Origin of the sequence: uncultured Tateyamaria sp. (assembly GCF_947496075.1) — a bacterium.
In the GTDB taxonomy this organism is placed as follows: Bacteria; Pseudomonadota; Alphaproteobacteria; order Rhodobacterales; family Rhodobacteraceae; genus Tateyamaria.
Map to the genome: position 1 here is coordinate 1 of NZ_CANMBJ010000011.1, position 52,947 is coordinate 52,947.

At 58.7% G+C, this 52,947-nt stretch carries 40 protein-coding genes; 20 read left to right on the forward strand and 20 right to left on the reverse strand.

Translation table 11 applies throughout. The annotated features are described in order from the left end of the window. Together Q1A51_RS24105 and Q1A51_RS24110 are read left to right on the forward strand one after the other, a co-directional pair. Positions 1-537, forward strand: a 537-nt coding sequence (locus Q1A51_RS24105) for a Hint domain-containing protein (protein WP_299606611.1), incomplete at its 5' end; no start/stop codon positions are given. Positions 538-662: 125 nt separating this feature from the next. Beyond that, on the forward strand, positions 663-2,501 hold the full coding sequence (locus Q1A51_RS24110) for a tetratricopeptide repeat-containing sulfotransferase family protein (protein ID WP_299606613.1): 1,839 nt from the start codon (positions 663-665) through the stop codon (positions 2,499-2,501). Positions 2,502-2,521: 20 nt separating this feature from the next. On the opposite strand, the gene Q1A51_RS24115 is transcribed toward Q1A51_RS24110, so the two are convergent. Beyond that, complete coding sequence (locus Q1A51_RS24115) at positions 2,522-3,793, reverse strand: replication initiation protein (protein WP_299606615.1); 1,272 nt, start codon at positions 3,791-3,793, stop codon at positions 2,522-2,524. A 574-nt stretch (positions 3,794-4,367) separates the two neighbouring features. On the opposite strand from Q1A51_RS24115, the gene Q1A51_RS24120 reads away from it, so the two are divergent. Both Q1A51_RS24120 and Q1A51_RS24125 read left to right on the forward strand, forming a co-directional pair. Beyond that, a complete protein-coding gene (locus tag Q1A51_RS24120) occupies positions 4,368-5,768 on the forward strand; it encodes an AAA family ATPase (RefSeq protein WP_299606617.1) in 1,401 nt (466 codons plus the stop codon). Next, on the forward strand, positions 5,761-6,843 hold the full coding sequence (locus Q1A51_RS24125) for a ParB N-terminal domain-containing protein (RefSeq protein ID WP_299606620.1): 1,083 nt from the start codon (positions 5,761-5,763) through the stop codon (positions 6,841-6,843). Before Q1A51_RS24120 ends, Q1A51_RS24125 begins: the two co-directional genes overlap by 8 nt. Positions 6,844-7,240: 397 nt before the next feature. Here Q1A51_RS24125 and Q1A51_RS24130 read toward each other — a convergent pair whose 3' ends face one another. The 5 genes from Q1A51_RS24130 to Q1A51_RS24150 all read right to left on the reverse strand — a co-directional run bounded on the left by Q1A51_RS24130 (position 7,241) and on the right by Q1A51_RS24150 (position 13,951). Continuing rightward, positions 7,241-7,963, reverse strand: coding sequence for a class I SAM-dependent methyltransferase (locus Q1A51_RS24130; RefSeq protein WP_299606624.1), 723 nt, complete (start codon positions 7,961-7,963; stop codon positions 7,241-7,243). Between the two features lie 210 nt (positions 7,964-8,173). Continuing rightward, entirely contained in the window at positions 8,174-10,657 is a 2,484-nt protein-coding gene (locus tag Q1A51_RS24135; RefSeq protein ID WP_299606627.1) for a calcium-binding protein, read from the reverse strand. Positions 10,658-10,906: 249 nt separating this feature from the next. Continuing rightward, a complete protein-coding gene (locus Q1A51_RS24140; RefSeq protein ID WP_299606630.1) occupies positions 10,907-11,722 on the reverse strand; it encodes an ABC transporter permease in 816 nt (271 codons plus the stop codon). Continuing rightward, on the reverse strand, positions 11,715-12,389 hold the full coding sequence (locus Q1A51_RS24145; RefSeq protein ID WP_299211083.1) for an ABC transporter ATP-binding protein: 675 nt from the start codon (positions 12,387-12,389) through the stop codon (positions 11,715-11,717). The genes Q1A51_RS24140 and Q1A51_RS24145 overlap by 8 nt, the downstream gene beginning before the upstream one ends. 14 nt (positions 12,390-12,403) lie before the next feature. Further along, a complete protein-coding gene (locus tag Q1A51_RS24150) occupies positions 12,404-13,951 on the reverse strand; it encodes a capsule biosynthesis protein (protein WP_299606633.1) in 1,548 nt (515 codons plus the stop codon). A gap of 132 nt (positions 13,952-14,083) precedes the next feature. Between Q1A51_RS24150 and Q1A51_RS24155 the strand changes: the two genes are divergently transcribed. Continuing rightward, positions 14,084-15,058, forward strand: coding sequence for a glycosyltransferase (locus tag Q1A51_RS24155; protein WP_299606636.1), 975 nt, complete (start codon positions 14,084-14,086; stop codon positions 15,056-15,058). On the opposite strand, the gene Q1A51_RS24160 is transcribed toward Q1A51_RS24155, so the two are convergent. The 4 genes from Q1A51_RS24160 to Q1A51_RS24175 all read right to left on the reverse strand — a co-directional run bounded on the left by Q1A51_RS24160 (position 15,055) and on the right by Q1A51_RS24175 (position 19,783). Next, positions 15,055-15,855: a sulfotransferase family 2 domain-containing protein gene (locus Q1A51_RS24160; protein ID WP_299606639.1), complete on the reverse strand. Its 801-nt coding sequence runs from the start codon at positions 15,853-15,855 to the stop codon at positions 15,055-15,057. The two genes, Q1A51_RS24155 and Q1A51_RS24160, sit on opposite strands and share 4 nt — an antisense overlap. Next, positions 15,852-16,595 (reverse strand): CatB-related O-acetyltransferase, encoded by a 744-nt coding sequence (locus Q1A51_RS24165; RefSeq protein ID WP_299211071.1) that lies wholly within the window; start codon positions 16,593-16,595, stop codon positions 15,852-15,854. The genes Q1A51_RS24160 and Q1A51_RS24165 overlap by 4 nt, the downstream gene beginning before the upstream one ends. Positions 16,596-16,620: 25 nt before the next feature. Continuing rightward, the gene (locus Q1A51_RS24170; protein WP_299606645.1) at positions 16,621-19,233 is read right to left on the reverse strand and encodes a glycosyltransferase; all 2,613 of its coding nucleotides are present in this window, start codon (positions 19,231-19,233) and stop codon (positions 16,621-16,623) included. Positions 19,234-19,393: 160 nt separating this feature from the next. After that, positions 19,394-19,783, reverse strand: a complete 390-nt coding sequence (locus tag Q1A51_RS24175; RefSeq protein ID WP_299606648.1) for a hypothetical protein — start codon at positions 19,781-19,783, stop codon at positions 19,394-19,396. Between the two features lie 206 nt (positions 19,784-19,989). Here Q1A51_RS24175 and Q1A51_RS24180 point away from each other — a divergent pair, with 206 nt between their 5' ends. From Q1A51_RS24180 to Q1A51_RS24190, 3 genes are read left to right on the forward strand one after another with little or no spacing between them, the layout of a single operon-like run. Beyond that, a complete protein-coding gene (locus tag Q1A51_RS24180) occupies positions 19,990-21,678 on the forward strand; it encodes a sulfotransferase (RefSeq protein WP_299606650.1) in 1,689 nt (562 codons plus the stop codon). Position 21,679: 1 nt separating this feature from the next. Beyond that, a complete protein-coding gene (locus Q1A51_RS24185) occupies positions 21,680-22,483 on the forward strand; it encodes a sulfotransferase family 2 domain-containing protein (RefSeq protein WP_299606653.1) in 804 nt (267 codons plus the stop codon). Then, positions 22,480-23,634 carry a glycosyltransferase 61 family protein gene (locus Q1A51_RS24190; protein WP_299606655.1) on the forward strand — a complete coding sequence of 385 codons (1,155 nt, stop codon included), beginning with the start codon at positions 22,480-22,482 and terminating at the stop codon, positions 23,632-23,634. The genes Q1A51_RS24185 and Q1A51_RS24190 overlap by 4 nt, the downstream gene beginning before the upstream one ends. A 50-nt stretch (positions 23,635-23,684) precedes the next feature. Here Q1A51_RS24190 and Q1A51_RS24195 read toward each other — a convergent pair whose 3' ends face one another. Further along, positions 23,685-24,638, reverse strand: coding sequence for an NAD-dependent epimerase/dehydratase family protein (locus Q1A51_RS24195; protein ID WP_299606659.1), 954 nt, complete (start codon positions 24,636-24,638; stop codon positions 23,685-23,687). A gap of 366 nt (positions 24,639-25,004) precedes the next feature. Here Q1A51_RS24195 and Q1A51_RS24200 point away from each other — a divergent pair, with 366 nt between their 5' ends. Genes Q1A51_RS24200 through Q1A51_RS24210 form a run of 3 tightly spaced genes read left to right on the forward strand, consistent with a single transcriptional unit; the run spans position 25,005 to position 30,706 of the window. Beyond that, complete coding sequence (locus Q1A51_RS24200) at positions 25,005-28,925, forward strand: glycosyltransferase (RefSeq protein WP_299606663.1); 3,921 nt, start codon at positions 25,005-25,007, stop codon at positions 28,923-28,925. Next, positions 28,922-29,932, forward strand: a complete 1,011-nt coding sequence (locus Q1A51_RS24205) for a glycosyltransferase (RefSeq protein WP_299606666.1) — start codon at positions 28,922-28,924, stop codon at positions 29,930-29,932. Before Q1A51_RS24200 ends, Q1A51_RS24205 begins: the two co-directional genes overlap by 4 nt. A 51-nt stretch (positions 29,933-29,983) precedes the next feature. Beyond that, entirely contained in the window at positions 29,984-30,706 is a 723-nt protein-coding gene (locus Q1A51_RS24210; RefSeq protein ID WP_299606670.1) for a hypothetical protein, read from the forward strand. Positions 30,707-30,743: 37 nt separating this feature from the next. On the opposite strand, the gene Q1A51_RS24215 is transcribed toward Q1A51_RS24210, so the two are convergent. The 6 genes from Q1A51_RS24215 to rfbC form a co-directional block, all read right to left on the reverse strand. Beyond that, a complete protein-coding gene (locus Q1A51_RS24215) occupies positions 30,744-31,637 on the reverse strand; it encodes a hypothetical protein (protein WP_299606673.1) in 894 nt (297 codons plus the stop codon). 80 nt (positions 31,638-31,717) lie between these two features. Next, the gene (locus Q1A51_RS24220) at positions 31,718-32,332 is read right to left on the reverse strand and encodes a sulfotransferase (protein WP_299211039.1); all 615 of its coding nucleotides are present in this window, start codon (positions 32,330-32,332) and stop codon (positions 31,718-31,720) included. Between the two features lie 233 nt (positions 32,333-32,565). Further along, positions 32,566-33,447 carry a glucose-1-phosphate thymidylyltransferase RfbA gene (gene rfbA / locus Q1A51_RS24225; RefSeq protein WP_299606678.1) on the reverse strand — a complete coding sequence of 294 codons (882 nt, stop codon included), beginning with the start codon at positions 33,445-33,447 and terminating at the stop codon, positions 32,566-32,568. Between the two features lie 55 nt (positions 33,448-33,502). Continuing rightward, the gene (gene rfbD, locus Q1A51_RS24230; protein WP_299606681.1) at positions 33,503-34,366 is read right to left on the reverse strand and encodes a dTDP-4-dehydrorhamnose reductase; all 864 of its coding nucleotides are present in this window, start codon (positions 34,364-34,366) and stop codon (positions 33,503-33,505) included. 62 nt (positions 34,367-34,428) lie between these two features. Beyond that, positions 34,429-35,472 carry a dTDP-glucose 4,6-dehydratase gene (rfbB, locus tag Q1A51_RS24235; protein WP_299606685.1) on the reverse strand — a complete coding sequence of 348 codons (1,044 nt, stop codon included), beginning with the start codon at positions 35,470-35,472 and terminating at the stop codon, positions 34,429-34,431. A gap of 4 nt (positions 35,473-35,476) precedes the next feature. Then, the gene (gene rfbC, locus Q1A51_RS24240) at positions 35,477-36,037 is read right to left on the reverse strand and encodes a dTDP-4-dehydrorhamnose 3,5-epimerase (RefSeq protein ID WP_299606688.1); all 561 of its coding nucleotides are present in this window, start codon (positions 36,035-36,037) and stop codon (positions 35,477-35,479) included. Positions 36,038-36,289: 252 nt separating this feature from the next. Between rfbC and Q1A51_RS24245 the strand changes: the two genes are divergently transcribed. Next, positions 36,290-37,309 (forward strand): DUF2793 domain-containing protein, encoded by a 1,020-nt coding sequence (locus Q1A51_RS24245; protein ID WP_299211025.1) that lies wholly within the window; start codon positions 36,290-36,292, stop codon positions 37,307-37,309. Positions 37,310-37,358: 49 nt separating this feature from the next. Here Q1A51_RS24245 and Q1A51_RS24250 read toward each other — a convergent pair whose 3' ends face one another. Then, on the reverse strand, positions 37,359-39,968 hold the full coding sequence (locus Q1A51_RS24250; RefSeq protein ID WP_299606692.1) for a M10 family metallopeptidase C-terminal domain-containing protein: 2,610 nt from the start codon (positions 39,966-39,968) through the stop codon (positions 37,359-37,361). Positions 39,969-40,832: 864 nt separating this feature from the next. Between Q1A51_RS24250 and Q1A51_RS24255 the strand changes: the two genes are divergently transcribed. The 3 genes from Q1A51_RS24255 (at position 40,833) to Q1A51_RS24265 (ending at position 45,940) form a co-directional block, all read left to right on the forward strand. Continuing rightward, on the forward strand, positions 40,833-43,505 hold the full coding sequence (locus Q1A51_RS24255; RefSeq protein WP_299606695.1) for a calcium-binding protein: 2,673 nt from the start codon (positions 40,833-40,835) through the stop codon (positions 43,503-43,505). A gap of 99 nt (positions 43,506-43,604) precedes the next feature. Then, a complete protein-coding gene (locus Q1A51_RS24260; RefSeq protein WP_299606699.1) occupies positions 43,605-44,927 on the forward strand; it encodes a UDP-glucose/GDP-mannose dehydrogenase family protein in 1,323 nt (440 codons plus the stop codon). Next, positions 44,927-45,940 (forward strand): GDP-mannose 4,6-dehydratase, encoded by a 1,014-nt coding sequence (locus tag Q1A51_RS24265; RefSeq protein ID WP_299606702.1) that lies wholly within the window; start codon positions 44,927-44,929, stop codon positions 45,938-45,940. Before Q1A51_RS24260 ends, Q1A51_RS24265 begins: the two co-directional genes overlap by 1 nt. Before the next feature lie 18 nt (positions 45,941-45,958). On the opposite strand, the gene Q1A51_RS24270 is transcribed toward Q1A51_RS24265, so the two are convergent. Further along, entirely contained in the window at positions 45,959-48,811 is a 2,853-nt protein-coding gene (locus Q1A51_RS24270; protein WP_299606707.1) for a glycosyltransferase, read from the reverse strand. A gap of 206 nt (positions 48,812-49,017) precedes the next feature. On the opposite strand from Q1A51_RS24270, the gene Q1A51_RS24275 reads away from it, so the two are divergent. The 3 genes from Q1A51_RS24275 to Q1A51_RS24285 all read left to right on the forward strand — a co-directional run bounded on the left by Q1A51_RS24275 (position 49,018) and on the right by Q1A51_RS24285 (position 50,614). Further along, positions 49,018-49,572 carry a tail fiber protein gene (locus Q1A51_RS24275; protein WP_299606712.1) on the forward strand — a complete coding sequence of 185 codons (555 nt, stop codon included), beginning with the start codon at positions 49,018-49,020 and terminating at the stop codon, positions 49,570-49,572. 26 nt (positions 49,573-49,598) lie between these two features. After that, positions 49,599-50,066, forward strand: a complete 468-nt coding sequence (locus Q1A51_RS24280; RefSeq protein WP_299606716.1) for a hypothetical protein — start codon at positions 49,599-49,601, stop codon at positions 50,064-50,066. A gap of 71 nt (positions 50,067-50,137) precedes the next feature. Continuing rightward, entirely contained in the window at positions 50,138-50,614 is a 477-nt protein-coding gene (locus tag Q1A51_RS24285; protein ID WP_299606719.1) for a GNAT family N-acetyltransferase, read from the forward strand. On the opposite strand, the gene Q1A51_RS24290 is transcribed toward Q1A51_RS24285, so the two are convergent. Beyond that, positions 50,611-50,916: a hypothetical protein gene (locus tag Q1A51_RS24290; RefSeq protein WP_299210995.1), complete on the reverse strand. Its 306-nt coding sequence runs from the start codon at positions 50,914-50,916 to the stop codon at positions 50,611-50,613. The genes Q1A51_RS24285 and Q1A51_RS24290 overlap by 4 nt on opposite strands. A 177-nt stretch (positions 50,917-51,093) precedes the next feature. Between Q1A51_RS24290 and Q1A51_RS24295 the strand changes: the two genes are divergently transcribed. Both Q1A51_RS24295 and Q1A51_RS24300 read left to right on the forward strand, forming a co-directional pair. Further along, positions 51,094-52,140 carry a Hint domain-containing protein gene (locus tag Q1A51_RS24295; RefSeq protein ID WP_299606724.1) on the forward strand — a complete coding sequence of 349 codons (1,047 nt, stop codon included), beginning with the start codon at positions 51,094-51,096 and terminating at the stop codon, positions 52,138-52,140. 208 nt (positions 52,141-52,348) lie between these two features. After that, the coding region (locus Q1A51_RS24300; RefSeq protein WP_299606728.1) for a Hint domain-containing protein at positions 52,349-52,947 on the forward strand (599 nt) is incomplete at its 3' end.

The following is a 52,947-nucleotide window of genomic DNA, read 5'->3' on the forward strand; positions in this document are numbered from 1 at the left end:
GTGGCCGTCGAAACGCTGCAGCCGGGCGACGAAATCCTGACGGCCGACGGCGGCACCACCACCGTGCGCTGGCTCGGCATCCAGCCGATCGACACGAAAACCGCGACACCGGCCAAGGCGAACCCAATCTGCTTCACCGCAGGCTCCATCGCCCCGAATGTGCCGTCGCGCGATCTGTTTGTATCGCCCGACCACGCCATGGACATCGACGGCATCCTCTACAACGCCACGGCGCTTGTGAACGGTCGCTCGATCTACCAGGTTGCGCAGATGCCGATGGATGGCTTCACCTACTACCACATCGACACCGGGTCGCATGAGCTGGTGCTGGCCGAAGGCGCCGCGTCCGAGACCTATCTCGATGCCGTGGGCCGCGATGCGTTCATCAACGGCCACGAACAGGCGGATGCGCCGATCATCAGCGAAATGTCGGTGCCGCGCATCGTCGCGCGCCGCATGGTGCCGCAGCATGTGGTCGACGCGCTGGCGGAACGGGCCGATGCGCTGGGATACACGGCAGCCGCGAAAGTCGCCTGATCGCCATCTTCAATTCAATGATAGGGGCCTGCATCTGCGGGCCCTTTTCTTTATCCGGGTTGCTGGTGGCGTTGCCATGACGCAGTATGCGCACAACCCAGTTTTCCAGTGCACATGAGCCAAAAATGAATTCGTCAACACGCGCCTCCGACCAGGAGAAACTCAAGCAGGTCAACGAAGAGGTCGCGCGCATCCAGCGACACCAGAACGCTGGTCGTATTGAAGACGCCGGGCAAGCCATCGACGGCTTGCTGGCCGAGCTTCCCGATCACCCGCAGATCCTGCACCTGAAGGGTCTGAACCTGCTGTTGGAAGGGCACAAGGACCGCGGCCTCGCCATCCTGGAAATGGTGGTCGAGAACGACAAGGACAATGTCTGGGCCCTGATCGATTACGCCAGTTTCCTGGCCAAGAACGGTGACGTGGACAAGGCGATCCCAAAGTTCCAGGCCGCCGTCGAAATGTCGCCGAACCTCGCGCTTGGACATGCAAACCTGGGCGCGGCCCTGGTTGTCAAGAAACGCTATGACGAGGCGATCAAGGCACTGACGCGCGCCGCCGCGTTGAATGGCGACATGCTGGATGTGCAGCTCAATCTCGCACAGGCCTTTATCCGCACCCGCCGCTTCCCACGCGCCATCGAACCCCTGTTCCGGGCACTGGCCATCGACCCGCAATCGGTGGCTGCACATGTCAACCTCGCACTTGCCCTGTTCCGGGCTGAACGGCACGAGGCGTCTGAACACCACGCCCGCCGCGCGATCGAACTGGCGCCAGACGCCGCAGAACCATGGTTTCACCTCGGCAATACGCTGGCCGCCCTCGGGCGCATGGACAACGCCGCAGAAGCCTTCCTGAAGGTTGCGAACCGCCCCGGCACAGGCGTGCCCGCATTGGCCCGGTTGATCAACCTCCGCACGACCACGGCCGACAGTCCCGAATACAAGCTCCTGATGCGGTTTGCCGACAAGCTCGACGACATGCCGGATCAGCTGCGCGCCGATCTGCACTTTGCGATGGGCAAGGCAGCCGACGACATGGGCGACGAAAAAACGGCCATGGACAACTACCGCAAAGGCAACGCGATCACGGCCGAGCAGCACCCCTTCAATCAGGAAAATCATACAAAACGCGAAGAACGGATGAGATCACTGGTCACGCCCGCCTTTGTGGAGCAGCACCGGGGCGCGGGCCTGCACGACGTCGCTCCCATCATCATTTGCGGCATGCCACGGTCGGGCACCACGCTCATGGACCAGATGTTCTCGCGCCACAGCAAGGTACAGGCGGGGGGTGAATTGCGGGCCGCAGGCTACGCCTTTCAGCAAAGCCCCGATCTGCTCAAGGTGCTTGAGGAGGAAGCCCCCGACAGCTCGGTGACCGACGACACGCTCACCACCTTCGCCGAACACTACCAGACCTTCCTGCACAACGAAGGGCTGCGGTCGGAATACGTGTCCGACAAGATGCCAAACAACTACCTTTACGCCGGGGTTCTGGCCCTCGCCTTCCCCCGCGCCAAGGTGCTGATCATGCGCAGGCACCCCATGGACAACCTGCTGTCAAACTTCATGCAGAACTTCGGCCCGAACCAGCCAGCATCGACCAGCATCGAAACATTGGTGAATGTTTACAAAGAGTTCGACAAAACAGCGCTGCACCAGGTCGCCACCCTGCCCAACCAGATCCGCTTCGTGAACTACGAACAGGTTGTGGCCGATCCCGAAGGGCAAATGCGCGACATCATGGATTTTGTCGGCCTGCCCTTCGAAGACGACATGCTCGATCACACCAAATCCACACGTGCAGTCAACACGGCCTCGGTCAGCCAGGTGCGCGAGCCTATCTATTCGACCTCCGTCGCCAAATGGAAGCGCTACGGGCCCCTGCTTCAGGATATGGCTGAGCAGTTGGGAGATCACCTGTCAGCCGAAGATCGACGCATATGCGGACTGGACAGCTAGGCCGCGTTCCCGGCCTTAGATCAGGCGCCCAGATCCTCGAAGGCTCCGGGCACCAAATCCTCCCAGAACTCCACCATCCGCGGGGCACACAGGGCTGACGCCCAGCCAAGACGCGCAAATTCACTGCGCATCAAATCGTCCTCCAGCCAACTCAGAAACAGCCGCCGATCCGCATCCCGTTGCGTCGGCGTCCGCCCGGCCACCAACTCCTGCACGCGGGCCATTGTTGCAGCACGCACGCGCCGCTCCTGTGCCACCTCGGCCTCTCTGCGGGTCTCGGCTTCGGTCTTTTCGGACAACGCGACATCCCGGGCCTCTGCCGCTGCCACAGCTTCTGCACTAGGCTCCGGGGGCATTGGCGCGGAATAGTCATCGCGCAAGGCCGCACTCAGGTAGCGGACCGGACTCTCAACACCCCCCCTACCCTTCAGATACGCGATCTTCTCCGACACATAATCTTCGCCGTGCTCCGAAATCCACTGTCGGGCCAGCCGATCACTCACACCCAGATCAATCAACGCGGCATAGACCGGCCCTTGCCGCACCCCTGCCCCATCGTCGATGTCCAACATGGCAAGCTGCGGGTTCTCCTTGATCAGGAACCGTATCTCCGACACCTGCCGCCCCATCTTGTGCAGCTCCGGCGTGATCATGATGTTCGACGTCTTGTTGACCTCGGCCACCGCCGGTTTGATGACCTTGGCGTTCAGATGCTTGAAACTCTCGTAATAGGCACTGCCATCCACGCCCATCAGGCGGCGAAACAAATCCAGCGGCCACCAGCCTGTCGACCCGGTGCGCACGAACCGATAACAGTTTTCATACAGCGCCAGGGCATGGCCCGAGGTAAAACGGCGCTGAATGTTTAGATTGATCAGGGCAAAGACCTTTGGGTCATGCAGCTTCTCGGCCAAAGCTGGGGAATAAGCATATTCACACACGCCCCCCGACAGCTTGGCATAGGACAGCAGCGCCGAAACGCCCCATTCCTGCCGCCCGTTCGCATCCAGCATATCCCACTCGGCAGTCGTCTCTGCGAGGCTGCGTAGAGACTGTTTCAGCGTCTCCATGTCGTTCGAATTGTACCCGACCATCATGCACAGCGTCCGTGCATCGATCTGGTGCTTGGTCTTGGTGACCAACCCGTCATACGCATTCAGCAGCAGCACGTTGCTCAGCTTGCGCTGCAAAAGGGTCAGCTTGCCGGACACGTGGATCGCGGCCACGTTCTTTTTGACGGATTGCCGCCGCAGCGCACCGGTTAAGGTGTCATGGGGTATGGGCGCTTGCATGGGTCACTGCTCTCATTACCTCGAATCCCGCTCTTGCGGCGGTATTGCTCTGCAGTATGACATAGAAAGGTGCCCGCGCCCAATCTTTCTTCAGGGACCCAAATACGGGATGGCGCGGTCCTGCAAACGGGTACCCAAAGGGAGGACAGTGGGTAAGTCTGGGGATAACTTGACCATCCGAGTCGCAAACACCCCAGAAAAAGCGTCTCTAATCAAGGGCCACCGCATTCAGGCGCCCCTGCCCCTGCGAATCGGCACCCCTTGTCCCGCACATGGGTCCCTATCATCCTGTATTCGGGTTCCCTTTGTCCTGCATAGTGGCACCGAAGTGCATTTAAGCATTTGTTCTGGATATATTTTTCTGAGCCAAAGATTCCAAATTAGATCAAAGATCAACAAGTTTATGCTGTCTCTTTTTCAGTATGATACAGTGATGGAAACTCGGGTTTCGCAGGCGAAACCTCCCAACAGCCGAAAATATGTCCCTCTTCTTTGCGATTCACTTGTTGCGCAAGATGTGCGATGATTTGCCCGATAACATCGAAAAAAGATGATCTAGGCAAGGCAGCAGTACATGGACCGAAAGTCTGACACCCCCCTCCCACCGTATTTTAATCTCGACCCACAGGCCGCCGCTGGCAAGTTGAGCGATCCTGTCGACACCGCCCGATTCGCCAAGGCCGCTGCCTTTGCGGGTCGTGGCCGCGATGATCTGGCCAAGCGTGGGTATGCTCCCGATGGGCGCAAGAAGCTGCGCAAGTTCTCGACTTGGGAAGTCTGCCGCTATCTGATCCCCGTGGCCCCGGCCCATTTGCGACGCGTGCTGAACAAGAATCCCGATCTGCCGCAGGGCGAGGGTCAGGGCAGCGCGAAATGGTTCAGTCTCGAAGAGATACTGACGCTGCGCGACCATTTCGCGTCCGAAGGGGTCAGCACCAAGGAATACCGCCCCTATCGCCCCGAAGGCCTGCCGGCCAAGGTCGTCGCCGTCGCCAACTTCAAGGGTGGTGTGGGCAAGACAAGCACCGCCGCGCATCTGGCCATGTCAGCGGCCCTGGATGGGTACAAAGTGCTTGTGGTGGACCTTGACAGTCAGGGGTCCATGACCTCGATCATGGGCGGCAACGTCGAGGATGAATGGCAGACCGTATTCCCCCTCCTCGCCCGTGATTACGCCACCCAGTTGCAAGCCGAAAACCGGGTGCGCGCAGCCGCTGGTGATCCCGAGTTTCCGCTGGACGAAACCCTGACCGAAGCGCTGGAGGTTTCGCTGCGAAACGTGGTCCAGAAAACCCACTGGACCAACATTGATCTGATCGGCGCACAGTTGAACCTGTACTGGGCGGAATTTCAGATTCCAGTCTGGCGCATGAACCTGCGCAACTGGCAGCTTTGGGACGCCCTTAACAACGCCCTGGATGATGGCGGTGCGCTGGATGAATACGACGTCATCCTGCTCGATACGCCCCCGGCACTTGGCTACCTGACGATCAATGCTCTGGCCGCCGCCGACATCATTCTGGTGCCCCTTGGTGCCTCGTTCCTTGAGTTCGATTCCACCGGCCGTTTCTTTGATATGCTCTACTCCACATTCGCCTCGATCGAGGATGGAGAGAACGCCGCAAGACGGCGTGCAGGGCTGCCGGAAATGAAGTTTGAATGGGATGTGGTGCGGGCGATCATCACCCGGTTTGACGCCAGCCAACAGACCGATCTGGCCAACGTCATTCAGGCCTATTTCGGCGATATGACCAACGCCTATCGGCAGGAATACACCTCCATGGTGGGCCAGGCGGGTGAGAGTGTGAGCGGGATTTACGAGGCGGATTACCGCGATTTCAACCGCACCACATATGTCCGGGGGCGAGAGACGTTTGACCGGACGTATGCCGAGTTCAAGGAGATCCTGCTGGGGTCCTGGTGGCGCGATGACCAGGAGCGGAAGGCGGCTGAACAGGAGGTAGCCAATGGCTAAGCGCAGACAGTTGGAGGTGCCCTCGGCCGAGGCGCTGAAGGAGATCGAGGAAGGTTTCGCGCGCGAAACCCCCGGTCCGACCCGACGTGCACCCATTGCGGATGTCGCCGCGGATGCAGCCCTGCACGCCGATCCACGGCCTCTGGCGGATCGCGAGGATCAGGCCCGCACGGCAGCGGAAATCGAGGCGTTCAAGGATGCCAAGGCGCGGGGTTTGGTGGCGGTCGAACTGCCCATCGAAGAGATACGCGCCGATGCCTTAAGTCGGGACCGGGTGGGGCTGAACGAAGAGGACATGGCCGAGCTGCGCCGGTCCATTGCGGATCATGGCTTGCGTTTGCCCATCGAAGTGTTTGAGCCGTCGAACCCGGAAGGGGCGGGCAAGTATGCCCTGATTTCCGGCTTCCGCAGATTGGCGGCGGTGCGCGAGTTAAACGAACTTTCGGGCGGTCAGAGACACCAGACGATCCCGGCCTTTGTTCGGTCGCCCGACAGTCTGGCCGCGGCTGTTGTCGCCATGATCGAGGAGAATGAAATCCGATCAGGGCTGAGCCAATACGAGCGGGGCAGGGCGGCTGCAGTGGCCGTGCATGAGGGTGTCTTTGCTTCGGTGGACGAAGCCGTCGGAACGCTGTTTTCTTCGGCCTCGAAAGCGAAGCGATCCAAGATACGATCCTTTGCGCTTGTCCACGAGGAGCTGGGGGACATGCTGCGCTTTGGTCCCGATCTGAGCGAACGTCAGTGCCTGCGTGTGGCAGCTGGTCTGAGGGCAGGGCAAAGCGAAAACATGCGGCAGGCGCTTGAGAGCCATGCCATCGGCAATGCCGACGATGAATGGGCGGTTCTGGAGCCGCTGATCGAGACCATTGAGGGCATGGCCCCGGACCCCAGCCGCGGCGGGCGGCCCCGCAAGGTTGTGGAGCGATCTGCGCCAGTGCGGCTGGCCAACAAGGTCACGATGGAGCGGGTCCAGACCGAAGATGGCTTTGCCATTCGGCTGCGGGGACCGCATGTGAACGAAGAGCTGATCGAACAGGTCATGGATCGGATCAAATATCTGCTTGAAGAGATTTGAAGCCGGGGCAGGGGGTTTCGCGTGCGAAACCCCCTTTGTCTTGTGACGACTCGAACTCGTTTGCACGTGCGAGCAGAGCAAAAAAGCCCCTGTTAGAGACTGTTTTGCCAGATATCAGGTGTTCGCAGACATTAAATGTTCTCTATGTGTTCTTAATTCTCTTGTCCGAGATGTAGATGCCGAAGTCCGCTTTTAGGGGTGCTGACCGCCTGTCATCATCAGAGAGGCCGATTTTAAGCCTGTAGAGAGCCAGCTTGGTCATTCTGGCGGGCAGGGGCGATAGCGGCAAAAGGCGCGTCTGAGGGCCGTTTTCTGGGCCTCAGACGCTGGGTTGGGACCGACCACACCCAAGGTCGTTGTCCTATGGGCGGCGTAAAGAGGGTAGGGGGCCTGCGACTTAGCTGGTCCGCGCGTCGATCCAGGTCACCGCATCGCCCCATTCACACAGCGGCAGACGGTCGACATTCTCGTAGAGCCAGCCGAAGCGTTGGGGCAGCAATTCGGCTTCCATGTCAACCAGCGGATCGGCATCCGCGTCTGCTTGCAACAAGCCAACACCATGGTCGATCAGGATCAGTTTGAAGTGCAGCCCGCGTGTGGCTGCGATTTCCACGGCGACTTTCCAGACATCGCCCGTCCAGCCGAGGTTCATGCGCGGCATATGTTCCTGTTTCCAGTTCACCGGCATCAGGTCGTGCAACGCGATCCAGCCGCCGGGCTTCAAGCAGGCCAGCGCATTCACCACATCGCGGTGGACCTGGGTGTATTCGTGCAACCCGTCGATCCAGACGAAATCGAACTGCTTGGTGTTTGTCGCGAAAAAGTCGTCAGAGGTCATGCGGACGGTGCCGCCTTTGACCGGGTCCACGCCTGTCTTGTCACCGACGGGCAGCGCGTCAAACAGGTCGTTCGATCCGCAGCCCACTTCAAGATAGGCGCAGTCCATCGGCAGTTTGCGCAAAACGTAGTTCACCAGTGCGATGCGATTGTGGTGCGTGCCTTTCCAGTGCCATTTGAAGCCGCGCGGGTAGGCGGCGTGCTGGAAGTGTTCTGCGATCTGGCGGCGGCCTTCCCCGTCCAACTCTTCAAAGGGTACTTGCAGAAAATCGGGGGTCGTCATGGTCGTTCCTTTGCACAATGCGCTGTCGCCTGTTGGCGTGTCGCGCAGATGTTAAGGTGGCGCGGCGGTGCACGCCAGAGGGGTTTTTTGCAGGTCATGCCGGGTCGCGGTTTGGTGCCAACGCAGATGCAAAAAGGGCGCAGTCGTTTTAAGCAACTGCGCCCCAGATCATGTTTTCTTACAATGGCTTAGCCCATTGACAAGTCGTCGTCAGACAAAGGTCACATCGTCGAACAGGAAGGTGACATTGGTGACGTTGTTCAAGGTCAGGCTGTTGCCGTCGCCAAAGTCGAGCACCAGGTTTCCGTCCACGACGCTGGAGTAGTTGGCCAGATCGCTGCCGACCGGCATGCCTTCGTCCAGAAGCGAGGCTTCGATCTCGAGCGCGTCGACGATCAGCGAGTAGTCGCGGATGACGTCGTTGCCGCCGTTGAACACAAACAGGTCAGCCCCCTGGCCACCGCGGAGCAGATCATCGCCCGCACCGCCGTCCAGCGTGTCATTGCCCGAGTTGCCTTCGAGGTTGTCGTTGCCGATCCCGCCCTCCAGGCTGTCAAAGCCATTGAGCCCGCGCAGCAGGTCATCGCCGTCGCCGCCTGTCAGGGTGTCAAAACCCAGACCGCCGCTGAGCGTGTCGTTGCCTGTCCCGCCATCGAGCACATCGTTGCCGTTGCCGCCGTTGAGCGAGTCGTCGCCTTCGCCGCCTTCGAGCGTGTCACGGCCATTCAGACCCAGCAACGTGTCATTGCCAGCCCCGCCTTGCAGGCTGTCAAAGCCCAGGCCGCCATTGAGCGTGTCGTTGCCCGCGCCGCCATCCAGCGAGTCGTTGCCGAAGCCGGAGTTCAGGCTGTCATCGCCGTCTTCGCCGTTCAGGTTGTCGAACCCGTTGAGACCCAGCAGCGTGTCGTCGCCCGAGCCGCCGTTCAGCTCATCCGCGCCGATCCCGCCATTCAGGCTGTCTGCACCAGCACCCGCATTCACGGTGTCATTGCCGGCGCCGCCCGAAATCGTGTCAGCGGCGAGGCTGCCATCGATGTTCGAAGACGCGCCGGAGCCGGCCACCGTGTCCCCGCTGATCCCCAGCTGGGCGGCCAGGTCAGCGAGGCTGAGCGTGGTATCCTCGAAAAAGAATGTTTCGACACCACTGATCGTGTCGATGCCTGCGGCCGACGTGATCTGGATGGTTTCGTTGTCCAGTGCGAGCAGCGTCACATTGGTGCTATCGTCGCCAACTTCCAGGCTGTCCTGTCCATCGCCGCCGTCGATGGAATCATTGCCCGCATCGCCAGCGAGGAAGTCGTCGCCCGCGCCGCCGCGCAGCGTGTCGTTGCCGTCATCCCCGAACAGGTCGTCGTTGCCGTCGCGCCCTTCGATGAGGTCGTTGCCGCCGCGCCCTTCGAAGATGTCATCCCCGAGTGAGCCCCGCAGAGTGTCATCGCCCTCACGCGAGCCGCGAACATATTCGATCGAGATCAGCGTGTCGGTGAATGCGAAGCCGTCCCATGTGCCCGTTGCGGTTTCCGCCTCAAGATCGACATTGACTGCGTCGACGCCTGAACGGTCGTAGCGCACCCGGTCGGTGCCGCCGCCGCCGTTGACCGTGTCGTTGCCCTGTTCGGTGATGAAGCTTTCATTCCGATCCGAGCCCATGATGCTGTCATTGTTGTCCGTGGCGCGGATTTCCAGCCGCCCGTTGCCCGTTACCGAAATCGTGTCTTGTCCGCCGAACCCGTCATTGCTGACGATGCCGGTGGACAGGTCCATAACAAGACCAGCCAAGGGGTCGCTGACCGAACCGCCATTGAAGCTGATCCGTCCGTTACCGTCTCCGAGGTTGACGTTGTAGGTGTCGTTGCCTTCATTGCCACGCAGGTTGAACCACGTGTCGTTGGCACCGGTGATGTTGTAGGTGTCGTTGCCTTCGCCACCCTCAAGGCCGAGCCCGAAAGCGGTCATTATGGCGTTGACGTCAAGCAACGTGTCGCTGAACCCAGTCCCGGTGATCGTTCCGGTGTTGGCTACGGCGTTGATGTTGAACGTGACGGCACCGTCCACGAAGTCCTCGTAGTCCAGCCACTGGAACGTGGTGGGTGTGCTGTTGGAGAAGTTGATCGTGTCGTTGCCCAGGGTGCCTTCGATGTCGCCGCCGTTGTCATTGCCGTTGTCACCGCCGACGACGATGGTGTCGTTGCCCCGGCCGCCAAACAGTTGATCATAGAAGCCAGAGCCGTTGATTGTGACCGGCTGGGTGATCAGGTCGGCGAAGGCCGGGTCCAGCAGGTCGAACATGTTCAGGCCGGTTCCGGCCGAACTTGCGTCGAAGGTGATTGGCCCGTCGCCGTTCAAGAGGGCGGCGATGGGTTGGAGGTTATCCGAGCTTGTGGCGTCCAGGGCGGCAGACAGCTCGACAAAATCCCAGCTCACGCCTGTCAGGGACCCTTCGAGAACGGTGTTGTCCGCGCTTCTCATCGTCATGCTGTTGACGGTACCCGCAGTTGGCTGTTCTTCGCCGGGAGGGCCGCCAAAGGCAAAGCCGGTGCCTACAATCGTTGTGGTGATACCGGTTTGGGGATTGAACAGAACAACGGTTGTGCTTTCGGCCGATACGATATCGACTTCTACTTCGCCAGTGTCCGAAAAGAACGCGTCGCCGAAGAAGCTTGAATTGGTCCCATTGAGTGTGAAGGTGGTCATCTCGTATTCCCTCAGTGTATGTACGGGCCCGTGCGTTCTGCTGCGCTTTGCCCGTTTTCGTTGAATTGAGTTATATTAATTCGTGTGGTGACACTAGGTCACGGAAATGCATTGGCGCAAGTTCGCGGATTCAATCTAAACGCAAAAAAAGCGGTTAATTTGCGGGCATTTATGAGGCAGTTTTGTGAAATTCAACCGCCGATTGTCGTCGAAAAGCAGACGGTACCGGCGGGTTTCGGCCAACGCGCCCTACCGCTCCATACTGTCGCGGTAGTACCGGCGCAGGAATAGCAGGCCAATTGTGCCGCAGATCAATGCCACGGCATACACGTAGATTTCGCTCACGTATTCGCCCCGATACGAATAGTAGAGCCCCGTTCGGCTTCGTCCGGTCACGTGCACCAGGGGGTTCCACCAGAGCCAGTCGCGATAGGGCTGCGGAATGCGGTCGTGCAAAAAGATGACGCCCGAGATCAGGATCAGAGGTCGGGTCATAACCGCCCAAGCCATTTGCCAGACGGGGTAGTACGCAACCAGCACGGCGTTCAGAATGCCGATGCCCAGCCCCAATGCCCCTGCCATGGCGAAGGCCGACAGGAGTGCAGGCAACACCAGCACGGTGCGAGTTTCCATCGTGCCAAGGATCGCGGCGATCAGAAGGTAGGACACCAGGTACTGCGTCAGAACGGTCAGGATGAACCGCGCAAGCACAGCGTCCAAGATGGTGACACGCGGATAGGCGAGAAGCTGTCTGGAGAAGTTGACGGACTGCCCCACCTTGTTGGTCACATACAAAAACGTGAAAAAGGGCATAAGACCGGACGCATAGAAGATCGCGAAATTTGTTCCCAATGGCGGGGTACGCAGCCCGGTCGAGAACAGCGCAACGAGCAATGCGAGGCCCAGGGCGGGTTCAAGCACGGCCCAAATGTACCCCCCGGGTGACCTGCCGTAGGTTGTCGACATCTCGCGCAGGACAAGTGCGGTGATCGTGCGCAGGCTGGCGAAGCGCGGCAACGTCTTGTGCACATTTTGCAGTACGGGGGGCTGCGGAGTGTCAGTCATCATCTTCTCCACTGGTCTGCATGTTGTATTGATGGTGCTCTATCGCATCATTGATGTTGTCGTAGTAAGTCAGGTGCCCGTCTTCCAGGACCGCGCCCGCCTGGCAGATGCGTCGCATCGACCCCATCGCGTGGCTGACAAAGATTGCGCCGGAGGTGCGCAACCGGTCCTGAAACACGGCCTCGCTTTTTGCGCGGAATGCGGCATCGCCAACCGCCGTCACCTCGTCGATCAGGTACGTGTCGAATTTGAGGCCCATGTTGATGCCAAAAGACAGCCGCGCCTTCATCCCCGAGGAATAGGACCGCACCGGCAGGTGAAAATGCTGGCCCAGTTCTGCGAAGCCCCGCACAAAGTCGGTCAAGGCGTCTGTCTCTACCCCATAGATCCGCGCGACGAACCGCGTGTTCTGTGCGCCACTCATGTCAGGGTGCATTGATGTCGCCAGCCCAACCGGGAACGAGATGCTGCCGTTGCTCAGCACCTCACCCCATGTCGGCGTCGCTGTGCCCGCGATAATTTTGAGCAGGGTTGATTTGCCCGCGCCGTTGCGGCCCAACAACCCCACGGCGACACCGCTGGGAAAGGTTACGTTAACGTTGTCGGCCACCGTCTTGCGGGTGCCGTTCATGTAGAACGTCTTGGTCAGGTTGCGTAGAACGATCATCGCATCGCGGCCCGTCAGCGCCGATCCCGAAGCGCATAAGCCGACAGCGCCAGGATGGCCCAGAGCAAGAATGAAAACAGTCCCACCAGGCCGAGCGCCTGATAGACTTGCGGGTATTTCGCAGATTCCGCCAGCGTCGGCTGAACATGGGCGGCCAGGTAGCGGGTCTGACGGCGGGCTTCGGCGACAGCCGCGTCATAGGCTGTCCGGGACGCGGCAAAGGATTGTTCGGCAAATTCCCGATCCACCAGAAGCCGCTCATACTCTCCGACGAGGTTGGCGAACGCGTCTTCGTCTGTGGCGCCGCCTGAATCACCAAGCCCCAGTTTCTGCTGTTCTTCGTTAATGCGCACTTCGATGACTTCGATCCGGCGTCGAGTCTGGATGATGCGCGGGTCGTCCTGCCGCGATGAGGTTTGCAGCAGAATATCCAGATCAATCAGCGTTTCGGCAAGTTGGGCCTGCAGGGACGACAGGATACCCATCTGGCTTTGAATGCTGGCTTCGGGATCGACGATCTGTGTCTCGTTGCGGAAGCGCGTCAATGCCTGGCGCGCGACCTTGACCTGTTCGACCGTTGTCTCAAGTTCGTCCCGTGCGTAGCGGGTGGCGTCTTCGCGTGCGATGGCGGACAGCCGGTTAATCATCTCCGAGCTTTCGTCATAGATGAACTGGTTGATCCGCCGGGCGTCTTCCGGGCTAAAGGCCTGCACCTCGACATCGATCAGGCCGGTGCCGCTGTCGGAATAGACCCCGACCATCCTTTCCCAATAGGTCACGAGATCTTCGATCGTGCCGGGTGGGTGATAGGCAAACACGGGGTCATGATCCGGGTCGCCCTTGGCCCAGAGTGCACGCAGATTCAGCGCGGCATCCGCGCGTGCGACGAGTTCCTGGCTTTGGATGAACTGATACAGGATGTCGGGATCGGATGAGGACGATCCCGAGATTTGGGTGACCGCGCCAAGCAGGTCGACAGCAGAGCCCACCTCTTCGTTGCGCACGGAAAACCCTGACATCGACGCGTAGCGGGGTGCGGCGCGTTCGGTGAGGTACCAAAAGGACACAATCACCGGCACCACGACCATCACAAGGAAGCTGATCAGGGCCACCCAGTGGCGGCTGCGCGTGCGGGCGGGCGGCGCGCTGGGTATCTGAGGGGCGACGACGGGCGGGGTCACGGCGGCAGGTTGTTCGTGCGCAACCTGTTCGGTGGGGTTTTCTACAAGCGCTTCGAGCTGTTCGAGATCCCGGCGCATCTTGATCGCCTTCAGCTCTTCTTTGCGGCGGGCCATGTCGAGGCGTTCGCGCTTGATTTCGTCCAGGCGGGCTGCGGCCTCGTCACTGTCGGAACTGTTCGCGTCTGAATCTTGATCGACGGATTCGGTTTGCTGAGAGATGGTCATGTCGTCCGCTTCGTGTCCGGCTGGTTCTGCCGTTTCGGCAACCGCCGCATTTGGTCCGGTCCGCAGCACGCGCGGCCGTGCGCTGGAAAATGCCGGCGCATCGCTGTCTGTGGAATCTTGGGGCGTGGATGCCGGGTATTTGGAGGAGTCTGCCACCAATTTCGCCTGCCAATTAGTTGAATATACAGCATGAAACTGCATAAACATGACGCTACATGAAATCATGTACAATGACCAGCCGGTTGCCTTTGTGCGCCGGTCCCACGACCAGCTATTGAGAAGGCGCGGATGTCACAGAGTTCTGCAGTTTCGGCCAGAAAAACGGCCCCACGGACACCGGAGCATGTCAGGATTGTCATGGCGACCCGGAACGGTGCGGCCTATCTGTCGCAGCAGCTGCAATCGATCGTGGATCAGACGCACAAGAACTGGTCCCTGTTTGTGGGGGACGACGGGTCAGACGATGATACGTGTGCGCAAATCCGCGCATTTGCTGCCGCGCATCCGGATCGAGATGTCACGCTTGTGTCAGGGCCCTGTCAGGGGAGTGCCGCAAACTTCCTGACGCAGGCGGCGGCGGCCTGGCGTGATGCAGATTGGCTGGCTTTTGCCGATCAGGACGATGTGTGGATGCCAACCAAGTTGGAACGTGCCGTGTCCCAGATCGGGCCGGGCGACACGGCCGCCGGTTATTCAAGCCGGTCGATCCATACGGCGCCCGATTTGACTCCGTTGAGGACCTCATCCCTGCACCGACGGGCACCCGGATTTTCCAATGCGTTGGTGCAGAATGTGCTGAGCGGTCATGCGCTTGTTCTGAACCCCGTGGCTGCTGCTTTGGTCGTGAATCACACGCAAGCGGCGTTGGCGTCCAAAGTGCCGTTTCACGACTGGTGGATTTACAACCTGATTGCCGGGGCAGGGGGGCGCGTTGTGCTCGATCCGGAGCCGGGTCTGTACTACCGCCTGCACGGGGAGAACGTGCTGGGTCACAACCGCAGCTGGAGTGAGCGCATGGTGCGGTTGCGCATTTTGGCTGGACGGGAGTTCGCGGGTTGGATTGATTGCAACCTTGCGGCCCTGGCGCAGTGCGAACCCGCCCTGACACCGGACGCGCGCGCGCTGGTCAAGGGCATGGTCGAGATGCGGGCCGAGCCGCGCGGTCGGATGCGCTTGCGCGCGCTGCGCGAATTGGGATTGTACCGTCAATCGGCGGGTGGGGACCGGGTTCTGCGGATGCTGGCGTTGACCGGACGGCTTTAGACCGGCGCGTCGCTGGCCAGTCCCAGTTCAATCATCAACTGCTGGTCGAGCCGCGCGAAATCCAGCAGCCTTTGCAGGCTCTGATCCTGTTCCAACCGGGCGGCGAGTTTGGGCCAACGCAGGTCAGGCTGCGCGTCGGGCCCGGCGTCAGGCCCGGCATTCACGTAGCGACCGGCGACCGTGATCTCCTGCCCCGTTCTTTCAAGAATGTCCTGTTCAAGAGCGCCAAGGTTGTCAACACCGTACAGGCCATCAAGCCCGCGCGCCGCTGCCGCCGCCTGGCGCACGAGGTCGGTATCTTTCTTGTCCGCCACGAACCGTCTGCCGCGCATCTTTTGCGTCACGAGGTAGCTACAATAGAGGTTGTTGTAGTGATCCTGAATGAACCGTTGCCACGCAGGATCGCCCCCGAAAAAGTAGTCATCTGCCGACTGGCCCGTGATCATGCGCATGCCCTTGCGCTCGGGCAGGGCGCGTTCTTCGGGGCTGGCGGCTTCTGCCTTGCGCAGCAGGTAGAAATAAAAGGACGCAATCCGTTCAAGAGGGTCGCGCAGCACGGTGAACACAAAGCGATCCGGGGGCAGGGTGTCGATGGCGTCCCAATCGATATGCCCGGAATAGAGACTGTATCCGGGTGGCATTTGCGCCGCGCCCTTTTCTGCCTGCGTGTGCACACGGATGGGCGACACCGCCTCTTCGCCGACGATGCGGGCCAGTTCGAAGTGGATGGTCTGTCCCGCGGTTTTTGGGATGTGCAGAAAAACGATTGGAGTCGTGGCTGTGCCCGCCTTGGTCATTTCACCGCAACCTCGTCTTCTTTGCGCAGGTCGATCACCTCGGGTTGGAAGTCGGGCGTGTTGCCCATCCTGTGAAGACCTTGAACAAAGTCCTGCATGTTCGAGGGGTCGAGATGCGTCATCTGCCAAGGTGCGTAGCGCCACCATTTCAACCGCAGAAGCGGAGAGATGAATTGCGGCGGCACCCGCAGTTTCTTGATGACGGCCGGGTTGCCCGCCACCATGGTGTAAGGGGGAACGTCCTTGGTCACGACCGAGTGGGCAGCGACGATTGCGCCGTCGCCAATGGTCACCCCGGCTGCGATATACGCACCGTGGCCGATCCATACATCGTTGCCGATGGTTGTGATCTGGGCGCGGGTTGCGGCCGTTTTCGTCTCAAACTCGTAATCGTGATAGTCTTCGGCATCTGCAAAATCGTGCCCAAGATCAAAGAGCCTATCCCCCAGGTAAAAGGCCGGCGACGTCGAAATCCAACTCAAGGGGTGGTTCTGGCGCCCGATCTGTACGTTTTCGCCAAAGGAACAATAGCGCCCGATGCGTGCGGCAAAGCAGTAGCCCGACACCTGATAGGAGAAGGCCCCCAATTCGATCGAATGCTCGTATTGGGTCCATTTCAGGCTGCCCGGTGCTTCGAGTACCGTGTGGCGGGGCAGGGTGACGCTTGGTCCGTTTCCCCTTGGCAATACTTCGATCCCGCGCGCCCGAAGCGTTTCGATCTGTACATTCACCGGTGTCATTGTCGTCCTCGTGGCGGGGCCTGGTTTAGTCGGACACAAGGTCCGAGCGCTCCGCGGTCTGGGCGCGGTGGGCATCCAGCGTTTCAATCACGTTCTGCGCCGCAAAGCCAGCCGGATTGCGCGTCCGGGAGGATATGTTCGTCTTGGTCCGGGGCAGGGGAGGGAGCGGCACTGTTACACCGTTTTGCGCACGGCGCACCGCTTCGCCCTGGGCGCCAATGTCGAATGCAAGCACGGGCAAACCGGTCGCAAGTGTCTCGTGGGTTGTATACGAGAATGTTTCGGGCCAGATCGACGGGATCAACCAGTGTGTGACGCCGTATTGCCGGACAAGGTCGGGAATATCCGAAGGCAGGTAGCTGCCGTGCACCCGCACATGTGCTGGCAAGGCGTATGCCGGATCGATATTGCCAATCAGAACCAGGCGGGGTGTTTTTGCCTGCGCCGTTGATGCATTAGTGTCGAGCATGGCTGCCAATTCCTGCAGGACGGCAGCCCCCTTTTGCAGGCCGATGTTTCCGAGCACGGCCACGACCGGTGGAGCGTTTGCCTTTGGTTTGGGCAGCTGTGGTGGCGTGTAGGGCAGGGGGTGCGGCGACACCACGATCCGGTCGGACAGGTCGGGCCAGACGGCACGTACCTGATTGCCGCTGTCTTCGGAAAAGACATGCAGGGCGGCGGCCCGATCCGCCAGCCTTTTCCAGGCTGATTGCCAGTCGGCGAGCGGGACACGGTGGCCGTCAATACCCCAGGCCTGGTGCGCGGTATCGGTGCGCGCGTCGTCCGGTGGCCCGCGATAGACACCGTCGGCATCAAGCAACGTGTAAGACGGTGATAGCGGGAAGAAATCGTGAAACAGGATCTCGACCCTGTCGTCGTCGTTTTGGGCCAACGCCACCAGTTCGGTCGGCAAACCGGCGGGGTCGGGGGTGCCGACCCCACAGGAATAGATCACGGTGCGGCGCGGCAGGCGTGCAAGCAGGTCGTGCATCAGATCGGTGTCATCGGTGCTGCCGCGCGTGATGCCGCCCGGTGCGTGTAATTCAATCTGCCAGTGCCGTGTACCGCCAACGCGGAGCAAAACCACAGGCACGCCGTTCGCCACCGTTTCAGCCACACGCGCTTCTAGCCAGACCTGTGCGCCGCCCCCAAGGGTGTGTGCCAGGTAGATCGGGACCGCCTGATCCAGTTCAAGACCGCCGGCCCATGCCAATCCCAGTGCAAGCCGTGCCGTACCCAGCGGGTCGGCCCCTATATAGCGCTGCACTTCGCCGTCATAATTCGGGTAGCGTTTGGAAACGATGTCGTTGTTGCGTGCAATCAGGGCCAGCTTTGTGTCTGAGCCAAAGCTTTCGCCGCCGCGGTGTTCCACATACAGGTTCGGCACTGCCACATGCCGTCCGCCGCGCGCGCGGATCTTTTGGCACCAGTCTACTTCTTCCCCGTAGCCGCGCCCGAAAACCGTGTCGAATTGCGGCTCCCGTTCCAGCCAGTCACGGTTCATGCCCATACAAAAACCCACGCCAGTTGGTACATCGAGCTGCAAGCAATCCGGGTTGAATTGGCGGGCCTGTTCGTCGATGCGGTCCGCGAGGCCGGGCGCGAGGTCGGTTTTTGCGCAGATCACTGGGGCCGAGAAAATCTCGGCATCATTGGACATGGGTGTTGTGCTGGCGATGCTGGTGTCTGCCAGCAGAGGCCGGACCAGGCGGCTGGCCCAGTTTTTCGGCAGAAATGCATCGGAATTGAGCAGAACGATGGGCCCCTCATCGGCACCACAGTGCCCCATGGCCCGCGCAAGCCCGTCGTTCACGGACCGGATAAAGCCGCGGTTTTCGGGGTTTTCGACGAGGGTGATGTCGTGACCGTCCGCGTGCTGTGCCACCCAATCGCGCAGGAAGGGAAGGACACGATCGTCTGTCGAACCATCCTCGATCATGATCAGGCGCCAAGGCAGGTCGGTGTGGTTCGTGATCCGGGCAAGTACATCCGACAACAAATCAAAAGCGTTATAGACCGGCAGCACGATGGTGATGCGACAGTCCGGCACCTCGGTTTGGGCGGATGGCGGGCCGTCGAACAACTCTGGCACCAGTTCTTCGGCGGCGGCGATCATGTTCAGCCCGAGCCGGTCCTTGACGCGTGCGCGGTAGATTGGATTGCGGCTTGCATACCATCCCAAGATGGCTGGTGACGCAATTGCCATGTCCCGCCCGAAGCGGAGCATCATGCCCAAACGCCTTGAGCCGTTCCAAGGCACTTTTAGGGACAGGGCCGGGATGTCGTCATGTCCCACCAAAGGCTCGCAAATCAGTCCTGGTGCATCGCTGGTGAGCAACATTTCCGGGGTGCAGGGCATGGATAGATCAAAGCCCGTTTCTGCCGGAAAATCGCGGGCTTGTGCCACATCCTCGCGGCGCAAACGCGGAACCATATTTGTCTCTGCTTCGGCCAGAACGAGTGTGACCTTGGCTGCCCGTACCCATCCGGCAACCCGTAGCCTGCCTTCGATGACTTCGATTTCATCGATGTATCCGACTTCGTTACCTTCGGCGTCCACAATGGGACCGGATGGCCCCTTCAAGACCAGCCGAGCAGCGGCATAGCGATTGTGTAAAGCCGACAATCTACGGAGCATTCAAGCGCTCCGCTTGCATGTCGGGGCACCAATGAGGTGAGAGGATGCCGACAAACGGCTGAGGAAAAAAGTCTTGAACACGGAATACCATCCGGGACGAAATACAAATTACACTCAGCACGCCCTTTTCCAAGTTGCAAGGTTTAAGGCGTAGCCGACGTCAGCCCCGCACGAGTTGCAGGGACAAGGGCGGTATAGAGTGTGCGCCGTCTAATGGAACAAAGGTTAGGCCGGGCGGCTCGCAATCGGCAAGGATTTGCGAAGAGGCACGGACGCGGACATCAAAACCGACCCGTGAATCGATGCCTTTGATAGCGGCGACGTCCGGTCGCAGCATGTTTGGAATGAATGCGGCTCTCTGATCGGCCAGGACCAATTCGACCTGAGCAGCTTGAACCCAACCCGCAACGATCAATCGACCCTTTTCTGCTGCGATCAGGTCCACAAAGCCACGCTCGGAACCAGTTACGTCGAAAATCGACATTTGCGATCCGGACCACCGGTCGGCGGAGTCGGGTCGTGACAGGATTTGCGTTAGCCAGTTTGCCATGTCGAGCCTTAGTTATCTTCGCTGCGCTGTTAACCGCAAACCATTGCGGTCCCATAACGAAATCTGCGCACTTTTTGCTTTTTCCCGACGGTGTGCTGCAAAAACAGACGACGAATCCGACGCCATTGCTTTTCCCCCGCTGATTGGAATGATAGGGCCGGACGCGGAGCCGTAGCTGTGCTCCAGGATGCGGGGCAAAGATCAGTATGACAGATCCAGTAACGCAGAAGATCGGGCAGGCAGGCGAGGTCACCATGTTGGCGCCGACGCCAGACGATCCGGTCCACATCCTTGCCTTCCACGGCGGTGGCGGTGTTGCGGGGACGCCTGACATGATGGTGCCGTTTGCGCAGCGGGTCACTGCGGGACCTGGTGTGACAATGGCGTTGGCACGCTACCGGACGCTGAACGCGGATCAGGCGAGTTTCGAAGATATGCGCGCAGATGCCGCGCAGGCGTTGGATTGGGCACAGGCGCAAATTCCCGCCGGGGGGCGACTTTATCTGCTGGGGGCCTCTTTTGGCGGACTTTTGGCTTTGGACGCGCTGTTGGAAGCTTCGGCTGAAGTGCAAGAGCATGTGACCGGGCTGATCCTGCTGAATGCCGTGACGGACACCGGACCGGACGGGTTTGCCAACCGCGTGATCAAGCCGGAGGATCATGGCCATCTGTCGCCCATTGCAAGGTTGAAAGGGCATCCAATGCTGTCGCGATTGCGTTGTTTCATAGCGCATGGTGGACAGGACGATGTTGTGCCTATTGATGTATCGCACCGGTTCGCCGCGCTGTGGCCAAAAGACCGGTGCGAGATGATGCCCTTTCCCAATTCCAGCCATGGGTTTTTCAACCGTGCGCCGCACGACAAAACCGTCGCTGCGGCAGTGCGCAAATTTGTGGGCGCTGCTCCGATTGAGGCCAAGCGGACTGTGTCCACAGGGTTGCTGCCGAAGGGCGCGACCATGGTCTATGGCATCGGGGCGCAGAAAGCCGGGACCAGTTGGCTGTTCGATTATCTCAAGCAAAGCGAAGAGAGTCACACCGTCCACATCAAGGAACTGCACTATTTCGATGCGCTCTATGTCAAAAGCGAACAGAGTCACCTGAATAACCGATTGGCACAGTTGCGACGTGCCGTGGACAACCTGACGCCTGGAATGGACCCGGCAAATCGCAAGCGCCTGCGCGACACGCAACTGTTGGCCGAGCGATTGTCAATTCACGCGGCCGCCCCCGGCGACCACCGTCCCTATGTCGAGTACATGACCAAGGGCTATGCCGGGCAAAAGATCATCTGTGACTTCACCCCATCCTACTGCACGCTGGATGCCGAAGGATTTCGTGAAATGGACAGTCTTGGTCCCGCGAAGTTCATTTTCATTCTGCGCGATCCCGTTGATCGGTTGTGGTCGCAGATTCGCATGGCGATCGGCGCGCAGAACCCGACATTGTCCGACGCTGCCTATGAAGCCAAATGTGTGGCCCATGCGCAGGATCTGAGAGACAAGCGTGATATTGCCCGCATTCCCCGCGCAGACTATGCGCGCACGATGGAAGCCCTTGAGGCGGCGGTGCCATCAGACCATATCCACTATGCGTTTTACGAAGACTTGTTCAGCCAGGACAGTGTTGATGAAATCTGTGCCTTCCTTGATATCAGGCCGCATAAGGTTGCGGGTGACAAGCGGGTCAATCTTGGGCGGTCGACTGTGCTGCCGGATGCGGTGGAACAGATGCTGAGCGAGGCCCTTGCGCCGCAATATCAGGCGATGTGTGCGCGCTTTGGTGACTCCGTGCCGGCCGCTTGGCGCGAAAGCGTGGTGCCGCCTTCGAAGAAAGCGCCTCAAGCGTTTTCTGAAAAGGCAGTGCGTTTGCTCACGGGCTTCGGAGATAACTGATTTGGGTTCTTTATCGCGGTGGTACAAGCGGACCAAAACAGGCGGAACGGTGCCGCCCGTTGTGGTGTTTCCCCACATTCCCAAGACGGCAGGGCAGACCGTGCTGGAAGCTTTGAAACAGCTGGTGCCGGAAGAGGCGTTCAGCCCGGTGCGCACCCACGCCAACGCGGCCCCGGATGCGCAGATGCCGCCTGGATATAGCCTATATGCCGGGCATATCGACTGGATTGATCTGGATACCCTGCCGGACGACCGCTTTGCCTTTACCGTTTTGCGAGATCCACGCGAGCGCATCGCATCCTTCTATTTCTACCTGATCCGTGAGGCCGCCAAGCTGAGTGCCGAGGAATTGGCATCCAAGGCACGTACAAACATGCGGACCGTCACGTCCGTATCGGCCGATGACTACTTTTTTGGTGGGGACAGAGCATGGCAGCGCTTTGTCCATGACCACTACAACAATTTCTACTGTAATTACCTGACGACCCGGAAGATTCGCGGTTGGACAGAGGTTGCAGATCTTGATCAGCCTGAACTGGTGCGCCGGGCGTTGGACGGTGCCGGCGCTTTGCAGCGCATTTACACGGTAGACGGGCTTGACGCGTTGGAAGCCGAGTTGGTGGAGATGTTTGGGACGTGTCCCGAAATTCAGGGGACGTATGTCAATGCCGGACCCAACGCAGGCAGGACTGCGCGTTGGCCTGCTTTGCTGGAACGATTTGAACGTGATGACAGTGCCGGCAGGCTTGAGTGCTTTGTTGAAGCCGACGTGAAGCTGATGCAGGGACTGGGGTTCGAAACATGACCGCTGGGCCAAGTATCGTTCCGTTGCGCGATGTGGCGGTGACGCCCTTTGTCTATAAGCGCCCGTTGTTTCGGGGTGGGATCGATGCTGCCGTTGCGCCAGCGGAATCGCGTATGAAACGGGGTGCGACCTTGCGGGACGAGCCGCAGGACATCCCGCGCAAGTCTGGATGGCTGCAGGGTAGCAAGGATTTGCCGAGGCTGAAGGGTCGGCATGTGTTTGGCGGCCCGATGTGGAACCATTTCGGCCACTTCTTCGTGGATTGCATTCACCGTCTTTGGGCGTTGAAGGCTGCGGGGCGGACATATGACGGGATTGTCTTTCTGGCCGTGCAGGGTTTGCAGGACGTCCGCACGAATGCCGATCTGGCCGAGGCAAAGCTGCCCAGTTTCCTGACGGACCTGATGCAGCTTTTGGATATGGGTGATGTGCCGGTCACTTTGATCCGAGAAGCCACCGTGATTGACCGCCTCGATGTGCCTGAACCCGGGACAGCGCCGCGCAACCCTATTGAGCCATTTTATAGGGAATACCTGCAGGGCTATCAGGATGTGCTTGCCGATAAGTTGGCTTTGCATATCGCGCGTGCACCCTCCCGCATCTACATGGGGCGGCGGCATCTTCTGAAAAAAGGGGGTGTGTTGGGGTGCAGCTATTTCGAGGCGAAAATGAAAGCGGCGGGTGTCTTTTGTTCTACGCCCGAAGCAATGTCATTGGCCGTGCAGCTGGGCCATCTCATGGGTGCGGAAAAGATCGTGTTCGACGAGGGCAGTGCCGCCCATCCAACACAGATTCTGTCGCAACTTGATACCGAATTTCTGATGCTGCCGCGCCGAGCCAACAACGCAATCTATGGTCAGGCGATCTCGCAGCGGGCGCCGTTCAAGCTGCTGTGTCCGGGCGACAATATCGAGGTTCTGCCGGACCGGTTTGGATCAACGTCCAGCCCGGGTGGCATGGGTGTCTATGTCAATCCGGTGCCGGTCTACCAACGTCTGAAGCAGCACGGTTTTGTCACGGGCCCCTTCGATATGGATGCATTCCGAGCGGCGGAGGAAGCAGATCTTGCCGCGTCCGGTGCAAGAACTCCGGAGATTGCCGCAACACGACTGGCGGCCTTGCACAGCATTCGCGCGCAACAAATAGCATAATATTGATTATATGACTTTGAGCTCTGCAGTTGGGCGGATTGCTCCGATTGCTAGGCCGGTTTGTGATGCTCTTGCCACCATGCGACTGTTTGCGTGAGCCCATCTTCCAGTGCGATCCGCGGCGACCATTCCAAGGCGTTTTGTGCCCGCGCAATATCAAGGACATTGCGTTCGATATCGATCCGACGTCCGGGATAATAACGGGTGTCGATAGAGGTTCCGCATGCGGCTTCCACCATTTCCACGATTGATTTCAGCGAGGTCGCCTGACCCGTTCCGATGTTGACGACATCCGGGGGATTGTCGGATCGCAATGTCGCAAGGATCGCTGCAGCGACATCGGACACGTGGATGAAATCCCGCTCCACCAGGCCATCGCCCCAAATCTCGAGCTCGGACCCGTCCATGGCGCGCTGTATTGCTGCAGCGATAAAGCCCTGGCCCCGCACGGCGCGCTGCCCTTCCCCGTAGGGATTGGAGATGCGAAGCGACGTGGTTCGCATGTCTGCTTTGCCGGACAGAAGGCGCAAGTAGTGTTCGATAGCCAGCTTTGACACGCCATAGGCGTTTTGTGGTTGAGTCAGCGCGGTTTCGACAAGCCCGGTTCCGGGTGCCGGGCAATGCCCGTAAACCGTGCCGCCTGAGGAGGCGAAAACAAAATGTTTTACGCCGAGTTCCGCACAGACCTCTGCCACGCGCAGCGTGTCACGCACGTGGGACTGGATTTCCATGGACAAGCTGGCAATTGAGGATCCGGGCAGACTGGCATTCGCCAGAAAAACCACCGCATCCCGGTCGGCAACGACCGATGCCATCAGGCTCAGATCCGTGATCGACCCGCTGTGCCACTCTATGTCGATGGAGGATGGCTGGGCGTGGAGGTCATATACGGCCAGGTTCAGACCGGCATCGATGAGGCTTTTGACAACATGTCCTCCGATGAACCCAGCACCACCAATGACGAGAATTCTGTGAGGTGTCGCGTGCGACGTCTGTGAGGTCATAACATGGGCCTTCTGCATTCCCGGGTCTGCTTCATCTTGCCCGTTTAACGGTTTCGATGATCCACGCGCACCTGTTAGCAAACCAAATGAAAGTGAGCCATCGGTGTTGCAACTGGGCGGCGAAAATCCTCTTGCAACCGATTGTCGCAAGTGAAATCTGACACACTTCTACCCAGGACCCAAACATCCGGGGGATCGTACAGTTTTTTGCACCACTCTCGTTCCGGATTGCGGCAAGATGACGCCAAGCCAAATGTCGCTAATTGACACCCCGTCGCTGCCCGGATCAGTACGTACCGAGCGCTCGGAGTATATTGCTTCCGACGACAAGAATATCTTAGATCATAAATTGTAGAGAGGCTCGTTGTGACAGAAGTGGACACCGCCGTACCCGATGACCTATCGGACGTCATTCAGGCCGTTAGCCGTTCGCCCTTGTTTGACGAGGAATGGTACAGAACCAAGTACCCCGACGTGTCCTTGCATGATTGTGGGGCGGCAGAGCATTATGTTTCGCTTGGCGCGGCGCAAGGATACGATCCTGGCCCTGACTTCAGCACGCAGTTCTATTTCGGAGCGCATCCCGACGTTTCTGAAATACACCTAAACCCTTTATATCACTACGAATTATACGGTCGTGGCGAAGATCGCCAAATACATGCCGCCAAAGAAGTATCGGAAATCGAGGAGGTTCTGAAAGTACTGGGCGCAGGACCCGATAGCGGGAATGGTAGCGAAGACCAAGCAGCCGAGCCGGGGGAGCCGGTATCCGAAGCCAAAGTTGTGATGAATGCCGAGCTGTTCGATGCGGCTTGGTACAACGAGATGTTTCTGGAAACGCCGCTACGCCCTTTGGAGGCTGCAGAGCATTACCTGAGTTTTGGGGCCGCAAGCGGTTACGATCCCGGACCCGAGTTCAGCAGCACCGAGTATTTGAACAGCAACCCGGATGTGCGCAGTTCCGGTGTCAATCCGCTGTATCACTACCAGATGTTCGGACAGGCCGAGGCGCGTATCACGCACGACTCGAAATACCTGGAGCCGATCAAGAAGATAGCGCCCTCTCAGAGCAAGGACGACCGGCTCGCTGGTTCCGAGGCAAAAAGAATCCGGCAAGACACACGCAAGATCATCCGCACTACCCCCCTGTTGGATGCGGAGTGGTACACGGCGAAGTATCTCAAAGGGGACAAATCGGGTGATCCGGCATGGCTGCATTTTGTCAAGTATGGGGCCACGCGCGGTTACGATCCCAACCCGCTTTTCTCCACCTCCTGGTACTTTCAAGAATATCCGGAAATTCAGCGTGCAGGCCTGAACCCACTGGCACATTACGTCGCCAAGGGTGCGTACGAAGGTTACAATCCGCACCCGTTGTTCAACACGGATTGGTATCTGCGCAATCTGGACGTGCCGCTTGATGCGGATGTCAACGCCCTGGCACACTACCTATCCAAACCGGACCGCCGTGATGGAGAGATTTCGCCGTCCTTTGATGCGTCTTGGGTCGCGCGGAGTGTCGTGGGACTTGGAGATCGATTTGCGACGACTATCGAGGCGTTCACTGATCCGACACCCCGGCGCATCGATCCTGAAACGCGGGATCGCATCCTCAAACGCGGCATACGGACGCCGGACACCGTTGAGGCCTTCCAGGATGACGGTCTGGTTTTTGAATTTGAAAACCTGACCGAAGACCTTCAGCAGCAGTTGACGCAAGATGCCCAAGGGCCTGACCTGCCGATGCTGTCCGTGGTCATGCCCACCTGGAACCGTAAAAGTGAAGTGGTTGCAGCGATCACGTCTGTTTTGGGGCAAACATATCCCAACATCGAACTTGTCGTCGTGGATGATGGAAGCACGGATGGCAGTCACAAGCTGATCGCGAAGAAATTCAAAAAACACATCGCGTCTGGTCACATCAAGCTGATCAGTCAGGAAAACGCCGGTGTTTGCCGCGCCCGCAACACTGGATTGGCCAACACGACCGGTGATTTCATCGCCTATCTGGACAGTGATAACATCTGGCGCCCACAAACCGCCGAGCTTCTCATGTCCGCCTTGTTGCACAACGGCGAGGCGATGTCAGTTTATGGCGCGGTCGAAATCTTTGCCGATGACCTTGAAGAGCGTCCTATCATGGGGCGCAGCTTTGACCGCCATGCTTTGCTGAGGTCCAATTTCATTGACCTGAACGCTTTTGCGCACCGTCGTGAGCTGCTCGAAGAACTGGGCGGTTTTGATGAGAATCTCAGACGCCTCGTCGATTGGGAGTTGATCGTCCGCTACACCGCTGACCATGACGTGACCTTCCTGCCCATCCTTCTGGTCAACTATGCGCTTTCAGATACGCTGGGCAATATCACCCGCACCGTGCCGATGAAGGAGAACATCGATCGTGTGATTTCTGCGCATCGCGTTGAGTTCTACCGTTCGGGCGTTCTGACCGCAGATCAGATGGCGCGCCGGTATCTCAAGGAACTGACCGTTCCGATGGTGCGCACTGAACCGGTGGATCAACCCTATCCGGGCCTTGCCCCGCGGGTTCTGACACCCCCCGTGCTTCCAATGCGGATCGCCATCGTTCTGGACGAAGATGCCTGTGCTGCCTTTGTTGGTCATATCACCAATGAACAACACTGGTTCGTTGATGACGTGCTGGTCAAATGCGCAGATGGATACAAGGTTTGGGATCCGGTGAGTGGCGATGCGACGGGCGAAGCTGTCGCTCTGAGCCAGTTGGGGCACACGGTCTTTTACTGGCCCACGCAACCGGCGCGGATGCTGACCGCTCGCACATTGCAAACTGCAGCTCTCGCGATTGCTCTGAGCCAACTGGACGTTGCACTGGTTTCAAGTGGGCGTTCGACACCAGCAACGCGAAAAGAGGTCGCGGTCCAGACGGTGCGCGATCACCTGATCGTTGCAAAGCCACAGGCACGTCACTGGTTGGGCAGAATGGAGCTGTCTGGCTGCGTCCGCGGACAAGTGATCGAAGCGGAAATCGAGCGCCTTGGAGCGCGCGCGCAGGTCACGGACATCAGCGCCCTGCTGCGCCAGCCGTTCGAGATCAAGAACGACAGCCGTTTCTGGAGCCGTGGGACACGGGCCGTGGGCGTTCCGAACATCGAATTTGATACGTCTACCCTGCCCCTGGTCAAAGATGACCGCCCTACGGTTCTTCTTGTCGGAATGAAAACGGCAATGGGCGGGGTCGAGCGTCTGACCATCAGCCTTGGGGCTGCATTAAAGAGCAATTACCACTGCATTTATCTTGCGCTTGAGCCTATCTCGACCGAACAGGGCGACATTACGGATCAAATCCATGAGGCGGGGCTGACCCTGTTGGATGGGTCAAAAATCGTGACGCCGAGTGATCGGATTGCGTTGTTGTCGATGATCTCGGATGTGTATGCGCCCGAAGCGGTTTACGTCATGAACGGATCATCGTGGTTCGTGAACAACGCCGCCGCAGTGCGCGAGGCGTTCGCTGACAGCGTTATCGTGGACCAGCAGGTCTATGATCATCAGTTTGGCTGGATCGAGCACTACAACAAACCCGCCATCCGCCGCTTTGACAGCTTCGTGGCCGTGAACTATGCCATCAAGGACACGTTCCTTGGACCCCTTGGCCTTGCGTCGGACAAGGTGTTTCACATCCCGCACGGCATTGATGTCAGCCGCGGCGCGACAGCGCTTGAAACGGTTTCCAAGGCAGAGGCCCGAGCGGAGTTTTCGTTGCCAGCCGGTGGAAAGATCATCATGTTTGCGGGTCGGTTGACCGACCAAAAACGCCCCTTGGATTTTCTGAAACTGGCCGCGATGCGCCGTGACAACAGTGACGAGACATTTGTCCTGCTTGGTGACGGTGCCATGAGCAAGGCCTGTGAAAAGGCCATCAAGGACGAAAACCTGACGAACGTGATCCGCATACCGTTTGTCAAAGACATCAACCGAGTCTATCGGGCGATTGATGCCCTGACGGTTGTGTCCGAATATGAGGGCCTCCCGCTGGTTTTGGTCGAAGCCGTGTGCATGGGCATACCTGTCGTGTCGACGGATGTGGGCGAAAACAAGCGCGTCATCGAAGAATTCGACGCGGGTTTTTGTACGGCAAAGGCGGGTGATCTGAAAACGATCTCTGCCCAGCTGGATACGGTTCTAGCCGAAGGTACTGATGCACCGCGGCCCGGTGCGGCGCGGGCCAGAGATGATTTCTCAATTGATCGTATGGCCGAACGTTACGCGCGCGCCGGGCGTCTGACACATATCAAGGGCACAGCATGACACAGGATCTAAACACCGCGCTCGCTACGCCGCCCGTCATGGCATCCACCTTGCCTGACCCGATCGCATCGGTGGTGATCCCCAGCTATTATCACGAGGCCTATCTTGAAGCGGCCATCGACAGTGTCCTGAACCAAACGCGATCAGACATTGAGTTGATCGTAGTCGATGACGGGTCCAAGGACCGGTCCAGACGCATTCTGGCTGGGCTGCGCGACTGCCGTGTCAAAGTCGTTTTGCAGGAGAATGCGGGCGCTCATAACGCGATCAATCGTGGCATGGCCATGACCCGCGCGCCCTACATCTCGATTCTCAATTCAGACGATGTTTTCACACCTGATCGGTTGGAAATCATGGTCGCCGAGATGCAGGAACAGGACGCAGATCTTGCGTGTTCCTGGATTCAGCAGATGGATCACGTCGGCAAGCCCGGCCCCATCAAGAAAGGTTGGACATCACAGCTGCCCAGCTGGGCAAGGACCTTGCCCAAGGTGAAAGTCCGCAAAAGTGATGCGTTCGCCTACGAGCTTCTGCGATCCAACTTCATCTCGACGACCAGCAACATGGTGATATCCAGGCGGATCTACGAAAAAGTCGGCGGCATGCGGAACCTGCGTTTTGCGCATGACTGGGATTTCGCATTCCGAGCTGCATCGCACGGGCGATGCCTGATGGTGCCGCTTAACCTTATGCGGTACCGCACGCATGGCACCAACACGATCTCGTCCAATCGAAGCTGGATGATGTTCGAAATCTGCTGGATGCTTGCGGTGCACTTTGATGCGATGGCAGATCAGTTGTCACATCTGAATCGGAGCGATCTGGCGCGCAGTCACTACGGAGCCCTGGACCCCACATATGACGCTTTGAAGGAGGCGCTCGATCGCGCGGGCACGCAGGAGTCGCGCGACTCCTTTGCCGAGAAACTTCTGAATGATGAAAGCGCAAGAGCACCGTATATTGACATGATCACCGACAGGCTAAACCATACCCGGCACGAATCATGAAAGTATCGGCGTACTCGCCGTACACCAATACGGACGAGAAAAGACGCCTAAATGCACGACACGACTCCCTGGCTGTTCATCCATGTGATGAAAACAGCAGGAACGAGCTTTCGCGCATACGTTGAAAAAATCGCGCCGTCGCAGGTCTTTCCCAGCAAGAGTGATCGTGAACGCACGGGCGGCAACTACATGGGCGCGCTCCAGTTTTTGACAAGTCTCAGCAGCGGTACGATCAAACCCGACAGCACACCGTACATGTTTGGCCACTTTCCGGCGTGGATGAGTGACAAGGTTGACCCAAGCTGGCGCGTCGCAACTGTTCTGCGAGAGCCGGTGGCCAGAACCGTTTCAATGTTGGGTCATCACAACGCACGGCTTGGTGCCAAGTATTCCGATTTGCGCGACCTTCTTCTGGATGACAACTTTCGCAAGAACAATCTGGAGAACTATCAGACCAAAGTCTTTGGGGCGGAGCCTGATCATATCACCAGCGCAAATGATCAACATATCTGTACTGAAGAGACCTATGAAGCAGCGCTGGAGCGAATTGGCCGCTTTGACATGGTCGGTCTGACCGAAGAGATATCGCAGACTGTTGATCGCTGGCATGAAGTTACGGATTTGCCGCGCGGCGAGTTTCCGCATTTCAACAAAGCGAAACCACGCGAGATCGATACCGAACTAAGGGATGCGATCCTGCCTTATGTTCAGCTCGATTTGCGGTTTTACGACACGGTCAAATCAACGATCGCGGTCAACCATCTGAGCACCTAGGGCGTTTTGCCAAGAGCGGGACATTGAACCGGCTTGGTCAGCACCGCCAGGTCAACAAGCGCGACATTGCAACTGATCGGACACCACCGGGATCCGTCGGTCTGTTGTGCGGAGCCTTTTCTGCATCTGGGCCGGGTTCCAAAACTTCGATGCAGTTGGTGAGATGCCCGTTCGGAACAGGCACGAACTTGGCCAAAAATCCGTTCTCGGCCATGTTATAGCGCAGTCCGATGCGACGCTGTCCGTCCGGTCCGACGAAACGAATGTCACAATAGCTCATCGTGGCATCGATATTGAACCCGATGACGTTGGCTGGCTCCTGCAGCATGACTTTGGTTCCGGCATGCAACCGTGAGAACGTATCGGACAAAAGGCTGTTCTTTTTGGTGACTTGCTCGCCAAGCGCAAACTCCGACAACGCGATTTCCGCGAAGTTGGTAGTGCCGAATGCGCCGTTGACGGACACGTCCTGTCCAAAATTCGCCAGTTTGGATACCAAGTCTGCGCCAAAGCTTCGGGCGATTTCGGGCAGGATATGTGGGCCGTCAAGAAAGACCGGCTCTGGATAGTTGGCAAGCGCATAGTCAATGACACTGACAAATACCCCATTCAAACGGTGCGCAGCCACTTCGTATTTCTCGTAGACTGCACTGCGGTTTTGCGCGTGGGCGCGGTTGCAGAACCCGAGTATTACCAAGTTGGACTGCGCCGCGAGCGTCGTCAGAATCTCGTCCAACAATGCGTCGTAAAACGGTTCCGCCCCGACAAAGGACAACAAGTTTTCGTCGTTCGGGATCGCATCGACAAGGATATGGTCATAGGCGGACAGATCTTGCGACAGTCTGGCACCAAACTGGGAAACAGGTGAGGCACCAACAGACATGTTGTCGATCTGCCAATCGGCAGGCGCCGCGTCCCGAAACCCCGCCATCCAACCCCCTTTGAGGATTGAATTGGATGTGCCTAGAACAAGTATCTTCATTCAGGAAGCTTTCAGGCCGATTTGCTGATCTAATACACAACGCCGCGTGTTTCGCCGTTTTCGCGCGTTTTGTTTGAGTGACCCCACCATTCCAGCGGTTGGCCTATGAACTCTCCGATCCGGATGTTCGCATCCTTGTCTTCAATGTCGTAGGATAAGAAGTTGTCCTTGCCTTCAAAGAGTTCCATCGTGTTTGCGTAATGCCCTTCGATCCACCGAATGACCCGTTTCTTGGTCGTGGCGCATCTGGGCGGCATACCGGGCGCACCGACTTTGTGCAGGCGCTCCATGAAGTTGCCCCACTTTTCCATGCTGTTGGCAATCGCAACAGGGTCACGCAGGTTGAGAATGAATTTGACGTCCGGGTTCTGCCGGGCGACTTCCCTCAGCATTGCGGGATCCATCTGAGGCCAGAAGGACGTCGTTGTGGTGATGAGGTCAGGCTGTGTCACAGCTTCGAAACCGGGAAAATCCGCCATGATGTTTTCGCCCCGGTACCATCGGTGATACATGGAGTTGCCCGCGAATTTTTCGACAGTCTTCGTGTACCAGTGCAAAGATTTCATGCCCGACCGCAGGAAAGCATCCTGCAACGTCGATGTGCCGGACTTTGGCAGCCCCAAACCAAAAACACGTAGCGCCATTAGGTTCCTCTTCTCCCGTCTTGCGATAACTCTATCAGCCTGAGCGCCAACCAAAAAGTATGATTAGCAACAGCGTCGGACGACTTTAGTCATGTGGCGCTGTGCAAATCACGTCAGTACCTCAGCTTGACTACATCCACTTCTGGTTGATGCAAACACGTTTTAAGTCGCATGACCAAAAATATGTCCGGCAGGTATGACCGCCTCAACACTTGATGAACAACGGCCAGATGTCACATCAAAAGGCTGGACAAGTAGGCCCCGTAATCATTCTTGGCGAATCTTTTGCCGCGCTCCGTCAGCCCCGTTTCATCGATCCAGCCTTGCGTGTAAGCAATCTCGTCCGGACTGCCGGTCTGCAGCCCTTGCCGGGACTGCAGCGTCCGTACGAAGTTGCCGGCATCCAGCAGGCTGGCATGTGTACCGGTATCAAGCCAGGCGTACCCGCGCCCCATCTGTTTCACTGTCAGGCTGCCCTCGTGCAGATAGGTTTCAAGCAGCGTGGTGATCTCCAGCTCGCCCCGCGCGGACGGTTTTACCTGGCGCGCGCGTGCAGGCGCATCGGCGTCCAAAAAGTAGAGCCCTGTCACAGCGTAGTTGGATGGTGGAACGTCTGGTTTTTCAATAATTTGCTTCGCATGACCATTTTCATCGAAAGCGACGACACCATAGCGTTCAGGATCGGCCACGCGATAGCCAAAGACCGTGCCACCGGCCCCTTGAGTATCTGCTTCGGCCAAGAGCTTGGGCAGACCGTGCCCGAAAAAGATATTGTCGCCCAGCACCATTGCCGATGGTGCTCCGTCAAGAAAATCCTCAGCCAGAATATAGGCCTGCGCCAGACCATCAGGGCTGGGTTGTACAATGTATGTCAGGCTGATGCCCCATTGGCTGCCGTCGCCGAGGGCGCGTTTGAATTGGTCCTGGTCCTGAGGCGTTGTGATCACCGCGATCTCGCGGATACCGGCCAGCATCAGAACAGAAAGCGGGTAATAGACCATGGGCTTGTCGTAGATCGGCAAAAGCTGCTTCGATACACTGACCGTGATCGGGTACAACCGAGTACCAGAGCCACCGGCCAGAATAATACCTTTGCGCGCTGTTGATTGAGTCATCGAGATGCTCCGTGTTCCGTAAAGGGAGTGTTGAAATTGGGAAAAGGCCGAGGCCTCAGTCGACCTGTTTCAGTTGATCGAGAATGTGAGACAGGCTGTTGCGCCATTCGGGTCTGGCGATGCCGAACGCAGATGTTGTGCTGGTACAGTCCATGCGCGAGTTGAGCGGCCGCTTTGCCGGTGTCGGATAGTCGCTTGACGGGATGTCAGTCACCTCGCATTCCAGATCGGACATATCGAAAATCGCGCGGGCGAAATCCGCCCAACTCGTGTTTGGTGCACCGGCAAAATGGTACACTCCTGCTGTGTCAGGGTCGGTTTTCAACGTTTTGACAATGGTCACACAGGCCGCGGCAATCTCGGCTGCACCCGTGGGTCCACCAATCTGATCCGCCACGATGGTCAGGGCATCGCGTTCCTTACCCAGTCGGAGCATTGTCTTGACGAAGTTGTTGCCGTGCGCAGACACAACCCACGAAGTTCGCAAAATCACCGAACGCCCGCCCGCTTTCTGCACGGCAAGCTCGCCCGCATTTTTTGTCAGGCCATAAGCCCCTTGCGGATCGGTCGGATCGGTCGGGAGCCATTCCGCTTCACCCTCACCCGAAAAAACATAGTCGGTTGATATGGTGACAAACGGGATGTCGCGGGCGGCGCAGGCGCGCGCCATGGCGCCGGGTGCGTCAGCATTGATTGCGTGGGCGCGTGCAGTGTCGGTTTCGGCGGCATCCACCGCCGTGTAAGCGGCAGCGTTGATAACTGCGTCGGGCGCGTGGCTGGCAATGGCGGCAGCACAGGCTGCGGCGTCCGTCAGATCGGCAGCCTTGCGATCCAAAGTCGTGATGCGGGTGTCGGGGCCATTCAAGGCCCGCAATTCCGTGGCCACCTGACCGGTGTGTCCAAATACCAGAATATCCATGCGCACTCCTCTGCTCGCCTCAGGCCCTTCTGCATGTGAAGGGTCGAAAATGCCTAGGTCTGCTATCCTGTGCCCAAGCGTTTGCCTACACCATCGCGGTCCTGCAGAGCCCGCCACCATGCCTGGTTTTCCAGATACCAATCCACAGTCTTGGCCAAACCTTCTTCGACCGTGACGGACGGGCGCCAGCCCAGTTCATCACGGATGCGGGTGGGATCAATGGCATAGCGTGCATCGTGGCCAGGTCGATCCGTGACAAAGGTGATCTGATCGGAATAAGACTTTCCATCCGCCCGCGGCCGTTTTTCATCGAGGATGGAACACAAGGTTTCCACAAGCTGCAGGTTCGTGCGCTCGTTCTCGCCCCCGATATTGTAACTGCGCCCCAGCTCGCCCTTCTGCAGCACCAGCAGCAGCGCATCGGCATGGTCCTCGACATAGAGCCAGTCGCGTACGTTCGAGCCGTCGCCGTAGATCGGCAACGACTTGCCTGCCAGCGCGTTCAGAATGATCACCGGAACCAGTTTTTCCGGGAAGTGGAATGGACCGTAGTTGTTCGAACAGTTGGTCAGCACGACAGGCAGGCCATAGGTTTCAGCCCAGGCACGCACCAAATGGTCACTCGCCGCCTTGGATGCCGAATACGGGCTGCGCGGGTCATAGGGCGTGGTTTCGGTGAATTGCCCCTTCGCCCCAAGCGAGCCAAACACCTCGTCGGTCGAGATATGGTGGAACCGGAATCCATCGAACTGGTCGCGCCCCTGCCAATAGCGGCGCGCGGCTTCGAGCAGTGTGTAGGTCCCGGTTACATTGGTCTGCACAAACGCACCGGGCCCGTCGATGGACCGATCCACGTGGCTTTCGGCGGCCAGGTGCATAACTGCGTCGGGTTTGTGGGTATCAAAGATACGCACCATCGCATCCCAGTCGCAAATATCGGCTTCTTCGAAACTGTAGAGATTGCTGGATGCCACGCTTGCCACGTTATCAAGGCAGGCGGCATAGGTGAGCGCATCAACATTGATCACTTCATGCCCGCGTTCCACTGCCTGCCGAACCACGGCAGAGCCGATGAAGCCCGCGCCGCCGGTGACCAGTAATTTCATGCTCTTAGTCCTTGTATGTGAAAGGCGTGTCCAAATCGGCAAGCAAAGGCGCAACCGCGTCTTTTTCTGACAAGATCGGATCACTGACCCCACCCCAATCAATGCCAATCTGCGGATCATCCCAGCGCAGCGCCCCTTCGCTGTCCCGGTTGTAATAGTCGGAGCACTTGTAGATGATCTCGGTCTCTGGCTTCAGGGTGACAAACCCGTGGGCAAATCCTGCAGGGACCAGCAATTGTTTGCCGTTTTCAAAACTCAATTCGGTGCCGAACCACTGCCCGTAAGTGGGTGACCCTGAACGAATGTCCACGGCCACGTCAAACAGGGCGCCCTTGCCGCACCTTACCAACTTATCCTGCGCGTGCGGTGGTGCCTGAAAATGCAGTCCGCGGATCGTGCCCACTTTTTCGGACAGGGAATGGTTGTCCTGGACAAACACAACGTCAATGCCCTCGGCGGTAAGCGCACGGGCATTGTAACTTTCAGAAAAAAAACCGCGCTCATCACCGTGCCGCGCGGGCGTGATGACGACAACACCAGCAAGTGGGGTTGTTTCGATCTGCATTAATGGGCCTCTAGTTCAAACATTGCGCCTAACATGACTCGGTGCTTAACAAGCGCCCTGTGCCCTGTCCATCCTTCGGGCGGCAGACCGGGTGGACTGCGGCATTCGGCGCTCGATCATCCTATTTTTATGGCCGTCACTGAGGCGTATTGTTGCGCATTGGCCAACTCACCGCACGGTCAGCTAAGGGCGTCGTAACCTCCTGCTCCTAGCTATTGCCGTCGTCTGACGCGTTGCCACGGAGCCCTGACCATGACCGACACTTCCCTGATCCTTGGATTGCCCTACATCCAGCCATCCCAAGCCCAGAAACACGTCACCCATAATGAAGCCCTGCGTGTGTTGGACGCGCTGGTGCAATTGTCAGTTCTCGCCCGGGACCTGACATTGCCCCCTGCAGGGGCTGCAGCGGGCGATCGTTACCTTGTGGCATCCCCGGGGCAAGCGGAATGGGTCGGACAAAGCGATGCAATCGCCATCTACGATGGACTGAATTGGACGTTTCTGGCCCCGCAGGCGGGTTGGCAAGCTTATGTCGTGGGTGAAGGAACCACTGTTGTCTTTGACGGCACCGACTGGCAGGGCCGCGATCTGGACACCGTGGACAGCCTGGGGGTCAACGCCAGCGCCGATGCTTTCAACCGCCTGTCTGTATCTTCAGACGCTGTTTTGCTGAACCACGCAGGCAGCGATCATCAGTTGAAGATCAACAAGGCCGACACCGCCGACACGGCGAGCCTGATGTTCCAAAACGGGTTCTCAGGCCGAGCGGAAATGGGGCTGGCGGGCAATGACGACTTTTCAATCAAAGTCAGTGACGACGGCGCGACCTGGAACGAAGCAATGCGTGTCGACGCTGCCTCTGGTGTCGTCAGCACATTGCGCCAACCGTACTTTGTCGCGCGGGGGAGTGGCCCATGGCTGACGATTGACACGCCACATACCGATCTCGTCCTTGGTGTGATGATCGCGCAGAATGGGGGCGTATACGATCCCACCACGGGGACGTTCACGGCGCCAACTGATGGGTTGTACTGCTTCTTGATCAACGGCTTCCTCAACGCATCAACAGATGGCCGCATCGCCTTTTCTCTTAACGGCACTACGCAAAGCGCGCAAATGCAGGTCCTTTTGGGCGAGATGCCCTTGTCCTTCACAGCGGTGATGGAACTGTCGACAGGCGACACGGTGACCTGCCGTACCGGCAACGCCAACGACAACCTGACGTTTTTCCAAAGTCACACCACGTTCAGCGGGTGGAAGATATTCTAAGCATATCCGGCGCTGCGCTCTACTCGGCGTAAGGCGCAGCGCCGGTTTTTTAGATGATGCTCAGTGTCGTATCATCCTCGATGCTGGAGATATTGGTGTAGCCGATAATCTCCAAGCTGGTGAATGCATCGAATGTCAGCACCAGATTGCCCCCCACAACGGAAGTGAAATCGCTCAAGTTGACGTCGGCAGGGTTGGTGCCACCGAACAGGGTCTGATCAATGATCAGCGCGTCGATGTTGTTCTGGAAGTCCTGGATCGTGTCGTTGCCACCTGAGAAGATGAACGTGTCGTTGGCTAGGCCACCGTTCAGGAAATCGTCGCCATCACCGCCATGCAGGGTGTCGGCACCTGCATTTCCACGCAATACGTCGTCGTCTGCACCACCGAACAGGTCGTCTCGCCCGTTGCCGCCATTGAGCCGGTCGTTGCCCGACCCTCCGTCCAATGTGTCGTGGTTGTTGCCGCCATTCAGGGTGTCATTGTTGCCACCCCCGTTCAGGACATCAAAACCGGCGTTGCCGTTCAGCAAATCATTGCCGGTGCCACCGTTCAGTTCGTCCGCGCCAGAGTTGCCATTCAACGTATCGGCCCCGGACCCGCCGTTCAGCGTGTCATTGGCCAAACCACCGTTCAACACATCGTCGTTTTCGTTGCCATTCAGCAAGTCGAACCCGTTGTTGCCGTTCAACACGTCGTTGCCAGCGCCGCCATTCAGCTCATCCGCACCGGACAAGCCCGTGAGGGTATCGTCGCCAGCGTCTCCGTTCAGGGTATCGGCGCCAAGCCCGCCATTGAGGTCGTCGTTGTCATCGCCCCCGCTCAACAGGTCATTGCCGTTGTTGCCGCTGATCACGTCGTCGCCTTCTCCGCCGCTCAGGTCGTCGAAGCCGTCGCCACCAGCGATGGTGTCATTGTCTGCACCGCCATCGACAGTATCGAAGCCTGTACCAGCATTGATGCTGTCGTTGCCGGCACCACTGTCGATGCTGTCATTGCCGGCAAATCCAGAAATCGTATCATTGCCCAACGTACCGCTGAGCGCTGGATCATCTTCCGTGGTGCCGTCAATCATGTCACCGGGCGTTCCGGGATCACTCGGCAGGTTGGCATCCAACTGCGCCAGCGAATAGGTGACGTCCGAGAACTGGAATGTTTCGAATGCGGTTGCAAGGACGCTGCCGAAGCCGCCGAAAAGGGTGGCCAAACTGGCCGTGACGGACCCGCTGGTGATGCTGGAAAAGGCGAAGCCAAAGATCAACGTGTCACTGCCGGATCCGCCGTTCAGTGTATCATCGCCATCGGAGGCAAAGACCGTGTCATTGCCGCCCGCCGTCTGCACATCATTGTCGGCGTCATTGGTTATGATCTCATCATTGCCGTTACCGGTGATCACGTTCTCGATCACCGTGCCGCGCGCAATGCCGATGTTTCCAATGCCCCCGGCCACATCCGAGAAGGTCGCGTCGTTCAGATCGATGCGGTCCCCCAGATCAGTGAAGGAGAAATCGAGCGTATCGATGCCGTCTTCGTCAAAGATGGTCGCAGCAATCAGGCTGCCGCTGTAGATGCTGTTTGTGGTGCCGGACGCCAATGCGCTGAACAAGTCGTCGACATAGTTCCCAAGATTGCTGTTCAGCCCATAGGTGGTGTTACCTGCGGTGACCCCACCTTCTGCAGCCCCATAAAGGTTCTGGATCGCGATGATGTCGGCAATCATCGTTGTGGCTGTGGTTGCATAGCTCGCGTCGGTGGTCGTGTTTTCCGATTGGCTGAAATACGACATCACCGACATCTGCCAACTGTCATTGGCAAAGGTTGCGCTGAACGGGTAGGTCGCGCTGCCATTGTAGCCACCCTGGTGACCCAGGCCGATGGCGTGGCCGATTTCGTGCACATAGGTCTGGAAAGAATAGCTGTCGACGCTGGTGCCATAGCTGTTCAGCCAACCCGTCCCAACATTCAGTTCGACACCAGAGCTTGATCCGCCATTTGGCGAATAGGCAAAGGCACCGGATTCATTGTCATCAAAGGTGATCATCTCGCTGCCAAGCGAGACTTCCTGGAAGTCGAGGTCTGCGACCATTTCCCAGGCTTCCATCGCCCAACGGGCCAGTTGTTGGCCGTCTGCGGTCAGGCCCGAAAGGTTGACGGTGATCACATTGGACTGACTGGTATTGAAGACGCGCTCCTGGCCACCCCAGTATCCTTCGGTCAGGTACAGGGCCAGTTCGTCCAGTGTCCCGACAGGCGGCGCGGTAAATGCATTGGCTTCCAGCGTATACGTTCCAGTACGGCTCTGCCCGTAATCGCCGGAGTAGGAGTCCGCCTCTATATAATAGGTGCCAGACGACGACGCCGTGAAGGTAATCGCCGAATCCGTGCCACTCGAATCGTCGTTCTCTTCCAATACGTTGCCGCTGCTGTCGCGCAACCTCATGAAAGGATCGTCCAATGTACCACCGGTCATGGTGATCGTGACTGTCTCACCTGCGGTCAGGCTGATGGCAACCCAATCCTCGTCCGTGAGGCTGTCCAACGAACCAGAAAACGTATCCCCAACGCCCATCGAGTAGATGGTTGAAGTATTTGCGGCCGCATCCGTGGTTTCGAAAAAGGCTGCGGACAAGGGGTCATTTGCACCATCGACATGACGCATCGGGTCGAAGGTTTGGGTGGCAAAGCAAATCGTACACATAAGAGTAAAGCGTTCCTAATGAACTGGGACTATTCGGTTAATGCCAGAATAAAGTGCAACTTGGGCGATTTTGAGACAAGTACATCAGTAAATTGACGTGCCGCGACAGGTGATTTTGTCACATCTTGGCCACCGTGACGATGAACGGGGCCACGGGCTGATACACCATTCGGAGCCTGCCATGACAGATAGGCCGACAACTTGTCTTGGTTGGGATCAATATGGAGCGTCACGCGCTTGACGTCCTGCCCTGCGGGTGACGGATCCAAGCGGATGATATGACCCGTTGCATGGGTCGCTAGCGATTGAACAAGGGCCTGACACAGAACGCGCGGCGCAGACGGGCAGTCAACGAACAAGACCTCGCGAACTGGTTGGCGGGCGTGCGAACCTGATGCTCCTTGCATGGTCACGCTCCCAATCAGCGCCAAGCCAAACGCGAGGCGCCAGAATGGGGCGGCTTTCCACCAATAAATACCACTGACATCTCGCACGCGCTCCCCCAAATTGAGCCGCGGCAACCCTATTCTGATGCGCCTAAGCAAGACAAGTGATGCAGGCGCGCAATACACTAAAAACCACAAAGCCGCCCAGTGGCAGATGTGGCTTTGTGGTGCATCCATTCAGGCGTGCCAGCTTGGAAAGCTCTTTATGCTGGGCCCAACCAGCACTTATGACATGAAAATTCCTCCTTTATTATCAAACTATTAATTTCCGGCAACGGCTCGATTTTTTGGGAAAGTCCACACTATCGACACAAAGCCAACCACACCCCAGCAACTGCCTCTGCCATCACATTGCCAGTGTAGTTGGTGGGTTATCGTAATGACGCTTGTTGCGTTTGAGCATGTGGCAACGATTGCGGATCAGGAAAATATGTTCCTGACCGGGATCACGGACATGATCGTGGCCGAAACTGATCAAGGGTCCGTCCTGTATACTGTGTCACGCCTTGGCGGCGGCGACGTGGTTGCCTATCGGATCAACGGGAACGGCACGCTCAGCCAGTTCGACACCCAGACCTTGCCCGGCGGAGCCCGGTCAGGCACCACCAACACCCTTTCGTTGGTCGATGACGGCGCCGGGGGACACGATCTGCTTGTGACCGGGGTCAACAACACGGGCCTTTACCGCATCGACATGAATGCGCAGGGCGCGCTGTCCCAGCCCGCAGCAGTGACCGGGGCCTACATGCCGGCGACTCTTCTGGACAGCACCAGCGCAGTGGTCAACGGCCAGACTTACCTCTACTCGATCGATCGGGGCAGTGACGACATCGGTGTGTGGCGCGTTGCCGAGAATGGGACCGTAACGGCCGTTCGGGACGGCGGGTCAGCCGACATGGGGCGCGTCGGTCTGACCGGCATCACGCAAGTCCAATCAGGCGGGAACACATTTGTGCTGGCAGCCTCCGGCAGCGAAAACGCCCTGATCAGCTACCGCCTCAGCGGCTCAGGCGTCCCGCAGGAAGTGGACCGGATCAGCGCTGCGGAAGGCGTCGGTATCGGTGGGGCAACAACGGTCGAGGTCATCGAGATTGGCGGGCAGGCCTTTGCCATTCTGGCAGCCTCCGTCACCGGCACGCTGACCGTCGCATTGGTGGCGGATGATGGCAGTTTGCAACTGACCGACCACGTCATGGACACGCGCGATACCCGCTTTGGCGGCGTGCACGAGATTGCAACAGTGACGCATAACGATCGCGGTTATGTCGCTGTCGCAGGCGATGATGACGGCGTCAGCCTGTTCGAAATGATGTCGGACGGCCGATTACGTCTGATGGGCAGCCTCGCAGATGCAGTGACGACCACGCTCGATGCCGTATCAGCGCTGAACCTGACGGTGGTGAACGGTGTCCTGCATCTGACGGTTGGTTCCGCGACAGAGGCCGGGTTGTCGGTGTTCACCATCGACATCAGCACCATGAACAGCCCCCTGCAAGGCAATGACTCGGCCAACAACCTGACCGGAAACGGCGGCGCCGATCTGATCATGGGCGGCGGCGGCAATGACAGTTTGCACGGCGCGGCAGGCAATGACGTGCTGCTGGACGGGCATGGATCAGATGCGCTGTGGGGCGGTGCAGGCGCAGACGTATTCATCATGTCGGGTGATGACGCGCTCGATACGATCCATGATTTCGACATAACCGAGGACCGGTTGGACCTGTCAGACTGGGCTTTCCTGCGCGGCACGGGCCAATTGTCGTTTCAGACCCTGAACAACGGAATCATTATTCTCTTTGGTACGGAAGAGCTGGTGATCCTGTCCGCAAACGGCGCACGGATTGAGGCGGAAGACATTCTTGCGCTGGATATCCTGGGCCAATCCCGGTTTCTGCCCGACTGGTTTCCACCGGCAGTGGAACCCGACCCGGATCCCGATCCCAGCGCCCCGCTTGACCTAAGAGGCACCAATGGGCGGGACACGCTGAGCGGCAATGCCGGCAACGACACCATCCGCGGCCTCAGCGATGCCGATAACCTGTCGGGGATGGGCGGAGCAGACACACTTTCGGGGGATTCAGGCAATGACACCATTTCAGGCAACGCGGGCAATGACAGCTTACAGGGCGGTGACGGCAACGACATCCTGACAGGAGGCACAGGTTTTGACACCCTGCTGGGCGATGATGGTGACGACAACATCTCCGGCGCGGGCGGCGACGACATGATCGAAGGCGGGGCTGGTCGGGACACTTTGTCAGGCAACGCGGGCAACGATCTGATTTCGGGCTTTGGAGATGCTGATCTGATCACCGGCGGGATCGGCTTTGACACCCTCAATGGTCAGGATGGCGATGACAGCATCTGGGGCAATGACGGGTTTGACGTCATTGGCGGAGGTGGGGGCAATGACCTGCTGATCGGCAACAACGGCGCAGACACCCTTTACGGCAATAACGGAGACGACACGCTGTCGGGCGGGCTGGCCAACGACTTTTTGACAGGTGGCAATGGCGATGACGTAATCGCAGGGGCTGCAGGCCCGGACGAATTGCGGGGCGATGCGGGCAACGACGTGCTGGATGGCAATGCCGGGTTTGACCTGCTTTTCGGTGGACACGACGATGACACTCTGAACGGGGGCATCAATCATGACACCCTGTATGGTGGCACGGGCAACGACCGATTAAACGGCAATAATGGCCAGGACATGTTGTATGGCGAGGACGGCAACGACACGCTTCTCGGCAATGCCGGGCCCGACACGCTGGACGGTGGGCTAGGTGATGACCTGCTGCTCGGTGGTATCGGTACGGACACGTTCGTCTTTTCCAGCGGATCGGATACGGTCGGCGACTTTCAGGACAATATCGATACGCTGGTGCTGGATTCCGCGCTCTGGGGTGGTGGAGCGCGCAGCCTGTTGCAATTATCCGCCTATGCCGAAATGACGGAAAGTGGCATCCGGTTGGACTTTGGAAATGGTCATATATTGACCCTTACAGGCGTGACAGACCTCAATGTTCTGCACAACGATCTCGATTTCATCTGACCAGAAACTCTGGGGGTTGCGTTGCGCCGGTTCTTCATCAAGACAGTGGCCCTCAGGTGACGCCGCATATGCGGCAGAGTTGGGCTAAGGAGCAGAACCATGAAAATCGCGGTGATCGGGACAGGGTATGTTGGCCTGGTTTCTGGGGTGTGTTTTTCAGATTTCGGCCACGATGTGGTCTGTGTCGACAAGGACCCATCAAAGATCGAAAAGTTGAATGCAGGGATCGTTCCGATCTACGAACCCGGCCTTGATGCCCTGATGGTCAAAAACGTGGAAGCGGGCCGCCTGTCCTTTACCGAAGACCTTGCCGGGGCCATCAACGGCGCCAAGGCAATCTTTATTGCCGTCGGCACACCCACACGGCGCGGTGACGGTCACGCGGACCTCAGCTATGTCATGGCAGCCGCAGAAGAGATCGCGAGCCTTGCCAGCGACTATGTTGTAATCGTGACCAAATCGACCGTGCCGGTCGGCACCAACCGGATGATCAAGCAGGCCGTGCGCAAGGCCAACTCCGACCTTGAATTCGACGTGGCCAGCAATCCCGAATTTCTGCGCGAAGGGGCAGCCATCGACGATTTCATGAAGCCCGACCGCGTCGTTGTTGGTGTGCAATCCGAACGCGCCGCCGATGTCATGGCCGAGATCTACCGCCCGCTGTTCCTGCGTGATTTCCCCATCGTGACCACCGATCTGGAAAGCGCAGAGATGATCAAGTACGCCGCCAACGCGTTTCTGGCGACCAAGATCACCTTCATCAACGAAATCGCCGCCCTTTGCGAACGCACCGGTGCGGATATCAAACAGGTCAGCAAGGGCATGGGCCTCGACGGTCGCATCGGCAACAAGTTCCTGCATGCCGGGCCGGGCTATGGCGGATCGTGCTTTCCCAAGGACACCAAGGCGCTTGCACGGATCGGCCAGGACAACGCGGTGCCCATGCAGATCACCGAAACGGTCATCAAGGTCAACGAAGAGACCAAGCGCCGCATGCTCGACAAGATCTTTGACCTGTGTGACGACAAGCTGGCGGGCAAGACCGTCGCAGTGCTGGGCGTGACCTTCAAACCCAACACCGACGACATGCGCGACGCGCCGTCGCTCACCATCGTCCCTGCGCTGATCGGGGCCGGGGCCAAGGTGCGTGTGACCGACCCGCAAGGGCGTCACGAGGGCGAAGCGCTGTTGCCCGGCGTGCACTGGGCCGAGGACGCCTACAAGGCCGCACAGAATGCGGACCTGCTGGTTATTCTGACAGAATGGAACGAATTCCGTGCGCTGGACCTCAAAAAACTGGCCCGCCGCATGACCACACCGCACATGGCTGACCTGCGCAACGTCTACTCAGCCACAGACGCCAAACGCGCTGGCTTTACCGCTTATGACAGCGTGGGCCGGTCCGCCTGGCAGGCTGACTGATGCCAAAGGCGCTGATCACCGGATCGGCCGGGTTCATCGGGTACTTTCTGGCCCGTCGTCTGCTTGAGGACGGGTTCGAGGTCATCGGCTTTGACGCCCTGACCGACTACTACGATGTGACGCTGAAACAGCGCCGACAGCAAATGCTGCTTCAACACCCCGGCTTTCGCGCCGTCAATGAACGGCTCGAAACGGACGGGGTTCTGATGGACCTCGTGGCACAGGACACGCCCGACGTGATCATTCATCTGGCCGCGCAAGCGGGTGTTCGGTATTCCATCGACCATCCCCGGTCTTACGTCGATGCAAACCTGATCGGCACCTTCAACCTGCTGGAAGCGGTGCGCGCGACGCCGTGTTCGCACCTTCTGCTGGCCTCGACCTCGTCCGTTTACGGCGCCAATGCCGAAATGCCCTATGCAGAAACGCACAAGGCCGATCTGCCCATGTCGTTCTACGCCGCCACCAAGAAGGCGACCGAGGCGATGGCCCATTCCTATGCCCATCTCTACGATCTGCCGATCACGATGTTCCGGTTTTTCACGGTGTACGGGCCCTGGGGTCGACCCGACATGGCGCATTTCAAATTCACCCGCGCGATCCTGCAGGGTGAGCCAATCGACATCTACAACCACGGCAACATGCAGCGGGATTTCACCTACATTGATGACCTTGTGGCAGCCATCGTCGGCCTGGTCCGCGCGGCACCTCAACGCCCCGCCACCCCGGAAGACATCGCGCCGGGTGACAGTCTCAGCCCGGTGGCACCCTACAGGATCGTCAACATCGGAAATTCCGAACCCGTGGCCCTGATGGACTTCATCGCCGCAATCGAAACGGCGCTTGGGCAAGAGGCTCAAAAGAACTTCATGGACATGCAGCCCGGCGACGTGCCCGCCACATGGGCGGATGCGACACTGATCAAGACGCTGACGGGCTACACGCCGCAAACGCCCGTCGCCGAGGGCATCGCGCGCTTCGTGGCGTGGTACAGGGATTATTACAACGTTTAGCCATCTGGGCAGCGGCGATCACACGTTGTCATTCGCCAGCCTGCTCAACCCGGCCAACACCTTCTGACTGACGTCCTTTACCTGCGCATTCCAGTACCTCACGGTCTTCTTGTAAGGCAACGGAATGTGCGGTTCGATGAATGTGCGCAAGGTGTCACCACGCAGTATTGTCAGCGTTTCACGCGCTTCCTCGGGTGGCGCGTCCCGCAGGTATTGGGCCGCAGCGCAGGTCAGCATGCCCGGCCCGGTCTTGAACCAAGCGGCATCGGCATCCCGGGCCAGCAATGCCCTGATCGTCATGTTCAGGGCGATTTGCACAATCGGGTTGCCCGGCGGGGTGATCATCGTGTTGTTCGCAATGGCCCCGATCGGCTCACGCGTGACCACAAGGCCCGCCCCAAGAGACGCCAACGCGCCGATGTCCCCCACGGCCCGGTCATCGGCATCACTGTAGATGCCGCCGAACTTGTAGAGCACACACAACCGGATCAGGTCACTTTCCTCGGCCACATGGCGCGCCCGATTGAAGGCGGTAACAGCACGGGCGCCAAACTGACGGCGCAAAAAGTTGACGGCGCGCTGCCGGTTCAACAGGACATGTTCGAAGTCCGGCACCGCCGCCCAGTCCGCAATCAGTGCGGCGACGTCATCCGGGACCGCTTCGGTGTCCCAATACTGAAAGATGCGCTTGGGGATCGGTGTCTGACGGGGTGGGACACTCGGATCCGCCGCTGCGTCCCAACGGTCCACAATGCATTTTGCGGGATAATAGTACTGCGCGGCAAGGCGCCCCTCGATCTCTTCTTGCGGGGTCCCCTGCCCCTTTGCCTTGGCCTCCAATGTGCGAAAGACCTGCAAATCGGCCAGCATGCGGCCGTGCAATCCAGTGGCGAAATGCGCCGCCACCCGATTGGTGCTTTGCGGGTCGGTGCGAATGTGCTGGCGCGTGGCCAACGCGCGATCCAGATCACCACAGGCCAGGCACACATCCAGAAAATGCCGCGGATGCAGACCCGGCAATCCGGCGTCTTGCCTGCGGATCGCACGATCAAGCAGCGGTTGGCTGCACCGTTCGCTGTGCATCAACAGCAACCGTTCACGCTCCACATCAATCCGCGGGTTCGCAGCCACCATTGCATCCAGATGCGCGTGCCCCGCAGCAAAATCGCGGGCCATGCCGCAGACATGCACAAAAAAACCGTTCAAGGCGCGGTGTTCCGGCCATCGGCGCGCGGCACGGCGCAGGTAGCGCATGGCAAGCTGTGTGCTGCCCGTGTCCGCAAGATGCCGCCCAACAAGCATCGCAAGGCGGGGCGACTGGCTGTCGGCGCTGACCTTGCGGGCAAGGGCAAGGGCTGCCTCGGGTCCATCGGCGAAAGACGCGACATCAACCCGGAACTCCGCCTGATGGACCGGCGGCAGCTTGGCGCACAGGGCGTCGGCGACCTCTCTCAACATCTTCGTGTCGGCAGTGATATGGGCAAGCCTCAACAACCGCCGCGCAAACACCAGTGACAGACGCTCGCGATCCATCATCGCATCGATCAGTGTACTTGAAATGTCCGGCAGGGTCTGCCGTTCCGCCAATGTCAGGACATGTTCCATCTGACCGTCGCTCAACACGTGAGGCTGGTCAGCCAATTGCTGCAGCAGGTCCTTGATCTCTGGCGCACGTCCCGCCCGGATCAGGGCCTCGCACAGGGCCAGGGTCAGGGTGGGGTCAGACACCTCCTGCGCAGCCATCTCGGACTGCAGCAGCGCTATCGCGCCCTCGGGATCATCCCGTTGCTGCGCAATCTTCGCCCTGCCCAATATCGCCCGCAACCGCGTGGCAGGATGCGCGGCACTGCCGACAAATGCGGCGTCCGCGTCTTGTAATGCGCCAGCCTGCACATGCGCCTTTGCCAACTCCAGCAGCAATGCGCCCGACGGGTCCCCCTCTGCACAGACAGTGTTCAGGCCATGGGCGGCGTCCGCCGCGCGGCCCGCAGCCAAAAGGGTTTGCGCGCGACGGATGTGAAACACCTCCGGCACCGGGTCGGAATGGGCAATGGCGCGATCACATACAGACAGCGCATCTTCGTACGCCCCCATCTGCTGCAGCAGGGCTACCTGCTCTTGAACCGCGGCGGCATGGTCGGGCGTGTTGGCCAATATCGCGCCAAACACTTTGCTGGCCGCCACGAGGTCCCCAACTTTGCGGTGCAGACGCGCAAGGGTCAGATGGTTCTGGGCCGTTGCATCCTCCCTGCCGACAAGGTCGGACAGGACGGAAATCGCAGCCTCGCTCTCGCCCATCAGATCAAGGCATTGGGCGCGACGCGTCTCGATCGACGCGTGGGCAAGACAGTTCAGCTCAGCCGCCTCATCGCACAAGTCCAGCCCATCCGCCCCCCTGCCCTGTTTGATCGCGATGTCGATCAGGCCACGCACGGCGATGGTGTGATCGGGAATGTCGGCGCGGATGCCTTCGAACAGGCTGGCGGCGCGTTCAAGCGCGCCAGTGCGCAGCAGCAGATTGGCAAACAGGATGGACGCGGGGCGATCTTGCTGACCGTCTTCATGCAACCTGTCCAAAAGCGCCAGCGCATCCTCGACCCGGCCCAATCGGACCAGCGCCGTTGCCTCTTTGGTTGTGGCCATGGTGCGCAGCTGTGGAAACTGGCGGGACACATCGCGTGCAAGGTCCACGGCCCGATCCGTCTCGCCTGTGTTCAACAACTGCTCGATTCGCCACCGATGCGCCGGCATCAGCGCGGGATGCAGCGTCAGGATGCGTTCCAGCATCTCCGCAGCCGCAATATCATCACCGGCCTCGTGCTGCTGTCGCAACTGCGCCATCAAAGTGCTGGGAGATGTGGGTGATGTCATCTACGCAGTACCCGCATGGCTAGAACGTATGAAAACAAGGGAAATCAATCCTGACCATCCCGTTTTGCAACCCACGGTATTGCATTCAATTGTAAGTTCATTGGAGCATACGTCCCCGTTCTTCAACCGGGATAATCCTTTACATATGATCGTTCAGATCGCTAGCGTTCCGATATCAGACAGAAATTTTTACGGGGAACGTTTTCATGTCAGAACCATTTATTGCAGAAATTAAGATCTTTGCCGGCAGCTTTGCGCCGCGGGGCTGGGCATTTTGCGACGGACAGCTTTTGCCCATCAGTCAAAACACCGCGCTGTTTTCGCTCATTGGCACCACCTATGGTGGGGATGGACGTACAACCTTTGCATTACCCGATTTGCGCAGCCGTGTGCCTGTGCATGTCGGGACCGGCGTGGGTCTCTCAACATACAATTGGGGTCAGCGCGGTGGCATCGAAAATGTCACTCTGACAGAGGCACAAATGCCGTCCCACACGCACGTCATGCAATCAACCGGCAAGATGATCGCAGAGAGCCGCAACGGAAGCGCGGATGACCCTACCGGCAATATGCTGGCCGCGGGATCAAACATCTTCCGTCCGAACACACCAGTTGACGATGTGGAAATGGACCCTGCCATGCTCGAAGTGACGACAACGGCGGGCTTTGCGGGGGGCAGCCAGTCCCACACCAACATGCAGCCATTCCTTGCCATGTACTTCATCATCGCTCTGGTAGGCATTTACCCGTCGCGCAGCTGATTGAAGCCCGCAAAAAGGAGAGTGACATGACACACTCATTCGGATGGACACGACGGACTTTTCTGGCGGCAAAGGCCATGTTGGCGGGCAGCTTTGCCTTGCCTGCGGGGGCCATCGCCGCAACAAGCGGGGCGTCCGAAACGGCCGTTGGCACGCAAGGTGCGGTGGCACCTGCGCGGTGGTCCACAGCCACGGCAGATGAGCTTCAACCCTTTGTCGGGCAGCGGTTCCGCGTCAAAACAAAAGAGCACGGGCATGTGGTTCTGAAACTGGTGGATGTCCAATCTCCCAGCGCAGATCCCGACCGTCCGGCGCACTTGCCCCGCCGCGTCAGCGTTTCAGCATTGTTTGAAGGCCCGGAGGCGCACCTGCTGGCACAGGCCGGAGACGGCGTGCATACCGTTTCGCATCCGCGCATCGGCACGTCGGTGGCGTTTCTGAAACCACTGCCACGCCAACAAGGCGGCTACGATATTGAAATGGTCCTGAACTAAAGGACCGGCGGGCACCCGGATCAACCCGGGTGCCCGTGACCTTCCCGAACATGGTGCCCCCCATGTGGGACATGACGATAAACGATCTCACAGTGCGACCCGCAGCACCGCAAGACGCTGACTTCTTGCGGACGCTTTTCATGGCCGTTCAGCGCCCTTCATTCGCTGCCGTCCCCCTGTCCGACGCGCAACTGACGCAAATGCTCGACATGCAATACAGCGCGCAGACCCAAAGCCATGCGGCAGCACATCCCGACGCGGTGGATCATCTTCTGTTGAAAGGAAAAATGTCCGTGGGCCGTCTGTCCGCCAAGCGAACGGCGGCAGGCATACACCTCATCGACTTCGCGATTGTCCCCGATCACCAGGCAAAAGGCATCGGCACATCGGTGTTGAAGGCGGTTTGCGACCACGCACACCAGCAAGGTCATGACATCACCTTGCAAGTCTTCAAGGGCAACAGTGCGCAACGGCTTTATCAAAGGCTGGGGTTCAAACCGTTTGCCGACGCGGACCCCTACCTCAAGATGATCTTGCCCGCGCCCTAGCTGAACCCGATGTTGTAATAGGTTCCGGCCTCGTCCTGACCATGGGGGCTGATGAACAAATGCATCGGGTCTTGTCCCGGCAACGTGATCGGATAGGTCAACGCCTCGATCACCGGGTCAGGCGGGCCGGTCAGGTCCAGGGTAAAAGCGGTGTGTATCACGCCGCCATTCCCGTCATCCGCCCCCTGCCCCATCGGATCAACCTTGGTGAGGGTCATCGCGATCTGCTGTCCAGCGTCAAGCTGTACGTGAACGGTTCCCCCGACAAGAGGTTCAAGCAATTCAGCGGTCAATTTCACCATGGCACCCGACGTGTGTTGTTGCAGTTTACGAGACCAAAGACGTGGCACAGCGCGGACAATTTGGCAATTTTTGGCGAACCTTACAGCTCAAACGGGTTTTTGCCGTTTTTTCGTTGGCAGACCAACCCGCTTACCGTACAAGTTTTTTAAATAAATTTTAATCGCAGGGAACAGACGATGCCCACATTCGAGTTTGACGACAATGGCGACACCAACAGCGGTTCAACCGTCGCAATCAATTTCACAGACGACGGCATTCCATTCACGCTCAGCACAGTTGGCAATGCCGGCGGGGCACAAATTATCGCAAATGACGGTATAGCTGGAGGTCAGATTTCGATCTCTGACTTCACCACCGGCGGGACTTATGCACTGGATGTTGGTGCCGGAAACGCGCCTGACACAAACTTTGGGGCCTCCGGTGGGAATATTACGCTGCAACTGGGTAGTACTGTCTCGGGCACCTGGAACGTTGTCTTTGTGCACGAAACCAATACGGCATTGAACCAGACATTCACTGTGACGTCGGGCAGTGCCAGCGCGCCACTCAGCTTCGCCACAACAGAAAACTTCAGTGAAATCCAGTTTTCAATGACATCCGGCTTCGGGCTCATCACCGTTGGCAGCCTGACCGCCACGATCACCTGCTACCTCGCAGGCACCGGCATCGCGACACCGACAGGCCGCGTGGCCGTCGAAACGCTGCAGCCGGGCGACGAAATCCTGACGGCCGACGGCGGCACCACCACCGTGCGCTGGCTCGGCATCCAGCCGATCGACACGAAAACCGCGACACCGGCCAAGGCGAACCCAATCTGCTTCACCGCAGGCTCCATCGCCCCGAATGTGCCGTCGCGCGATCTGTTTGTATCGCCCGACCACGCCATGGACATCGACGGCATCCTCTACAACGCCACGGCGCTTGTGAACGGTCGCTCGATCTACCAGGTTGCGCAGATGCCGATGGATGGCTTCACCTACTACCACATCGACACCGGGTCGCATGAGCTGGTGCTGGCCGAAGGCGCCGCGTCCGAGACCTATCTCGATGCCGTGGGCCGCGATGCGTTCATCAACGGCCACGAACAGGCGGATGCGCCGATCATCAGCGAAATGTCGGTGCCGCGCATCGTCGCGCGCCGCATGGTGCCGCAGCATGTGGTCGACGCGCTGGCAGAACGGGCCGATGCGCTGGGATACACGGCAGCCGCGAAAGTCGCCTAAACGCTTCTGGCGCTAAGACAAAAACACGAATGAAAGGATCGGCTCTGCCGGTCCTTTTTCGTTGGATCAGGGCGCTTAACATGACCTAACTGCCACTTTTTGCAGGAATCCAGCAACCCACGCGCGATTTTGCCGTTTAATCATTGGCAGGTTAACCCGGGCACCCTAGAGGTTCTGTCAACGAGACTACAAATTCGGGGAACAATCGATGCCCACATTCCAGTTTGATGAAGGCAACGCGTTTGACATCGGCTCAAACGCTTCAATCAACTTCACGGATGCCACTGTACCGTTCACGCTCAGCACAAGCGGCAACTTCGGCGGTGGACAGCTTTTCGCAGATGGCGGAGGCGCACAGCAGATCCTTATCGGCGATTCCAACACCATTGGCGGGGACTACGTACTGGATATCGGTACGGCAAACACCTCCGGCACAAATTTCGGGGCCTCTGGCGGAAACATTTCCCTGCAACTGGGCACATCAATCAACGGGGGTTGGGACATCGTCTTTGTGCACGAGACCAACACGGCCCTGAACCAGACATTCACTGTCAACTCGCTCAACACCGGTTCGACCCTGAGTTTCGCCACGACAGAAAACTTCAGTGAAATCCGTTTCTCCTATTCGACACCCGGCCTTGGCGGTTTTGGGGAGCTGACCATCAACAGCCTGACCGCCACGATCACCTGCTACCTCGCAGGCACCGGCATCGCGACACCGACAGGCCGTGTGGCCGTCGAAACGCTGCAGCCGGGCGACGAAATCCTGACGGCCGACGGCGGCACCACCACCGTGCGCTGGCTCGG

Excerpts from the sequence above, each read along its gene's own strand:
- Q1A51_RS24110 (WP_299606613.1), top strand. The coding sequence starts at position 663 with ATGAATTCGTCAACACGCGCCTCCGACCAGGAGAAACTCAAGCAGGTC.
- Q1A51_RS24115 (WP_299606615.1), bottom strand. The coding sequence starts at position 3,793 with ATGCAAGCGCCCATACCCCATGACACCTTAACCGGTGCGCTGCGGCGG.
- Q1A51_RS24120 (WP_299606617.1), top strand. The coding sequence starts at position 4,368 with ATGGACCGAAAGTCTGACACCCCCCTCCCACCGTATTTTAATCTCGAC.
- Q1A51_RS24125 (WP_299606620.1), top strand. The coding sequence starts at position 5,761 with ATGGCTAAGCGCAGACAGTTGGAGGTGCCCTCGGCCGAGGCGCTGAAG.
- Q1A51_RS24130 (WP_299606624.1), bottom strand. The coding sequence starts at position 7,963 with ATGACGACCCCCGATTTTCTGCAAGTACCCTTTGAAGAGTTGGACGGG.
- Q1A51_RS24135 (WP_299606627.1), bottom strand. The coding sequence starts at position 10,657 with ATGACCACCTTCACACTCAATGGGACCAATTCAAGCTTCTTCGGCGAC.
- Q1A51_RS24140 (WP_299606630.1), bottom strand. The coding sequence starts at position 11,722 with ATGACTGACACTCCGCAGCCCCCCGTACTGCAAAATGTGCACAAGACG.
- Q1A51_RS24145 (WP_299211083.1), bottom strand. The coding sequence starts at position 12,389 with ATGATCGTTCTACGCAACCTGACCAAGACGTTCTACATGAACGGCACC.
- Q1A51_RS24155 (WP_299606636.1), top strand. The coding sequence starts at position 14,084 with ATGTCACAGAGTTCTGCAGTTTCGGCCAGAAAAACGGCCCCACGGACA.
- Q1A51_RS24160 (WP_299606639.1), bottom strand. The coding sequence starts at position 15,855 with ATGACCAAGGCGGGCACAGCCACGACTCCAATCGTTTTTCTGCACATC.
- Q1A51_RS24165 (WP_299211071.1), bottom strand. The coding sequence starts at position 16,595 with ATGACACCGGTGAATGTACAGATCGAAACGCTTCGGGCGCGCGGGATC.
- Q1A51_RS24170 (WP_299606645.1), bottom strand. The coding sequence starts at position 19,233 with ATGCTCCGTAGATTGTCGGCTTTACACAATCGCTATGCCGCTGCTCGG.
- Q1A51_RS24175 (WP_299606648.1), bottom strand. The coding sequence starts at position 19,783 with ATGGCAAACTGGCTAACGCAAATCCTGTCACGACCCGACTCCGCCGAC.
- Q1A51_RS24180 (WP_299606650.1), top strand. The coding sequence starts at position 19,990 with ATGACAGATCCAGTAACGCAGAAGATCGGGCAGGCAGGCGAGGTCACC.
- Q1A51_RS24190 (WP_299606655.1), top strand. The coding sequence starts at position 22,480 with ATGACCGCTGGGCCAAGTATCGTTCCGTTGCGCGATGTGGCGGTGACG.
- Q1A51_RS24195 (WP_299606659.1), bottom strand. The coding sequence starts at position 24,638 with ATGACCTCACAGACGTCGCACGCGACACCTCACAGAATTCTCGTCATT.
- Q1A51_RS24205 (WP_299606666.1), top strand. The coding sequence starts at position 28,922 with ATGACACAGGATCTAAACACCGCGCTCGCTACGCCGCCCGTCATGGCA.
- Q1A51_RS24210 (WP_299606670.1), top strand. The coding sequence starts at position 29,984 with ATGCACGACACGACTCCCTGGCTGTTCATCCATGTGATGAAAACAGCA.
- Q1A51_RS24215 (WP_299606673.1), bottom strand. The coding sequence starts at position 31,637 with ATGGCGGGGTTTCGGGACGCGGCGCCTGCCGATTGGCAGATCGACAAC.
- Q1A51_RS24220 (WP_299211039.1), bottom strand. The coding sequence starts at position 32,332 with ATGGCGCTACGTGTTTTTGGTTTGGGGCTGCCAAAGTCCGGCACATCG.
- rfbA (WP_299606678.1), bottom strand. The coding sequence starts at position 33,447 with ATGACTCAATCAACAGCGCGCAAAGGTATTATTCTGGCCGGTGGCTCT.
- rfbD (WP_299606681.1), bottom strand. The coding sequence starts at position 34,366 with ATGGATATTCTGGTATTTGGACACACCGGTCAGGTGGCCACGGAATTG.
- rfbB (WP_299606685.1), bottom strand. The coding sequence starts at position 35,472 with ATGAAATTACTGGTCACCGGCGGCGCGGGCTTCATCGGCTCTGCCGTG.
- rfbC (WP_299606688.1), bottom strand. The coding sequence starts at position 36,037 with ATGCAGATCGAAACAACCCCACTTGCTGGTGTTGTCGTCATCACGCCC.
- Q1A51_RS24245 (WP_299211025.1), top strand. The coding sequence starts at position 36,290 with ATGACCGACACTTCCCTGATCCTTGGATTGCCCTACATCCAGCCATCC.
- Q1A51_RS24250 (WP_299606692.1), bottom strand. The coding sequence starts at position 39,968 with ATGCGTCATGTCGATGGTGCAAATGACCCCTTGTCCGCAGCCTTTTTC.
- Q1A51_RS24255 (WP_299606695.1), top strand. The coding sequence starts at position 40,833 with ATGACGCTTGTTGCGTTTGAGCATGTGGCAACGATTGCGGATCAGGAA.
- Q1A51_RS24260 (WP_299606699.1), top strand. The coding sequence starts at position 43,605 with ATGAAAATCGCGGTGATCGGGACAGGGTATGTTGGCCTGGTTTCTGGG.
- Q1A51_RS24265 (WP_299606702.1), top strand. The coding sequence starts at position 44,927 with ATGCCAAAGGCGCTGATCACCGGATCGGCCGGGTTCATCGGGTACTTT.
- Q1A51_RS24270 (WP_299606707.1), bottom strand. The coding sequence starts at position 48,811 with ATGACATCACCCACATCTCCCAGCACTTTGATGGCGCAGTTGCGACAG.
- Q1A51_RS24275 (WP_299606712.1), top strand. The coding sequence starts at position 49,018 with ATGTCAGAACCATTTATTGCAGAAATTAAGATCTTTGCCGGCAGCTTT.
- Q1A51_RS24280 (WP_299606716.1), top strand. The coding sequence starts at position 49,599 with ATGACACACTCATTCGGATGGACACGACGGACTTTTCTGGCGGCAAAG.
- Q1A51_RS24285 (WP_299606719.1), top strand. The coding sequence starts at position 50,138 with ATGACGATAAACGATCTCACAGTGCGACCCGCAGCACCGCAAGACGCT.
- Q1A51_RS24290 (WP_299210995.1), bottom strand. The coding sequence starts at position 50,916 with ATGGTGAAATTGACCGCTGAATTGCTTGAACCTCTTGTCGGGGGAACC.
- Q1A51_RS24295 (WP_299606724.1), top strand. The coding sequence starts at position 51,094 with ATGCCCACATTCGAGTTTGACGACAATGGCGACACCAACAGCGGTTCA.